We start from the raw sequence: 57,671 nt of genomic DNA on the forward strand, positions 1-57,671 counted from the left end.
TCGGGGGGGCTTTATCCGGGGCCGTGGGCGTGCCCCCCCCCCCCCCGGGTCGGCCGGGGCCGCCCAGTCGCCGCGCCCCCGCCGAGTCCTCTGCGCCGACCCCGAGACCGTCATCGCTGGCGGCCACCACGACCGGGCCGACGGCGGGATGTGCACGCCGGAGCCGGGCTCGGTGGATCTGCTGCTGGCCGTCGAGTTGCCGGCCCCGTGGATCGCCGCCGACGGCCAGCCCTACACCACCTGGGCACGCTGGCTAGCCCCCGGCGGCGTGCTCGCCGTAGCCACTCGCAACCCCGCTGGGGCGGGCCGGTTCGCCGACCACACCGGCGCGGTGGTGACCGCTGCGACCAACGCCGGGCTGAGCTATCTGCAGCACATCATCGCCGTGCTCGCCCACGTCCACGGTGATCGGCTGCTCGTCTCGAGCCCGCCGGCCTCGGTCACCCTGCCCGCCGACGCGGTGCACCCCGTCGCCCACACCGACCTGCTCGTGTTCCACACCGACTTCGCCGGAGCCGCCTGATGAGCACTCACCACTCCATTCCGCGGCAGGCGCTGACCCGCGGCAGTGATGCTCTGGTCGAGTTGCCGGTGACCGTGTGGCCGACCGCGCAGCAGGCTCCGCGCGCCCAGCGCGGCACCCGGTATGTGCCGGAGGCGACCGCGCATCCGGCGAAGATGCTGCCCGCCATCGCCCGTCATGCCATCGACACCTTCACCGCGCCCGGCGACCTCGTCCTCGACCCCATGTGCGGCGTCGGCACCACGCTGGTCGAAGCCGTCTACAAAGGCCGCGACGCCCTCGGCATCGAATACGAACCCCGCTGGGCCGAGGTCACCCAAGCCAACCTCGCCCTCGCTGCCAACGACACGGGAACCGGCCGGGGTGAGGTGCATGTCGGCGATGCCCGCCATGTCCTGCCCGACCTCGCCGAGCACTACACCGGACGCGTCGGACTACTAGTGACGTCTCCGCCCTACGGAGCCAGCGTCCACGGCCAGGTCGACGCCCCTGGACATCGACCGGTGCGCAAGCACGACCACCGCTACAGCCGCGACCGCGCCAACCTCGCCCACCGCAGCCTGCCGATGCTGCTGCGCGGGTTCACCGACATCCTGCGCCGCGCGGTTCCGCTGCTCCAGCCCGGCGGGGTCGTGGCCATCACCACCCGCCCGTTCCGCGTCGACGGCGAACTCATCGACTTCCCCTCACTCACATTGGACGCCGCGATCAACGCCGGGCTGCAACCTGTGCAGCGGTGCGTTGGGCTCCTGGCCGGACTGCGCAACGGGAAACTCGTCCCACGCTCGTCGTTCTTCCAACTCGACTACGTGCGCAAACTCCGCGAACGCGGAGTGCCCGCCTGGGTCATCGCGCATGAAGATGTTCTGATCCTCAGGACAGGCCAATCTGAAGGACCGGGTACACGCCGCAGGGTAGAACCGCTGGCGAGTCCGCACGCGTGCGGACCTGGTTCAGGCGAGTCCGACCTCCGCGCAGCCTGACCGAAACCTCGTCCCCGTCGGAGCCGGCAATTTGTCCACCCCGGCGGGGAGAGGAAGAGCGCAATCATGTGGCCGCCGCCGTAAGATCGCTTGCCCTTTAGGGCGGAGTGGAGCGTTCATGGTCGACCGGGGCGATCGCCCGGCTGACCGTGACGAGGCAAGGACACTCCATGATCTGCGTTAGCCAGCCCAGGGGAGCGGGTGCGATCGGTGGCGTTCCGCTGACCCGATCAACGGGAAGAGATCGATGCCGGGCGCTTTACCCAACGAATCCCAGCCTGACTTTGACTGTAGTCGTCACGAATCATCACGACGACGCGACGTCAACGATGTCCTGTCGGCAGGGATATCGCGCAATCAGCTTCCGCGCGCACTCGGCGCTTCCAGCGGTGACGCAACCTGGCATTACCAGCAGGCGTACCGCGGCGGGCAACGGTTGTTCGTTGGCGAGGTTGCTCACGTCGGCGGCGCTGAGGGACAGCGTCTGCGTGCCGAACTTGCCGCCGTCGTCGCTGACCTTCTCCGCTGGGCGCGCCAGCGACAAGCCGCGCCGAGTTCCGATGAAACCGACCGCGGCCGGATTGCCTGACACCCCAGGACCGGCTACGCCCGGCCCGCTGTGCGATGGAGGCCAGCGTCGATGAGGGCGGACGACGACCTCACACCCAACCCCTTGGTGGTCAATCCGCCTGCCCCGGCCATCGAGCGCCGAGGTGCGGGTCGTGTCCCGGCCTCAGGTCCGTCCGGGCTGTCGGACTACGCCGTCTCGCCGTTAGGCTCGTCCACTGCGGCGCTGATGCGTGACGACGTCCGCGTCGCAGTGCTCGGTCGGACCTCCACCGAAGACCAGCAAGACCCACGTCAGTCGATCCTGCGGCAAGTCGGGAACTGCAAGACCGCTATGCCGGACTCCTGGATCGTCGTCGCTTACTTCTATGACGTCGAGTCCGGTCGGATGGAACTCGACGAGCGTGGCCGGGGCGAGAACTACGAACGATTCGACATTCCGCTGGCGCGCGACGGCGGCATCGCCGACATGCTGGCCGAGGCCGCACACCCAAACCGCCGGTTCGACGTCGTGATCTGTGAGTCCATTTCCCGGGTCGCGCGCCGCGCCTACGAGGGACTGTCCGTCGAGCGCGAACTTGAGCGTGTTGACGTGCCGCTGTTCGCATCCAACGAGCCGATCACTCTCTCCGGCAGCCGGGCGCAGCGGGTGCTCCAACGTCGAATCAACCAGTCCATCGCCGAGTACGAAGTCCTCAACACCCTCGAACTGTCTTGGGCCGGTCTGTGCACCCACATACGCGAGGGCTACAACATCGGCAAACCTCCATACGGCTACAAAGCCAAGATCGTCCCGCATCCCAACCCTGTCAAGGCAGACAAGGGCCGCACGAAGACGCTGCTCGTCGCCGACGGCGCCCGTGCGGAAACCGTCACGCAGATCGCACACTGGCGCTACTACGAAGAACTCGGCTACGACACCATCGCCGACCGCCTCAACACCAATCTGACCAAGTACCCGCCGCCCGAGCCGCCCGGCGGGAAACGCGCTCGCAAGGCGTGGGGGAAGACGAGCATCTACGAGATCCTGCGCAACCCGAAGTACACCGGCTACCAGGTCTTCAACCGACGCGCCTCACGGTCGAAGAAGGGCAAGGTCAACGACCCGATCAAGTGGGTCTGGTCGCTCCAGCCCACCCACGAGCCACTGATCGCGAAGTGGATGTACGACGAGTTCAACGCCCGGCGCCGGGCTCGGCAAGGCTCACGCGGCGAGAACGACCTCAACCTGCACCCGCAAACCCGCCGCACCTACGTCCTGCGCGGCATGGTGTTCTGCGGCTGCGGGCGACGCATGTACGGCAACCACCGCCACAATCGCGCCTACTACATGTGCTGGCCCAAGAACAACAACCGCGGCCGCCCCGACACCTACGCAGGTCACCACCTCAAAGCCCTCTACATCCGTGAGCAGGACATCCTCGCCGCTGTGGCCGCGTTCCTCGCCGACCGCGTCTTCGGCCCGGACCGCCGAGCCATCTTCGCCGCGGACCTCGACAAACTCGACGACCACGCTGCCCGCCACCGTCAGACCGAGCGCGAACGTCTCCATCGAGTCCTCGCCGACCTCGAACGCCGCCAGACGAAGATCCTGCGGCAGGCACAAGACGGCGACCCCGACGACCCCTTCACCCAAGGACTTCGAAGAACCTACAACGACCTGGAAAGGCAGAGGAAGGCAGCGCTCGCCGCGATCGCAGAACTCGACACCAAGGACGATGCCGAACCTGGTGTGCCCCACATCGACGACATCGCCCTGCTTGACGCGCTGCCGTACCTGAGCCTCAATCTCACGGAGGCACCCGAGGAACACCTCCGGCGCCTGTTCGAGCTGCTCAACCTCACGGTGCAACTGACGAACGACGCCGAAGAGGTCACTCTGGGGATTACTCTGCCAGCCGACGAACTACCACAGATCGTCCAGCAGGCGAAAATCGTCGGCGGCCCCACGCCGCACTCTCACCAGCGCATCGGCCTAGCCGCGGGCGTTGTTCGTGCGGATGCTGTACGTGCCCCCGGGGAGGCCCGTACGGCAACCCCACGAACACGAAACCGTCCCGCGAACTGCTGATTTCCGCGGTCGTCGAGGGGCGGGCTTGGTTCAGGTCCACAAGCACGGATATCCGGGCGCACCAATAGTCCTGTGACCATCCACATCGGACACCACCGACGTCGAGGCGGCTCGCGGGCTCGGGTGCGTGCAGGTTCTCACCACCCATGTCGACGGTGTTGTTGCACAGGAACATCCGTGCGTTCTTCGCGGGGCCGCCGGGGTGTCAGAACGCGCTGCGGACGGTGCCGCCGTCGACGCGGATCGTCGCGCCGCTGATGTACTCGGCGTGCGGGCCGCACAGGTAGGCGACCGCCCCGGCGATCTCCTCGGGCCTGCCGTAGCGGCTCCTGTCGTTGGGCACGATCTCGCGGACGGAGTTGTACTCGATCTCTTCCCAGGTCTGCCCCCAGTCGCGCTCCGGTGACAGCGCGGTCAGGAAATCCCGGACCGCGGGAACGAGGATCGCGCCGGGCGCGACGATGTTGGAGGTCACGTGCGTACCGGCCAGGTCGCGGGCCAGGGATACCGCCAGATTGTGCCGGGCGGCCAGTGACGCGTTGTAGTGCGGATGGCTGTCGAACGGCTGCGTTCCCAGCCCACCTCCGATGCTGACGATCCGTCCGTAGTCGCGTTGGCGCATGGCGGGGACGAGCCGCTGGATCATCCGCACGCCGGAGACGACGTTGACGTTGTAGGTGTGCAGCCAGATATCAGAGGTGGTCTCGCCCCAGTTCAGGTGTTCGTAGGCGCCGGCGTTGTTGACCAGGATGTCGACGACGCCGCCGGCGAGCGCCTGCTCGGCGGTCCGGTCCGCCCCGGTGTCGGTGCCGAGATCGCCCACCGCGACGGCCGCCTTGCCGCCGTTCTCGATGATCGAGCCGGCGACCTCCTGCGCGCGTTGGGCGCTACGGCCGTGGATCACGACTTCGGCACCCTCGGCGGCGAGCAGCCGAGCGGTGGCTTCACCGAGCCCGGCCGTCGAACCGGTGATCAGGGCGCGACGACCCGTGAGTTGTAAGTCCATGGGAAATTCTCCGATCCAGGCAATGTCTACACTTGTATACTACTCACAGTTAAGTAGCCGCTTGTATACTTTTCGGTATGAGCCGCCCCACACCCCGCCCCCGCAACGCCGCCGCGACGCGACAGGCCATCCTCGACTCGGCCGTCACGGCGTTCACCCGCCACGGATACGACGGTGTCGGTCTCCGCGAGATCGCGGCCGCGGCCGGCGTGACGGCGATCCTGGTCAACCGTTACTTCGGCTCCAAAGAAGCCTTGTTCACCGAGGTCGTCGCAGTCTCCTTCGCCCAACCCACGATGATCCCGGGGAAACCGGGAGACACGACCGACCTGGCCGTCCAGATCGCCCGCGCTCTCGTCGCCCGCACCGCCGCGGACGCCGACCATCTGGGCCCGTTCGAGCTGATGCTCAAGTCGGCGGCCAACCCGAAAGCCGCGGAGATCATGCGTGCCGGCATCCGCGAAAACGTCGGCGCGCGGTTCACCGGCGCTCTGCACGGCGCTCATGCCGGGCAACGTGCCGAGCTGGGGCTGGCCTTGCTGGCGGGTACCTGGCTGATGCGCCGGATCATCGGCACCCCCGCACTGCGTGAAGCCGATCCCGAACAGCTGACGGATCAGGTCATCCGCGTCCTCACCACGATCGTCGAGCCACACACCGACCCGGGACCCGTGCCCGGCTGACCCGGCGTCGGCGCCACTGGTGCCGCGCGAGCAGAGAGCGGCAGGTCGTCGCGCCGACGACGTCGATCGCGTGTATGCACCGTGGCGGCACGCTGGATTCATGTCCGACACCACTTCCGGGGAATCCCGGGCACTTGCCCTGCCGAACCTGCTGCGGAGCGCGATCGAGGCCGCGCGGGACGAAGCCGGCAAGCTCGGCCGCCTGCCGGGTCACCTGATCGCCGAACTGCGCGATGCGGGTGCCTTCAGCCTGTTCACCCCTGCCGAGTACGGCGGGCTGGAGGTTTCGCTCACCACCGCGCTGACCGTCTACGAGCGGTTCGGCCGGATCGACACCTCGGCCGCCTGGGTGGTGTGGAACGCCAACTTCGGCTTCACCGCGGCGATGCTCGGCGAGGCGGGCGCGGCGAAGGTCTGGGCCGGTGGCCCGGAACCGGTACTGGCGAACGCGGGCCAGCCGGGCACCGCCGTCGCGGTGGACGGCGGGTACCGGCTCTCCGGGCATTGGCGCATCGTCAGCGGGATCGAAGCGGCCGAGTGGTTCGTCCCGCTCGGCGTCGTGATGGACGGCGAGCAGCCCGCGACGACCGAGGCGGGCGGACCGGACGTACGGCTGTTTCACGTTCGCCAGGACCAGCTGAAGATCGAGCACACCTGGAACGTCAGCGGCCTGCGCGCGACCGGCAGTCACGGGGTGGTGATCGAGGACGCGTTCGTCCCGGCCGAGCTGACCGCGAGGATCGACACCCCGCTGCGCCTGGACCGGCCCCCATACCGGCTCAACCCCATCCTCCTGGTCTTCGCCGGCTGCACCGCCGTCGCGCTGGGCACGGTCGAGCAGGCCATCGACGAACTGGTCGCGCTCGCGCCCGGCAAGACGACTCCGTTCGGTGGTCTGCTCGCCGAGCAGCCCCACGTCCAGGAATCATTGGCCCGCCAGGAAACCGCGGTACGGGCCGCGCGGCTGTTCCTGTTCGACGTGGCCCGGCGGATCGACGAGACCGCCGGGCGCGCCGAGCCGTCCACCCCCGCCCTCCATGCCGATCTGCACTCGGCCATGGCCCACGCGGCCGTCGTCGGCAGGGAGGCTCTGGTCGCGATGTACCAGCTGGGAAGTTCCACCTCGCTCTACCGGGGCAATGCTCTCGAGCGGCTGTACCGCGACGGGATGGTGGCGCTGCAGCACGTCAACCAGGCCCCGGAATTCTTCGGCGGTTCGGGACGCGTGCGGCTCGGCCTGGAACCCGGTTTGCCGTTGTTCTGACGGCACTGTGCCGGGGTGTCCAGGGGGTGGTCGTCAGCGTGCTCGCCCGGGAACGGTGATGGTCTGGTATTCGGTGTAGGTGCCGAGCCCGACCGCGCCGTACTCCCGGCCGAGACCACTGGCCTTGAAACCGCCGAACGGGCCGTCGAACCCGATGGGGGCGCCGTTGATCGTGACGGTGCCGGTGCGTACGCGGCGCGCGATTTCCAGCGCGTGCGCGGGATCGGCCGACCACACGCCGCCGGACAGGCCGTACTCGGAGTCGTTGGCGATGCGGACCGCGTCGTCTTCGTCGTCGTAGGCGATGACGACCAGGACCGGGCCGAAGATCTCCTCCTTGGCGATCCGCATCGAGTTGTCCACGTCGGCGAACAGCGTTGGCGTGACGTAGAAACCGCTTTCCAGTCCCGCCGGCACTTCCGGACCTCCGGTGACGAGCCGAGCGCCTTCGGAAACGCCGATCCGGATGTAGTCGAGTACGCGCTGCTGCTGATCGCGGCGGACCATCGGGCCGATGAAGGTCGACTCGCCGGCCGGGTCGCCGACGCCCAGGGACTCGACGAGTTCCTTGAGGCCGGCGACGATCTCGTCGTAGCGGCCGCGCGGCGCGAGGATGCGGGTCTGCGCGATGCACGATTCGGCGTTGTTCAGCAGGGAGCCGAACTTGACACCCTGGATCGCGGCGTCGATGTCGGCGTCCGGCAGGATGATCATGGCGGACTTGCCGCCCAGTTCCAGGCTGACCCGCTTGAGCTGCTCCCCGGCCAGCGACGCGATGCGGCGGCCGGCGCGGGTCGAGCCGGTGAAGGCGATCTTGTCGACGTCCGCGTGCTTGACCAGGTGCTCGCTGGTCTCGCGGTCGGCGGGCAGCACGCTGATCACGCCCTCGGGCAGACCGGCCTCCGCCAGCAGCCGGGCGAGCAGGTTCATGCTGAGCGTGTTCTCGGGCGAGACCTTGAGGACGACCGTGTTGCCGGTCAGCAGCGCGGGCAGGATCTTCGCCATGGCCGACGAGAACGGTGAGTTCCACGGGATGATCGCGGCCACGACGCCGACCGCCGCGCGGCGCACGATCGAGCGGAACGGCGCGCCCGGATCGGACGGCTGAAGAGTCTCCTCCCAGGCGAACTCCTCGGCCGCCTTCAGGTAGGCGTTCGCCTGACGGGTCAGGCCGGGCTGGCCCGCCTTGGTGAACCACAGGGCCGAACCGTTCTCGGCCGAGATGAGTGCCGCGATCTCCTCGGCGTGCTCCTCGCGGAGCTTGACGAGCCTGCGGATGACCGCGATCCGTTCCGCGGGCGAGGTGCGCGGCCACGGCCCTTCGTCGAAGGCCTTTCGGGCGGCGGCGACGGCGCGGTCGATGTCGGCGGGCTGCGCCTGCGCGGCGCGGCCCAGCACCGACTGGTCGTGCGGGGACCGGATGTCCATCAGCTCCGCGCTGCTCGGCGTGGCCCACTCGCCGCCGATGAAGAGTTGCTCGTAGGTGATCACTGAGGCCTCCTTCAGGCTGTTCTGTCTCATAAATGTAGCAGTTCTGATGAGTTAGTGGCACAGGTGTGAGGCAGAAGACGGAGAGTGTGGCCGGACGGTCGTTCACCAGGGCAGGGGGCCCTCGTCGTTGTGGAAGCGGCCCGTCCCGTTGCCTTCGGTTGCCCAGTAGACGGACGCGCGGGCGCCTTCGTCGACGGTGCGGACACCGGCGAAACCGTTGAGGTCCGTCGCGGTGTAGCCCGGCGTGACAGAGTTGACCTGAATATGCGCCAGCGTGGGATCGTCGAGGAAGGCGTTGGCGTACTTGACGGTGAGCATGTTCACCGCCGCCTTCGCCGCGGAGTACACAAAGGACTCGTGCGAGCGGGCGAACATCGAGCCGGGTTCCGTGGTTTTGCTGAACATCGCCGAATCGCTGGCGACGTTGACGACCCGGGCCGCGGGGGACTTCCGCAGCAGCGGGAGCATCGCGTGGGTCACGCGGATGAGGCCGAACACGTTGGTCTCGAACTCGGGGCGCGCGTCCTCGCCGGTGACGTCGGTGGCGGGCTTGCGGATCAGCATGCCGGCGTTGTTGACCAGGACGTCCAGACGGCCGTACTCGCGGTCGATGTGCGCCGCCGCGGCCTGGACGGAGCTGTCATCGGTGACGTCCAGGGGTACCGGGTGGACGATGATCCCGGACCCGGCCAGTTTTCCGGTCGCCCGGGCGCCCTTTTCCGGGTCACGGCTGCCGAGGAGCACGGTGTGGCCCAGTTCCGCCAGCCGGCGTGCGGTGGCCAGTCCGAGGCCCTTGTTGGCGCCGGTGACCAGGGTGATCTTGGTGGGGGACATGTGCCTGCCTCGCAAAAGAAGAAGTGAAAGTACCCCTACACTTTAATCGTAGGTAGACTACGGTTGTCAACCCGAGGAGGTGTCATGGAGGTTTCCCTGCCCACGCGCCGTCCGAAGCGGACGGACGCACGACGCAACTTCGACGCGCTGGTGACGGCGGCCCGGGAAGCGTTCGCGGACAACGGATCGCAGGTGTCCCTGGAGGACATCGCCCGGCGGTCCGGCGTGAGTATCGCCACGCTGTACCGCAATTTCCCGACGCGGGAGGACCTCGTCGAGGAGGTTCACCGGGAGGAGGTCGAAAAGCTCTGCCGGGCGGCGTCCGGGCTCGACGACCTCGACCCGTGGGACGCGTTGGTGACCTGGCTGCACCACTTCACCGACTACATCGGCACGAAGCTCGTCTTCGCCGACGCGCTCAACCGCACCACGGGCGGCTTCCAGGCCTGCCGCAAGGCGATGCGGGACGCGGGTCGCCCGCTGGTGGAACGAGCCCAGCGGGCGGGTGCCGCGAATCCGGACATGACGATCGACGATGTGCTGCGGCTGGTCGCGGGCATCAGCACCATCGAGTACGTCGACGACGTCCAGCGCGGGCGCGTCTTCGCCCTGGTGCTCGCCGGTATGCGCGCCCCGGGGCGCTAGCCCCGCCGAGCGCGCGGCGGGTCACCGCGGTGTCCACTGTGGATGGACGGTCGACGAGTGCCCCGGGGCGGGCGACGCCGCCGCGCGGATCAGACCAGGGAAGCGCGGGCCGCGCTGATCCGCGCGTGCACGCGCCGCAGGCCGGGGCCGGGCTCCAGCCCCAGGTCGTCGTCGAGCAACCGGGCGATCCGCCGATAGGCCGACAACGCGTCGTCTTGGCGGCCTTCGCTGTCCAGTGCCCAGATCAGCAGCTCCCACAACCGCTCGCGGTAGGGCTCGCGTGCCGTGGCCAAGGTCAGTTCGGCGATCGTGTCCGCGCAGTGGCCCTGGCCGATGTCCAGTGCCCAGAGTTCCTCCATCGCCGACGCCCGCAGCTGCTCCAGCCAGGTGCGGCGGGCCTCGAAGAACGGGCCGCCCAGACCGCCGAGCGCGGGCCCGCGCCAGAGCGCGAGCGCCCCGCGCAGCAGCCGCGAGGCCTCGGTGTCCTGGCCGCGGGCGCGGGCCTCGCGCGCCTCGGCCGTGGCCTGGCGGAACATCGTCACGTCGACCGCGGCGGGGTCGACGAGCAGCTGGTAGCCGCGGCCGGCGGACCGGATCTCCGCCTCCGTGCCCCGCCCGGCTGCGCCTGCTTCGGCCAGTAGCCGGCGCAGCCGCGAAATGTACGTGCGCGTGGTGACGATCGCGCTGCGCGGCGCCTCGGCGCCCCACAACCCGCCCACGATCTCGTCGAGCGTGAGCTGCCGTCCCTCGCTGAGCAGCAGGAGAGCGAGCACCCCGCGCTGCTGCGGGGATCCTGCGTCCAGCTCCTGACCGTCGTGCCAGATCCTGATGGGGCCCAGCAACCCGAAACTCACCCCGGCCATGATGGTTTCCCCGCCCTTTCGCGATGCGCGAGATTGTGAAGTCGAGCCGCGGCGACGCCGACCGGCCCTGTCACCACTGTGACAGAAGCACCGGGACGGCTTCGCGGGAACCCGCCGCATCGCGTTTCGTGGACAGGACGTCTACAGGTTGTCTACACCACTGCCCTAGGAATGGTGCGCTGACGGGAAAGTGTGACGGACGAGAGGTACGCGGTGGGCAAGGACGTCGTCACCGCAAGGAGTTGCGGGACACCGTCGGCCGTCCTGACGATGGGGCGACGTACAGGCACAGCGTCAGGTGACGCTCGCGAGGGCCGTTCCGGCAGGCCTACTTTCCGGGTATGCGGAGCCAGGCAGTCGTGATTGGACGGCAACACGCGGATTCGGCTCAGTGCCGGTTCACCATTCTCGGACCGCCCGGGCTCAGCCGCGGTGACGCGGAGCTGGATCTGGGCGCGCCGCAACAGCAGGCGGTGCTGATGCTGCTTCTCGTGCGCAGCGGGACTTTCGTCCGGATCGGCGAGCTCATCGACGGCCTGTGGGGCGATCGGGCCCCGGCGACCGGTGAGGCCGTCATCCGGACCTACATCTCGCGGATCCGCCGGGTGTTCTCCGAGCACGGCCTGGGTTCGGCGATCCGCTCGCAGTCCGGCGGCTACATGCTCGACCCGTCGTTGTTCGTGCTGGACGCGGCCGAGTTCACGCGGCTGGTCGAGACGGCGCGGCAGGAACGCGTGGGCGGTGCCGTGCCGGATGCGGCCGCGCACCTGCGCGAGGCGCTCGACCTGTGGACGGGCACCGCGCTGGCCGGAGTGCCGGGCGAGGCGGCCGAGCGGGAACGCTCCCGCCTGGAGCGGCTGAAGCTGACCGCCGTGCAGGAACTGCTGCAGTTGCGTCTGGAGATGGGCGAGCACGCCGAGGTGGTGGCCGAGGTGCCGCTGCTCATCCAGCTGAACCGGCTGGAGGAGCCGCTGTACGAGATCTACCTGCTGGCGCTCTACCGCAGCGGCCGTCGCGCCGAGGCGCTGGAGGTCTACCGGATGGTCTACGACCTGTTCGGCAAGGAGCTGGGCGTCAGCCCTGGCCCGCAGCTGCGGGCCATTCACGAGAAGATTCTGCGGGCCGACACCGACGCCGAGGACGAGTTCGTGCCCGCCCCGCGGCCCCGGGTGACCACGCCGCCTGCCGGGGAGCCACCGGGCGAGCCGGCCGGCGCGGCACTGGACCGCAACGTCGGTTCCCGGTTCGTCGGGCGGGACGCCGAGCGCGCGGCGTTCGCCGCCATGCTCGAACGCGGTCGCGGCGAAGGCCTCGAGGTGTTCTTCGTGTGCGGTCACGCGGGCATCGGCAAGTCGACCCTGCTGCGCCGGTACAGCGACGACGCCGTGGCCGCGGGCCGAACGGTGTGGCATCTGCATGACCTCACGACCGCGGAGCTGCGGGAACGTCTCGAACAACTCGCCAAAGGAGTCGCGGGGACCTCCGCCGGCCCGGTCGTCCTCGTCGACTCCTTCGAGCGGCACGTCGAACTCGAGCCGTGGTTGCGCGACACCTACCTCCGCACGCTTCCCGCCGATTCGATCGTCGTCGTGGCGGGCCGGGCCGGGCCCAGCGTCGCGTGGATCACCGACCCGGCGTGGTCCGGTGCGATCGTGGCGCGGCAGCTGGAAGCCCTCAGCGCGGCGGAGTCGGCGGCGCTGGTCGAGGCGCGTGGTGCCGACGCCGGGTTCGCTCCGTCCATTGTGGATTTCGCGGCGGGTAACCCGCTCGTGCTGTCGCTGGCCGCCGAGGTCGGCCGGAGCATGTCGCACACCGGGCAGCCGTCACGGCGCGAGGCCGTGCGGTTCGTGGTCGACGCGGTGCTGGACACTCTGCTCGACGACGTTCCGTCGCCGCGGCATCGGTGGGCACTGCACGTGTGCGCGCACGCCCGCTACACCACCGAAGACCTCCTGCGGGTGGCGGTGCCGGGGGGCGACGCCGCGGAATTGTTCGACTGGCTGCGGGTGCAGCCCTACGTCGAGACGCCGGGGCACGGACTGGACGTCAACGGGGTGCTGCGGGAAGCGCTGGAGGCCCACCTGCGATGGCGGGATCCGGTCGGCTACGAGCGGATGCACCGGCGGATCCGGCACTACGTGATGAACACGCTGCTACGCGACGCGACCGAGCCGAGGGCCGGCGCGGCGGTCATGCGGACCATCAGCCATCTGCGGCGCCGGGGCGGGGTGACCGGCCGCTACGTCTCGGCCACCGGTGACCCGGACGTGCGAGCCGCCCGCGTCACCCCGGCGGACCACGACGAGCTCGTCGCACTGGCGCGCGAGACCTACGGCGAGTTCACCGCGTCGTCGGTCCGGTTCTGGCTGCACCGGCAGCCCGCCGCGTTCTACGTCCTGCGCTGCGCCGACAGCAACCGGTTGCGCGCCTTCATGAGCTGGCTGACCATGCGCGAGCCCGCGCGGGAGGAGCTGGACGCCGATCCCGTCATCGCCGATATCTGGCACGACGTCGGACAGCGGGAACTGCCGCCCGGCACGCATTTCGCCGTCGCCCGGCACCTGATCTGCCCCGCCTTCGAGACCAAGCCGAACCCGATCACCGACGTCTTCCTTGCCCGGATGGTGCGAGGCTGGGTCCACGAGCCGGGCCTGGCGGCCTCCTACCTGGTGCTCGCGAACCGGCAGTTGTGGGCGCCGCTGATGGACTACCTGGATCACTACGAGCTGAGCTGCTCCGGGTCGACCTACCCGTACGCCATCTTCGGACACGACTGGATCTCCGAGCCGCGGTCGCGGTGGCAGGACCAGCACCTGGAGAACGAGTTGTGGGCGCCGCGGCGGCCGGACCTGTTCCTCCGCGAGGGCCGCTGAATCCGTTCGGGCAGGGAGGACGAACCAGGTGTCCTCAATGGACAGTTTGCCTGTGTGTGGAAGGAAATGAGGTGACCGATGCGATTCGGTGAACTGGAGGGGGACGTCGCGGGCGCCGGCGACGACTGTCCGCCCGTGGTCCTGCTGCACGGACTGACGTTCGACCGCGGCATGTGGGCACCGCTGCGGCGCGCGCTGCCCGGCCGCCGGGTGCTGACGCTCGACCTGCCCGGCCACGGCGCGTCGCCCCGGCGCGGTTCCTACGACATGTCCGAGGTGGCCGAAGCGGTGCACGGTGCGATCACCGCCGCCGGGCTGCGCGAGCCGGTGCTGGTGGGGCACTCGATCGGGGCCGTGGTGGCCACGGTGTACGCGGCGAACCACCCGGTGCGCGCGGTGCTGGACATCGACCAGCCACTGCTCGCGGGTCCCTTCGGCGAGTTGCTCCGCTCGGTCGAAACCGTGCTGCGAGGGCCGGATCACCCCAGGGTGTGGGACAAGCTCCTGGCCGGAATGGGCGCCGAAGAGCTCGCCTCGGAAGCGCGCGCGCTGCTGCGGTCGTCACCGCGTCAGGATCTGCTTCTCGGCTACTGGCGGGAAATCCTCGAAGTCCCCGCGGCGGAGCTGCGCGAAGTCCGGACCCGTCAGCTGGCCGCGCTGCATCGGGCAGGAAGCGCTTTTCATCACCTGAGCAGGATGCCGGTGAATCCCGCCTATGCCGGCTGGCTCACGTCGGTCCTGCCGGACGCCGGGTTCACGGTTCTGCCGGGCAGCGGGCATTTCCCGCACATCGGCCAGCCGGACGCGGTGGCGGGAATCGTGGTTGCACTGTCCGAAAAGGACGATGAGATTGTCTGAAAAGGACCTTTTTCGCCGGATGTCGACAACGTGCATACGTGGCCGCGCCCGGCCCTCGCGGACGGCGATGCTTCGTCTAGGTCCTGTCTGCGCCTGCTCTGGAAGAGTGAACTCGAACCAGAAGTCGCCCGCAGTACTTCGGAAGCGGCACGTCCCGGGAACTGGACCATGTTGACGCAGCACACCGGCGTTTCGCCGGAAACCAGCTCGAACCACGAGGTGCGGTCCGTCCCGATCGCGCCCGTCGACGAATGGGGACTCTTCGACCCCGGCATCGCCGAGGACGGCGGGGACCAACCACGACCAGAGGAGGTAGACGATGGCAGACGTTGATGCCGGGCAGATCCAGGCTTTCTGCGGCAGGGACATCGGCGCGGCCGAGAACACGATCAAGGCCGAGCTGACGCGGATCGAAGGCGCGCTGAACGACCTGGCGGCGAAGTGGGGCGGCGAGGCCGCGCACGCGTTCCGCGCCGCGATGGACGGTTTCTTCCAGGACACCAGGACGATCACCAACGCGCTCACCGAGCTGCAGGGCAAGCTCAGGGCCAGCGCGGCGAACTACACCAAATCCGAAAACGCGGCCCGCGAGGCCGCGGTGGCGCTGCCTGGCGGCGGCCTGTCGGGCATCTGAGGAGAGTGAGGGAAGAACCATGCAGTACTCCTACGACCCGTCCGTCATGGCCGAGGTGACCAGCGCCTTCCAGACCGCGGCGAACAACATCAACTCCGGCCTGGAGACGCTGCGGGGTGCCGGCGACCGGCTGCTCAACGACTGGACCGAGAGCGCCGCCGACGCCTGGCACACCGCCCAGGCCAAATGGGGGCAGAGCGCCCAGGACATGCCCAAGCAGGCGAGCCACGCCGGCGTCACGCTCGAGCACATCCGCGAAACCTACGTCCACGCGAACAACTACGCCCAGGGACAGTTCTGAGGCGGAGCGCTTCCGCGGGGCCGGGCGCCGTGTATCGCGCCGGCCGGCCCCGCGTCCCATCGAGTCCAGAAAGGACGGTGCGTCATGTCCTGGGGTCACGCTGACGGCGGGGACACCACCGGCGGGGACAAGTCCGCCACCGGCAAGCCGCCGGAGCGGCAGACCGAAAGCGACGTCAACAAGGAGTACCAGGACTGGGCGTCGCACAACACGACCATCCCGGACAAGAACTCCTTCGGCACGTTCACCCCCGGGCTGAACCCGGGTGATTCGGTCAAGGCGCCGCCGGTACCGGGTGGTGGCGAGACCCCCGGCAAGGGGGTGACGACGGTGAACACCAAGGCGATGAAGAATTTGGCGCAGCATCTGGACGAACTGCTGCCGCCGTTGAAGTCCACCCAGGAGCGGATCGCGGGGGTCAAGCTGCGCCCCGGCGGGTTCCAGACCGCGGTGAGCCTGTCCAAGAGCGTGGACAACATCAAGGACGCCACCGGCGCGACCCTGCGCAGTGTGGTGGAGGTCGTCGCGGAGACCTCCGACGCGCTCAAGCGGATCGCGCTCAAGTACGAATCCGCCGAAGAGGCCAACAAGATGACCGGCGACGACTTCGGCAAGTACTTCTCGCAGACGAGCGGCTGGGTCAACGCCATGGGCGGCGGCTCCGGGGCGAAGAGCTGACTTTTCACAGGTAACGGGGGAATGACGAGGCGATGGCCGACGATCCGGAGAACAGCAACGGGTTCACCAAGGACGGCACGGGTGTCTACGCGAAGCCGGACGCCCTGCCGTCCTCGGGCACGGATTTCCAGGGGTGGACCTGGAAACAGATCGAGGCGGCGATAGTCGGCGGCGCGGCGATCGCGCCCGGGTCCGACGGGATGAACCGGGCGAAGGAGATTTCCGACCCGCAGTCGCTGTACGACGCGTCCGTCGCGTTCTACGCCGCCCAGAAGAACCTGACGCAGATGGCGGACATCATCGACAAGCAGGCGGCGGCGCTGACCGGCGAGCACGGGTCGTGGAAGGGCCCGGCGGCCGAGCAGTTCGGCGTGATGATGAAGAAGTTCTCGGCGTTCATCTCCTCGCGTGCGAACCAGCTGTCCGGTGGCAAGGCCGGAACCGGTGTGGCACAGCAGCTCTACCAGAACAGCCTGTACCTGGAGTGGGCGCAGAACACGATCCGGCAGATCGACTCGTACTACGCGACGATGGTGCACACCCGCGACGGTGCCACCGGGCAGGCGCACATCGCGAACTACCCCGACCTGGTCACCAAGATGACCGAGGACATGGCGAAGGTCGGCAAGCAGCTCGCCGATGACTACCGCCTCACCGTCGACCAGGCGATCACGCCGGACACGTCGTCCTTCGACAAGAGCACCAAGGACGACTTCGACAAGTCCAAGATCCCCCCGCCGGACACCGGTGGTCTCGACAACCCGCCGGACCTGTCCGGTGGTGGCCCGGATATGAAGGACTTCTCGGCCACTCCGCCGCCGGGCGGCGGGGACGTGCCGTCCTTCGGTGGCACGAACGCTCCCGGTGACCTGGGTGGGGATGTGCCGTCGTTCGGGGGGACCAACGCGCCGGGCGGCCTGGGTGGGGATGTGCCGTCGTTCGGGGGGACCAACGCGCCGGGCGGCCTGGGTGGGGATGTGCCGTCGTTCGGGGGGACCAACGCGCCCGGCGGCCTGGGTGGCGACGTGCCGTCGTTCGGCAACACGGCCGCGAACATTCCGCCGATCTCGCCGTTCCCCGGCAGCCTCACCAGTCCCGGCTCGGGCAGTGGCTCGCGCCGGTCCGCGGGCGGCCCCGGCGGCTTCGGTGTCGGCGACGGGCCCGAGGTGGGTGCCGCCAACGGTCTCGGTGATCCCACCAAGGCCTCGTTCCCGGGTGACCTGTCGGCCCCGGCGCCCGGTACGAACTTCGCGGCCGGGAAGCCGGACAAGCTCGGTGGTCTCAACGGCCTCCCGCTCGGCGGGGGTACCGGAGCCGGTGGCGCGCCCCAGCCGGGTTCGCCGTTCGGCCGTTCGGACGCCGCGGGCCTGATCGAGGACGAGTCCGCGCCCTGGACGGGTGTCGGCGCGCCGGAGGGTCTCGGCGAGCCGACGGTGGGCGACACGCCCGCCACCGCTCCGGCCGAGTGGTCGTCGGCGGGAGGAACGCCGGGGTTCCCCGGGAGTGGGATGCCGATGGGCGGTGGTGGCGGGGCCGCTCCGCCGGGCGAGCGTCCTGGCCGTTCGGATGCCGCGGGCCTGATCGAGGACGAGTCCGCGCCCTGGGCGGGTGTCGACGTGCCGGCGGATCTGGGTGAACCCGTCGCCGGTGAGACTCCCGCGACGACTCCGGCCGAGTGGTCTTCGGCTGGGGGAGTGCCGGCGTTCCCCGGTGGAATGCCGGTGGGTGGCGCGGCCGCTTCGCCGGATGAGCGTCCTGGCCGTTCGGACGCGGCGGGCCTGATCGAGGACGAGTCCGAGCCTTGGGCGGGTGCCGCCCTGCCGGCGGACGCCGGTACGCCGACGGTGCTGTCCGAGACGGCGCCGGTCGAGCCCGCCTCCTGGGCCGAGGTCCCCGGCGGTGTACCGCTGGGCGGCGTGACTCCGCCCGGCGAGCGCGCCACGGCTCGCTCCGGTGCGGCCGGTCCGGTCGACGGCGAGTTCTGGACGGATACCGGGACCGCGCACGACGGCCCGGCCGAGCCTGGCACCCCGTCGGTGGCGCCCCGGCACTGGGCGCCGGAGGATTTCCCCGCGGTTTCGGCGGTTTCGGCCATGACGCCCTTCGGCCGGATGGTCGACGGGACGGATCCGCCGGGATCCTTCGCCGCGGCCACGGAACAGCCGGACCTCACCGGTGCCACGGCCGCCGGCTTCGCTGTCGCGGCGGCCGGGTTCGCCGCGAACGTGCCCCGGGATCCGGGCCGCCCCGGACCGTCCGTCCCCGCCGCACCGGAAACACACCGCGACGGCGACCGGGTTCCCGTGGTCGATCCGCCGTCGGACACGGAGGACAGCTCGTCCTGGGACATCGGCGTCGCGGCGCTGCTCCCGCTCGCCGGAGGCACCGGCCGTTCCGCGAAGCGCGAGGCGTCCGGGGAAGAACCGGCGCCGGTGGCCTATCAGCGCCGCACCGACCTGCCACCGGTCGGGGACGACCGCTTCGGCCCGATGTGTTCGGGCGCCGACCCGGATCCGGTTCCCGAGGAGGACGACGCCGACGACGAGGACCAGGAGGAGCGGTCCATGGCCGACCTGCTCAGCCAGGACGACAGCGCGTGGGGCCGCGGCGGCCCCCGGTCGTCCGGGGTCCTGGAGTAACGAGGAGCGCAGTGAGCACCTACATCGTCAAACGCGGCCCCCGCGCGCAGGGCCCGGAGATGCCCGAAGGCGAGGTGGAACTGCAGGAACCGCCCGTGCTGGAGGAACAGGCACCGGGGGACCTGCACTCCATGCTCACCGTGCTGCCGATGGGACTCGGCGCGATGGTCATGATCCTGACCTTCGCCGGTGTCGGCGGCGGTTCGCCGGTGATCTACCTCCTCGGCGGCGGCATGGGCATCTCGATGCTCCTGATGAGCCTGGGCCAGGTCGGCAGGCAGGCGAGCGAGCGCAGGCGCAAGCTGCGCGCCGAACGCCGCGACTACCTGCGCTACATCGCCCAGCTGCGCCGCCGCGCACGGTCCACAGCGGACGATCAGCGTCGCGCGGTGCTGTGGAACAACCCGGCACCGGGCTCGCTGTGGTCGCTCGTGCTCGGCCCGCGCGTATGGGAGCGCCGCGCCGGGCACGACGACTTCGCGCGCGTCCGTATCGGGCTGGGCAGCCAGCCGGCGGCACTGGAACTGGTGCCGCCGTCGACCAAACCGGTCGAGGACCTGGAGCCGCTGTCGGCGATTTCGTTGCGCCGCTTCGGCAACGCCTACCAGTCGGTGTCCGGTATCCCGACCGCGGTGGGGCTGCGCAGCTTCACCAGCGTCGAGTTCGCCGGGGCGGCCGAGCCCGCGGTGGGCCTGGTCCGGGCGATGCTCGCGCAGCTGGTCGCGTTCCACTCGCCGGACGAACTGCGCGTCGCGGTGCTCACCACCGAGGAGTATGTGTCCACATGGGACTGGGTGAAGTGGTTGCCGCACAACCAGCACCCGGCCGCACGGGGCGGCGCCGGGCCGACCCCGATGCTGGCGTGCGACCACGGTGAGCTGTTCGATCTGCTCGGCCCGGACATCGACGACCGCCCCGACCACGACAAGTCGGCGGCGCCGAGCGCGAGCGAACCGTTCCTGGTGATCGTGGCGCACCTCGCCCCGATCCCGGAGTCCTCGCGGCTGCTGGGGGCCGGCCTGCGCAACGTCGTGCTGCTCGACGTCACCGGCCTGCTCCCCGGCGGGCCGAAGGTCCTGCGGCTCACCTGCGCCGAGGACAGGGTGGAGTTCCCGTCGGGTGAGGGCACCGGTTCCGCGCTGCGTGACGACCTGGGGATCGCCGAAAGCGAAGCACTGGCCCGGCGGCTGGCGCCGCAGCGCACCAGCGGCACCGTGGAGATCTCCGACCGTCCACTCGAGAGCGACTTCGGCCTCACCGCGTTGCTGGGCATCCGCGACGCGCACACCTTCGACGTCGACGGCCAGTGGCGGCCCCGCTCCGCACAGCGCGCCCGGCTGTCCGTGCCCATCGGGGTCACCGAGGACGGCGAGGTCGTCGAGCTCGATCTCAAGGAGTCGGCACAGGGCGGCATGGGCCCGCACGGCCTGCTCATCGGCGCCACCGGTTCCGGCAAGAGCGAGCTGCTGCGCACCCTCGTGCTCGGCCTGGCCGCGACCCACTCCTCGGAGATCCTGAACCTCGTCCTCGTCGACTTCAAGGGCGGCGCCACGTTCCTCGGCATGGACCGGCTGCCGCACACCTCCGCGGTGATCACCAACCTTGCCGACGAACTGCCGCTGGTCGACCGGATGCAGGACTCGCTCACCGGCGAGATGACCCGGCGGCAGGAACTGCTGCGCGAAAGCGGCCATCCGTCGCTGTTCGAGTACGAGAAGGCCCGCCTGGCGGGTGAGCAGCTGGCCCCGCTGCCGTCGCTGCTGCTCGTGGTCGACGAGTTCAGCGAACTGCTCGCGAGCAAGCCCGAGTTCATGGACCTGTTCGTCTCCGTCGGGCGCCTTGGCCGCAGTCTCGGCGTGCACCTGCTGCTCGCGTCGCAGCGTCTGGACGAGGGCCGCATCCACCGCGTGGAAGGCCACCTGTCCTACCGGATCGCGCTGCGCACGTTTTCCTCCATGGAGTCCCGCAGTGTCATCGGCGTCGGCAGCGCTTACGAACTGCCGTCCGAACCCGGCAACGGGTTCCTCAAGATCGACATCACGAACCTGGTGCGGTTCAAGGCCGCCTACGTCTCCGGCGCGGTGCCTGCCCCGGCGCAGGAACCGGGCAGCGTGGCCGAGCGGGTCCGCGTCAGCCGTGAGGTCGTGCCGTTCTACACCCAGCCGCACCCGCGCGCCGAGTACCTGCTCGACCGTCCCGAGGCGGTGCCGGCGGAGCCTGCCGAACCGGAGCCGGCGCAGCAGAACGGCCCGAGCCTGGCGGACGTGTTCGTCGAGCGCCTCGCCGGCGCCGGCCCGGCGGCCCGGCAGGTGTGGCTCCCGCCGCTGGCCGAGCCGCCCAGCCTGGATTCGCTGCTGCCCAGTGTGCTGCCGGATCCGGCGCGCGGCATGAGCGTGCAGGACCCGGCCGCGCGGAGCCGCCTGCGGGTGCCGCTGGGCTTCGTCGACCGGCCGGTCGAGCAGGCCCGCGAACTGCTCGTCGCCGACCTCTCCGGCGCGGACGGGCACGTCGCGGTGGTCGGCGGGCCACAGACCGGCAAGTCGACCATGCTGCGCACCCTCGTCCTCGCGCTCGCGCTCACGCACACCCCGGACGAGGTCCAGTTCTACGGTCTCGACTTCGGCGGCGGCGGGATCATGGCGATCGCGGGCCTGCCGCACGTCGGCTCGGTCGCCACCCGCCTCGACCACGACCGCGTGGTGCGCACGGTCGCCGAACTGCTGCAGATCATGGAACACCGGGAGACCGTGTTCGCCGAGCGGGGCGTCGAGTCGATCGCCGCCTACCGCGCGCTGCGCCGCTCCGGGCAGGTGACGGATCCGCACGGCGACGTCTTCCTGGTGATCGACGGGTGGTTCAGCCTCAAGAACGACTACGGCGACCTGGAGGACAAGATCCTCGAACTGGCCTCGCGCGGGCTCACGTTCGGGGTGCACGTCGTGGTCGCCTCGACGCGCTGGTCGGAGATCCGGCCCCGGCTGCGCGATCTGCTGGGCACCCGCTTCGAACTGCACCTCGGCGACGCGATGGAGTCCGAGATCGGCTCCCGCAAGGCCGCGAAGGTGCCGAACATCCCCGGCCGCGGCCTCACCCCGGAGGGCCTGCACTTCCAGACCGGGCTGCCGCGCATGGACGGCAGTTCGGCCACCGGTGACCTCGCCGACGCGACACGCGCGGTCGCGGAGGAGGCCCGCACGTTCTGGCGGGGCAAGCCCGCCCCGCCGGTCCGGCTGCTGCCGGCTCACCTGCCCTCGACCGCGCTGCCGCCGCCCGACGGCGACGTGCGCGTCCCGCTGGGCCTGGACGAGCAGCGGCTCATGCCGGTGTGGCACGACTTCGGCGCCACCCCGCACCTGCTGGTGTTCGGGGACAACGAGACCGGCAAGACGAACCTGCTGCGGCTGGCCGTCCGGTCGGTGCTGGGCCACTACGGGCCGGACGGCGCCAAGTTCGTCATCGGCGACCCCACGCGTGGCCTCGACGAGGTGGTGCCGGAGGCCTGCCGGGTCGGCTACGCGATCACCACGGAATCGCTGCAGGAGCTGGCCGAGCAGACCGCGATCTCGATGGGACGGCGGGTGCCGGACCAGAGCATCACCGCCGACCGGCTCCCGAAGCGGGACTGGTGGCAGGGCCCGCAGCTGTTCTTCGTCGTCGACGACGCCCAGCTGCTGACCGGCGGCTACGGCGGCTCGCCGCTTGATCCGGTGCTGCCGTTCGTCGCCCAGGGTGTCCACATCGGATTCCACCTGATCATCGCGCGCAGCACCTCCGGGGCGATGCGGGCGATGTCGGACTCGGTGATCCGGCGGGTGTGGGAGATGGGCAACCCGGGCGTGGTGTTCTCCTACCCCAAGGACGAAGGCAAGTTCCTCGGCGAGGCGGTGCCGCGCAAGCTGCCCACCGGCCGAGCCCAGCTCGTCACCCGCCGCGGTGTGCGGCTGATCCAGACCGCCGCCGTCGACAGCGCACTGGTCGGCGGACGGCGATGACCCCGCGATTCCGGAAAGGACAGTCATGAGCAGCGTGCGGGAGGCCGAGCTCTGCCGCGTCAGCGTGTTCGGCCCCAAGGGGCGGGCGGATCTCGCCGTACCGCTCGGGACGACGGTGGCCAGCCTGCTGCCGGTGTTGCTGGCGCGTGCCGGGGATCCCGCGTCCGGCGAAGGTGCCCGCTGGGTGCTGCAGCGGCTCGGCGAAGCACCGATGGATCCCGCCGGGACCCCGGAGTCGCTCGAGTGGCGCGACGGGGACGAACTGCACCTGCGGCCCGCCGAGGACGCGTTGCCGGAACTGGATTTCGACGACGTGGCCGACGGTCTGGCCACCACCGTCGCGCGGCATCCCGGCCGGTGGCGCCCGGAGTTCAACCGCTGGTTGTTCCTCGGGTTCTCGATCGCCGCGCTCGTCGTGCCGGCGGTGATCCTGCTCCTGCCGGGCGCGCCCGTGCTCGCGATCGCCGGCGCTGCGGGTGCCGCGGTGGTGCTGCTGGTGGCGGCGGTGCTCGCGGGCGGCCGCACCGAGGACGGCGCGCTCACCGCGTTGTGCGCACTGGGCGGGTGCGGGTTCGCCGCGCTCGCCGGGGCGCTGGCACCGGCCGGGGTGACCGCGGCGCTGGACCTGCGGGCGCTGCCGATCCTGATCGGGTCGCTCACCCTGGCGGGCGCGGGCGCCGTCCTGCTTGTCGCCAGGGCGGTCTGGGCGACGGGGATCCCGTTCGTGGCGTCCGGGACGGTCGTCGCGACCGGCCTGGCGGGCGCGCTCGCGCAATGGCTGCATCTGGGGCTCGGCTGGGCGCCCGCGCGTACGGCCGGGCTGCTGGCGACGGTCCTGCTCGCGGTGCTGATCTTCGCGCCGCGCATCGCGGTCCGCTTCGCCCGCATCCGCGGGCCGCAGCTCCCGCGCACCGCCGACGAATTGCAGCACGACATCGACCCGGTACCCGCGGCGGAGATGGCGGAGAAGGCCCGCTACGCCGACGGGTACCTGACGATCGCGACACTCGCCTCGTCGATGTTCTTCGGCTGCTCGTTCCCGTTCCTGGTCATCGACGGGGTGTTCGGCGCGGTCACCGCCACGGTGCTCGCGATCGCCGTCGTGTTGCGGTCGAAGGCGTTTCTCGGCTCGTGGCAGCGCGTGCCGCTCGCCGTGTCGGGTGCGGCCGGGCTGGCGATCGTCGTCGTGGCGGTGGCGGCGGGCTGGACCGGTACCACGCGGCTGATCGCGGTGCTGGTGCTCGCGGTGGTGTTCGCGGTGCTCGTCGCCGCGATGACGCGCCTGCCGCCACGCCGGCCGCTGCCGATCTGGGGGCACCTGGCGAACTGGCTGGAGACGCTGAGCGCGGTCGCGATGATCCCGTTGGTGCTGCAGCTGTTCGGGGTCTACGCCTGGGCGCTGGGACTGGCGAGGTAGCGGTGCAGACACAAAAGGACCACGTCGACGCGTACGCGTTCTTGATCGCGCGGATGAGCGCGGCTCTGGTGACCGCGGACGACGCGTTCCGCGAGGAGCCCGCGCGCCGCGCGTGGAAGGGCCTGCTGATCGGTGCCGCGCTCGCGGTGCTCGGCGGGCTCGGGTTCTTCGTGTTCGGGTTGTTCGTCAAGTGAACGGGGAGGGAGGACGAGATGGCCGGTCCGACTCGGCGGCGCGGTGAGGGCGAGCTGGAGCTGACGCGCCGGACGCTCGGTAACGCGATGGTGGTGCACCGGCCGGGTGTCCTGTCCGGGCACGCGCAGAACCTCGCGCTGGCGGTGGCCGAGGACCCCGAGCACGACCTGGTGCTCGTGGACCTCCCGCCCGGGATGCCGGTCACCGTCTGGGATTCGGTCGCCGGGGTGCTGCCCCGCGGCCGCCGGGGCGTGCGGCTGGTCATCAGCGGCCGCACCAGGGAGGCCGCCGCGCTGGCCGGGCAGTTGCTGTCGGAGCGCCTTGGCCGCCCGGTGATCGCGCCCGACGGCGCGGTGATCCCTGGCGACGGCGGATCGTTGTTCGTCGACGCGGGCCGGGGCACCAGCTGGGTCCGCTTCGAGCGTGGCCGCTCGCCCCGCAGTGTCGGTAAACGCTTTCCCGTGCCGCAGTGGGAATCCGTGGCCACCTCGGAACTGGTCCCGACCAGTTCCCGTGGCGTTGCCGAACCCGTGCCCGGTGGGATGTGGGTCCGTGTCACCGGGTCCGAACGGCAGCAGCAGGCGCACCGGGCCCGGCTCGTCGCGACCGTGCCGGTGCGGCCGGACGCGCTCACGATCGTCCTCGGCTCGCCCGGCGACCCGCCGGTGTCGCTCGACGACGTCGCCCGGCTGTGGGTGCGGCTGCCCGACACGGTTCAGGCCCGGACCCGCTTCGTGCGGTTCGGCCCGGTGTCCGTCCCGGCGGGCAAGGACGTCGGGCAGGCGCTGGCCGAGTTGCTCGGCCAGGAGGTCACCTTCTACACCGGAATGCCGGTCGGTACCGGTGCGGCCGCCTACACCGTCACTGTGCTGCCCGACGGCGCGCCGGGCTGGCTGCCCTTCGTGTACGAGGAGCGCTACAGCCCGTCCGGGGGCACACCGGGGGCCGTCACCTACCGGGCGCCGGTGGCGGGACTGCCCGAGGTGGCCCCGGCGACCTACTGGTACGCCCCCGACGCCGTGGTGGAGGTCGTGCGGTCCGGCTTGGTCGTGAGACCCCCGGGCGAGACGGCGGACACCGCCGCCGCACGCGCCGCCGCCTTCGACCCGGCCGTGCTCGCGGTGACCTTCGAGGGCGCCGGGGCGGTCGGGGAGCGGATGCGCGGGCTGGCGCGGGACCTCGTCGACCGGCTCGACCCTGCCTCCCGCCGGACCGCGCGGCTGTCGCCGTCGTCGGTGCTGAACGGGGAGCGCGTGCACGCCCCGGCGGCGGGGGCGGCGCTCGCGCAGCTCAGCGATGCCGACGCGGATGCCGTGGCCGAAACCACCGCGGGGGAGCGCGGCACGAAGCCCGCCATCCCTGTCCTGGCCGTCGAACCGGCCACGGTGCGGGCGCCCTTCCCGGTCGTGACAGAGAGCCGGGTGACCGAGTCCGCGGTGCCGGGCCCGGCCTCGATCACCGAAACCCTGGAACCGCACGCGGTGACGCCCGTGGCCGCGGAACCGTCCGTCCCGCCCGCGACGCCCGCCGTCCCGGAACCGGTCTCGCCGCCCGCCCCGAAGCTGCCGAAGCCTTCGCAGCCACCGCTTCAGGTCACGCTTCAGCAGACGCCGCGGGCGGAGGCGTCGGCGTTGCTGCCCTCGCGCGGGGTGGAGGAGGAACGCGAGTGGCTGCGTAAATCACTCGGCGCGGAGTACGGCGTGCTGTCCAACTCGGTGGCCCGCGTCCTCACCCAGCACCCGGGGTTCCAAGGTGAGATGTCCCGGTCTTCGGCGGACGTGCTGACCGACGCCGTCGCGGTCCGGATCTACCTGTCCGAGCGCGGCGCCGCCATCGACGAGGGGTTGCGCGGCGGCGGCGTCGGCGCGCACGTGCCGGTGGCGCGGTGCGTGGTCGCCGGGCTGAGCCGCCTGCCCTCACACCGGGGACCGGCGACGTTCGCGGTTTCGCCGTCGCCCGCGCACTGGGCCCTCTACCGGTCGCGCCGGGTCGTCACCGAATGGGGTTTCCTGGGCGCGCTGACCGGTCCGGCGGCCGACCTGCCGGGGCAGACCGACGTGTGGGTCTGGTCGATGACCGCGCGCCGGACCCGCCTGCTGGAGACCGGCGAGATCACCGATCGGGTGTTGTTCGTGCCGGGCACCAGTTTCAAGGTGCTGGAACTGTCCGAACCGGACGGGACGGCGCGTGGCCGGATCATGTTGCGCGAGGTGACCGCGAGCGAGGTCGGCGAGTCCGGCCGGCTCGTCGAGGGAGCGGAGGAGCTTGACGAGCTCGCGCTGTCGTCGTTGCGCCGCGAGGTCGGCAAGTGGGCGGAGAAGGCCGCCCCGCGCCGCGTCGGCGGCGAGGACGCCGCTCGCTTCGGCACGTTGCCAGGACTGGTCGTGGAGAAGGGGGAGCGATGAACCGGCAGCTGCTGATCGTGTCCGGCGACCAGCCGGGGGCCTATCCGACGATCGGCGCCGCGCTCGCCGCCGCGGGCGACGGCGCCACCATCACCGTCCACCCGGGACGGTACGAGGAGAACCTGGTCGTCTCCCGTCTGGTCACCCTGGTCGCACAGGACGGTGACGGGTCGGTCGAGGTGCACGCGCGGACCGGGACCGTCCTCACCGTGGACGCGGAATCCTTGCAGGTCAACGGGTTCGTGCTGACTGCGGACGACACGCAGGTCGCCGCCGTGGACGTGGTCCGCGGCGAGGCCGCCTTCGACGGCTGCGCCGTGCACGGTGCTTCGTGGACCGCGCTGATCGCCCGCGCGTCCGGATCGCTGGCCATGCGCGGGTGCCGCGTCACCAACCCCGGCGGCGCCGGCATCGTGATCGCCTCCCCGGCACAGAGCACGATCGAGGACACCGAGATCAGCGATACGGCGTCCTCCGGCGTCGTCATCGCCGAGCAGGGCGCGGCCCGGATCCGCCGCTGCTCCGCGGACGGCGTGCGGGGCAACGGGATCTGCGTCAACGGGCAGGGCACGGTCGTCGTCGAGGACTGCGACATCCGGGGCGCGGCCAAGCCGGCCATGGTGGTCGAGCACCAGGGGCGGGCCACCGTCACCCGGCTCCGGGTGCGGGACAGCGAGAACGTCGACCTCTACCTGAACAGCCAGGGCGAGGTCACGATCGCGGACTCCGAGTTCACCGGCGCGCCGGCCCAGTCCGCGCACATCGCCGCGGGAAGCCCGGTGCTGCGCCGATGTGTGTTCAGCGGTGCGGAGCGCAACGCCGTGCAGATCACCTCGGGCGCGCGGCCGGTGCTCGCCGAATGCACCGTGCTCGGCGCGCAGGTGGGCGTCCTCGTCGACGGTGGTGCCACGCCGGAACTGCGGAAGCTGACCCTCAACGAGACCAGCCGGATCGCGCTGGAGGTCACCGCGAACGCGCGGGTCCAGGTCGCCGGCCTGCGGCTCACCCCCGCCGGCGGCCAGGCCGTGGTCGTGTCCGGGCACAGCAAACTCGCGGTGACCGACGCCGGTGTGCACTCGGGTGCCGCGGCCGCCGTCACCGCGACGCAGGCATCGAGCGTGACGATCACCGACGTCGAGTTCACCACGACCGCCGAGGCGGCGGTCGACCTGCGGGACGCACCGGCGTCCACGGTGGCCTCCGCGGTCCTGCGCGGCGGGGGAATCCGGGCCAGCGGCGGCGAAATCGACATCCGCGACACGGATTTCACCGGCACCGCGGGCGACGCGATCGTGCTCACCACGGACGCGTTCGGCGGAATCACGCGCTGCCGTGTGCAGGGTGCCGGCGGACACGGGGTCGTGGTGGAGGGCGGGGCGCGCGCGAGGGTACGTCAGTTCGAGACGCGGGATCTGGGTGGCGAGCCGGTGCGCGAGTCGGGTGGTGCGGCGACGGTCGAGGACCTGGTGCACGCCGAAGCGCCGGCCGCGGCACCGGAACCCGTGCCCCGCGCCGAACCCGAGCCGCAGGGCGGTGCCGACGCGCTGACCGGGCCGCTGGCCGAACTGCACTCGCTGGTCGGCCTCTCGGACGTCAAGAAAGAGGTCACCGCCCTGATCAACCTGATCAAGATGGGCGAGGCGCGCAGGAAGATGGGCCTGCCGATGCCGCCGATGAGCAGGCACCTGGTGTTCGCGGGCCCGCCGGGTACGGGCAAGACGACGGTCGCGCGGCTCTACGGCACCGTGCTGGCCGAGCTGGGCATCCTGGAGAAGGGACATATGGTCGAGGTCGCGCGCCAGGACCTCGTCGGCCAGTACATCGGGTCCACGGCCATCAAGACGACCGAGGTGGTCACCAAGGCGCTCGGCGGCGTCCTGTTCATCGACGAGGCCTACACCCTGTCGGCGGGATCCGGCGGGTCCGGGCCGGACTTCGGCCAGGAGGCCATCGACGCGCTGATGAAGATCATGGAGGACCGCCGCGACGAGTTCGTGGTGATCGTGGCGGGCTACTCCGAGCAGATGGAACGGTTCCTGGAATCCAACCCCGGCCTGGCGTCGCGGTTCACGCGGACCGTCGAGTTCCCCAACTACAGCGTCGGCGAACTGGTCACGATCACCACCGGCCTGTGCGCCAAGCACTACTACGAGCTCACCGACGACGGCCTCGCGGCGGTGCGCGACTACTACGAGCGGGTGCCGAAGAACGACACGTTCGGCAACGGCCGTGTGGCGCGCAAGCTGTTCGAGGCGATGGTGAACAACCAGGCCTCCCGGCTCGCGGTGGCGCCGCCCGCCAAGGAGACCGAGATGAACCGGCTGACGGCGCAGGACCTGCGGCCCGAGCTGGAGAAGCTGGGCACGGTGGCGCCGGTCGCCGCGGTGGGCGACGACCCGGCGGGCGCGGTGCGGGCGAGCGAGGGCTGGCGCAGGTTGGACGGCTTGTCCGGGCAGCGCGAGGTGCGTGGCGCGATCGGCAGGGCCCTGGTGCACCTGGGCGAGCTGAAGCGGTCGCGGCAACCGTGGGGACAGCAGGCGGGCGTCGCGATCACCGGCGCGCACGGCAGCGGCCGCAGCGAGTTCGCACGGCTCTACGCGCGGGCGCTCGCGGAACTGGATCTGGTGCGGACCGGGCAGGTGGTGCGGGTGTCGCTGGCGCCGGACCTGCTGCCACGGTGGCCGGGGCAGGCCGAAAGCCTCGCGGCCACGGCGTTCGCGGACGCCGCGGGCGGGGTGCTGGTGGTCGGCCTGGACGGTGACTGGCGTGCCGAACCGCACGGCCCGGTGGCGGAGGCGCTGGACGCGCTGGCCGCCGAGGCCCGGCGGTCTTCCGGTGATCCCGTGCTGGTGTTGCTGGGGGACCCGCGGCGGGTGCGGGATGCGCTCGACCGCACGCCGGGATTGCGTGGCGAGGTCACGCAGAACTGGGCGCTGACCGGATACAGCGCCGACGAACTGGCGGAGGTCGCCGTGCGGTTCCTCGTGCGGGCCGGGCACGAGGTGCCGCCCGAGGTGCGGGACGCGCTCGCCGGGCAGCTGGCGTCGGTGCCGGATCGGACGATCCGCGCCGCCCACGAGGTGGCGCGGCGGCTGTCGTCGTCGGCGGCGTCGCGCACGCTCGCGGCGGCGGATCTGGCCGGGCGGTCGGCGGTCGGGCAGGGCCTGGCGTCGGTCGGGTGAAAGGAGCGGAGATGACGGACGATCTGCGGAAGATGGCCGAAGAGGCGCTGGCCCAATACCACCGGTCCCTCGACGAGGCCGCGAAGCGCGAGGAGGAGCGGCGGGCCGTGACGGCGACCGGGACCGCGCCGCGGCGGGTGGTGACGGTGACCGTGGGAGCGGGCGGCCGGGTGGCCGACCTCAAGTTCCCGACGAACCAGTACAAGAGCCTCCCTCCGGCGGAGCTGGCTTCGGTGATCCTCAAGACGATCGAGGAGGCGGCGGCGAAGCTGCCCGCCGACTCACCGGGGTTTTCGGTGCGGGAACTGGCCGCCGGTTCGGTGGACGTGCGGTCGTTGTTCGGCGGGTCCTCTTTGGACGATCTGCTCGGCGGGAAGTGAGGCGCGATGGCGGAGAACTGGGTCGACCCGGAGCGGATGGCCAAGAGCGCGGACGGGTTCGACACGCAGGCTGACGACATCTGGAAGCTCGCCCAGCGGGCGCGTGAGCTGGGCGACCCGGAGCGTGTCCGTGCGGCGGCGGGCGACGACCCGGACGGGCACAAGTTCGGGAAGACGCACCTCGAGCTGGCCGGCCAGGTGTTCGACGGCATCGACCTGTGGGGCAAGTCGGTCAAGGCGACCGGAGACGGCATCCGGGCGGCCGCGCACACCTACACGAAAGCCGAGGACAACGCGACCGAAGCGGCCGCGAGACTGCGCCGCGCGGGTTCCGGCGGTGGTGTTGCCGCCGGTGGCGGTGCGGCCGGGGGTGGCGCCGGTTCGGTGCCGGCGACGGCCCGTATCAAGGCGCACTCCGGCCCGAAAACGCTGGCGGCTTCCGGCGGTACGGCCGAGGCGAGCCTGCGTGTGGCCCCGAACGGTCCGGATCGTCCACTGTGGACGAAAGAAGGCAAGGGCGAGGCTCCGCCGGTGCTGCTGTCCGGACCGGGCAAGGCCGAGGGCGTCCCCGCGTCGGCCAGGATGGCCGCGCGCGGGGGCCCGCATGGTGCGGGTGGCGCGGTCCTGCCGGGGGAGCCGTTGAAACCGGTGGACGGTCCCCCGGTGCTGGTGGGCAAGCCGGGACCCGCTGAGGCGGGTTTGCCGTTGGGTGGTCTGGCTGGTCCGGTGCCCCCGGGTGCGCCGTTGGTGCCGGTGGATGGCGATGGCGCGGCCGAGCCGAGTCAGCCGTTTGTGTCCGGGCACGATGGCCCGCATGGTCCATTGTGGAAGCACGATGGTGCGGGCGATGGCCCGCCGGTGTTGCTGGGCGGGGCGGTGCCGCCGGGAGCGCCCTTGACACCGGTGGAGGACGGCGGCGGTACGGCCGAGGCGAGTCTGCCACTGGGCGGGCCGGCTGGTCCGGTGCCACCGGGAGCACCGTTGGTGCCGGTGGAGAATCCTGATGGCCCGACCGGGCCGCACGCGCACGACGACCTGATCGCCCCCTCCGCGTCCACGGGCACGCACACCTTCGCCGAGCGAGAAGACTGACCGTCAGATCCTCGTCGCCGGCGAGACGAAAGAAAACGACGCGCGGCTCACGGAGATGAGCCGCGCGTCGTCGTCGATACCGGAAGTCCTTACCTCCGCCGAAAGAACGGGCATCTCACCAGGACAGGGCCGTCCGCGCCAGCCGCATCGAGTGGCGCGCGCCCGGATTGACCAGGACGTCGACGCCGAGCTCCGCGAGCAGCGCGACCAGCTCGTCCGCACCGAGCACCCGCCATCGCCCGGTGCGCACCCGCGCGCGGTGTTCGGCGGCGGTGGTCACCAGCAGCGAGGGGACCCCGTCCGGCGCGGGTGCCACGACCGGACGGCCGTCCCCGTCCAGCGCCACCCCGTAGGTTCCGGCGCGGATCACCGCGAGCAGCGCCGCGGCGTCGAGCTCGCCCGTGATCCGCAGCGCCGCGTCCACCGGGTCGGTGGGGGACGCCGCGCTCGCGGGGTCGTAGTCCGGGTTGGGCAGGAATTCGCCGCGGTACCCGTCCGCGCCGGTCAGCCACGCGCCCACCACCGCGTGGGGCGGCACGCTCCCCGCCGCCGGCCGGCCGGGATCGACGAGGAACACCCACTGGTCCCGGATCTCGTTCATCGCCCACTCCTCGGAATCCGTTGCGGCGGCAGCCATATCTCCACGAGCACACCGGACGCCGTGGTCTTCAGGCGGTCCGCGCCGCCTCGCACGGTGTCCAGCAGACCCTCCGCGTCGATCGCCGTGCCGGGGGCCAATGTGGACAGCCGGGCCCGGATCAGCCGGAGCAGCTCCTCGTGCACCACGTGGGCCCGGCCGAGCGCGATCCGGTTGCCGGACAACATGCTGTGGCTGACACCGTGGATACGCGCGACCGGCAGGGGCAGCCCGTCGGCCCGGCGTTCCAGAGCCGCCTCCGCGACCCAGTGCGCGACGCGGCCCAGCGCCCCCGGATCGGCCACCTCCGCCCGCCCGCGCACGAAGGGGATCGTCGCCTGGTGGGCGACCGTGTCGCCGACCTGCCACGGGCTCCGGTGCGGGAAGAGGTAGCCGGGAACCAGTTCCGCGGGACGGGTCACCGTGCTCTCGTGCCACTGTCCCTTGCCGGTGACGACGTAGCGGTCCCTGGCGAACTCCGGCATCGCGACGACGGCCCACTCACCCCGGGGGGTACGGCGCAGGTCGGTGACGGAGCGGAACGTCTGCGCGTGGACGTCCGCCAGCCGGGACATCGCGGCGTCGATCGTGGTCGAAGCCCAGGGCGACCGGCCGGCGGAGGCGACGACCCCACCCACGTCGAGCGCGTTGCCCGCCGAGTGTGCCACGGCCTCGGAGACGGCTCGGTGCGCGATGACCAGCGACCGGAACGCCGGTTCGTCCTGCCCCTGCACGATGCGGTTGCGTGCCTCGTCCACCGTTTCGTGCTGGCCGAGGAGACCGATGAGCCGGCGGCGTCTCACCACCTCACTGTCCACTGTGGCCCATCGGCCGCCCGACCAGATGGCCAGGTAACCGGTCAGCCCGCCGCGTTCGTCCGCGTCGCTTGCCACGTCGATGTTCTGCGAGGCGGCGTGGACCGGGAGGTCGAATCCGTTTTCCGCCATGTCCTCGTAGAACTGGAAGGCCAGCATGTCGCTGTTCATCCCGGGCAGTGCCTGGCAGCCCACGAGAGTGAAGGACGTGGGGTGCTCGCCCCGCCCGCCGAACGCCCTGCGGAACGCGTCCGACCGCCGCACCAGCTTCGCGAAGTCCACGCCGTCGAGGGTCAGCTCCTCGCCCGAGGACGTGTAGACGGCGGCATGGCGGGCGAGCGAATGGAGCACCAGGTAGAAGGTCCGTCCACCGGCACGGAGGTGCGGCGCGTCGACCATGGCGTAGGCGTTCTCGAACAGCTCCCGGGACGTCATCCGCGCGCCGGTGCGGCTGTCGATGTCGAGCAGGAGCGTGCGGTCGCGGCCGGCGGCGGCGAACCACCGCGCGTCCTGCGCCAGCCCGGCGGCGTCCTTGGGGTACAGGAGCCCTTCCACCACGCCGCCGCGTTCCAGGGTGTGGCTCAGGTGGTTCGGACCGCCCGGCCCTTCGAGGCCGGGCATGGTGAAGCCGGGACTGCTGCGCTCGACCCAGGCGCCCGGCTCGGGGCGGCCGCCGGTGTCCCGGTCGAAGTCGCCGTCGTGCTCGGTACGCGCGTGGCCGGTCACGGTCACCCACGTGCCGGAGCCACCGGTGTCCACGATCGCGCGGCCTTCGACGAGCCCGAACCGCACCGGCCCCCGTGGCGCGGTCAGCGCGAACCGGGGGAACCGTGTGCGCACCTCCCCGGCGACCGCGTCGGCGACGGAGAAACCGGTGTCGCACGCGAGCAGTGTCGCGCGGGAGTCGTCCACCAGGTCCAGGTCGAGCAGGATGCGCCCGAAGGTTTCCGGGTGCACGGCCAGCACCTGGCCGTCGACCGACACATCGAGGGCGTCGGCACGGCCGTGGACGTCGAGCACCCGCCCGCCGCGGTCGCCCGCCGCGGCGAGGAACGGTTCCAGCACGCGCGAGTGGTCGGCGACGAACGTGGCGCCGAGGACTTCGCCGCCGGGGGAGCGGACCTCCCGCGTCCAGACCCGGTTCGAGGTGAACCACCGCGTGTGGCCGTCCTGGGCCGTGCCAGGGTGCCGCGGCGCACCGGCCGGTTCGGGGCCGGTCCCGGTGCGGCCGAGCTGGAAGCCGTGCAGCGTCGCGCCAGGGAAGTGGCCGGCGATCTGGTCTCGCACCGCGACGGGGACGTCCACGCCGTGCCCGGCGATGTCCGACACCCTGGCCGGGTCGCCGAGCGTGTCGGCGAACTCGTCGATCACCACCTGCCAGGCGGCGTCGCGCCCGCGCCGCGGCAGGGCGGCCAGGCCCTGTGCGACGGCGGGCAGGTACAGCACGCCCGATCGGGCTCGCAGTTCCCGGTGCAGGGCGGTGACGGTGGCCAGCACCGCGGTGGGCGTGTCGCGCGCCGGACGCACGCTCGTGCCGATGGTCTCCGCCAGGCCCAGCTCCTGCGCACGCCGGGTGACGCCGGCGTCGGCGCGGGGCCGCGCGTACTGGTCGCCGAGGGTCGTGAGCAGTGCGGTGATCCCGTTGGAGCCGGCCGGTGCGGCGAGCACACCGCCGTCCCCGGCCCCTGCCGTCTCGTCCTCGCCGTCCGCCGCGAGCCGCGCGATCTCCGCGGGGTCGCCGGTGAACGCGTCGCCGAAGTGGATCCCGCCGAACCGGGCGACGATCTCGGCACCGGCCAGCTGCGGCGCCGCCGCCGACCGCCGGGCGCGCTCGATCCGGAACGCCGCGTCGTTGGTCATCGGCGCCCCGGCGTGGAAGATCTCGTCCAGGGACACCAACCTGACCCCGCTGTCCCTGGCCCACGAGGCCAGCCCGGCCGGTACGCGGCCGCGCGCGTGGCCGGTCCAGAGCACGACCTCCAAGCCGGTCCCGGCGAGCCTGCGCAGGGTGTCCAGGTGGCCTGGCTCGGGGTCCCCGGACGAGGTCGTGTGCACCAGGCGTGGGAACTCGCCGCCGACCTCACCCGGCGTCAGCCGGGCGGGGTCGAGGTCCCGTACCGTCGGGGTGTCCGGCCGCGTCAGGTCGAGAGCGCGGAAGAACGCCGCGCGGCGGTCGGCGGGCAGCCTCGCGTAGTCGTAGCCGCTGAGGAACTCCGGAGCGGGGCGCGGCCGCCGCAGGCCGTAGGGGTCCGGGCCGCCGAGTTCGTCGGCCACGGGGTCCGGCACGCGGCGGTCGCGCACCCTCAGGAGCAGGTGGTCCGGGTCGCCGTCGTCGAGGAAGCCCGGACGGGCGGCGCCATAGCGCTCGTCCGTGGCGCGCGGGTGGTGGCCGGTCAGTTCCATCACCACCTGGCGTCCCTCGTCACGGGAGAAGCCGCTGCCACGGGCGGAGCGGCTTTCCACGGTCAGCGGGACCAGCCGCTCCGCCAGCGCGGGGTCGCCACCGAGGCCGTCGAGGTTCCGGCGGACGGCACTCACCAGGTGGGCACGAACGGCCAGCGCGCGCACCACGCCGGTCGTTTCGCCCCGCCCCCGGCCGAAGCGGCTGCCGTTGCCGTGGCCGACGAGGCGGATCCGCGGTTCCGTGCCCGGATCGTCCACAGAGGACTCGGCGAGGTGTCGGGCCAGCAGCTCCATCTCCAGCGTCGGTACGACGTCGCCTTCCCCGGACTTTCCCTCGCCGAAGGTGTAGGACGTGGTGGTCAGCCGGTGCGGCGGGGACGCGGTCCCCGCACCCTGGTGGACCGTGATCGGCGTGTGCGCGACCTCCCCGTCCACCACCGGGGTTCCGGTGGCCGCGTACAACTCCCGCACCTGCGGCGGCACGTGCACCGTTCGCCACGGGCCGCCCGGCCCCAGCCGGTACATGTCCCGCACGTGGCGCACGCCGGGGAAGGCGGGGTCTCCGGACAGCGCCTGGAAGGCCGCGCGCCACACGATGTCGGGCCGCTCGTGCCAGCGGGTCAGCCGTTCCGCCGCCGTCAGGTCCAGGACGTTCCCCCGTACCAGGCCGTCCCGGACCGACCGGACCAGTTCCAGCGTGTGGTAGCGGTCGTTCACCGGCACCAGACCGTCACCGCGCTGCTCGTCCTGGTAGTGCCAGTCCAGCTGCGCAGCCCGTGCCAGCTCCTCGACGACGGCCTGGTCCTGTTCGGCGTTCGGGCTGCCCAGGATCGTCCAATGGCCACCGGCTTCGACTTCGACCTTCGGCGTGCCGCTCGTCTCGGACCCCAGGACGGTCACGGTGTTCTCGGTCGAACCGTAGACGTTGACCGGGAAACCGAGCGTCGTCATCTCCTGGTGGAAGTCGTACGCCGCGCCGCCACGGCGGCCGATGTTGCAGGAGATGAGGCTGACCGACCGGACACCCCGCTCGTAGGCGGCGCGGAAATCGCGGTTGGCGGTGACCATGGCGGCCAGCACGCGGCCGCTGAGCGAAACGAAGTCGCCGCCCTCCCGCCTGCGCACGATGAAGCCGGTGCCCCGCGCGTACCTGCCGTCGGCGTCCATCACGACGGAGCCGTGGATCTGCAGGAAGAACGTCCCGGCGGGGTCGTCGGACCACGGTGCCCGCGCGTACAGCGCGCGGCCGTCCTCCGGCGCGTCGGCGGATTCCCGGAGGCCACTGACGTCCCCGATGTCCCCGCGGGAGAACCCGAGATACCAGGACAGGTACGCGGCGCCGTCGTCGTCGGTGTCGTACTGGACGCCGGAGTACCTTCCGTGACGGGGCCACCGCCGCTGCGGCAGGTCGCGCAGCCGGACGAGGATGGGCTCCCATTCGTTGCTGCGCAGATACCGGCTGACGTTCAGGACGGCGAGTTCCCGGTCGTCGTGCAGCGGCTCGTCGCCGGCCTGGCGCCGCAGCCGCCGCCCGGTGCTCCGCTCGGCTCCGTAGACACCGCTGTCCGGGCTGCCCGGCCGGGTTTCGGCGTCCCCGCCGCCGGTGAGCAGGAACCGGTATGCGGCCGTCTCGGGCAGGGACGCGAGCCGTCCCTGCTGCGCGTCCAGGAAGACGATCGAGCCGTCGGGGCGGTGGATAGCGTTGAACACATGCCCGGAGCCCTCCTCCGGCCCGGCGGCGCGGAACACGATGCCGTGCGCGCCGGGGCCGGCGGCGACGAGCCGTTCGACGATTTCCCCGGGATGCCGGACCGGCACCGCTGGGGCGCCGAAGTGGTCCTCCAGCAGGCTCCGGGGGCGCGGCCCGGGTGTGGGAGCAGGCTCGAAGCGGCGGCCGGCCAGCATCTCCACGACACCGACGCTGACGTTGACGCAGTTCTCCAGGTAGCCCGGCTCGCCGTCGCCGAACCGCCGCGCGTTGAGCGCGAGGAAGTCCCCGTAGTGCTGGTGCACGAAGGCGCGCGCGGCCAGCGAATCCGCCGGGTACCTCTCCTGCCAGTACACGCGCCGGTCAACGGGAAAGGCCCAGTCCGGGGCCGCGGTCGCCGTGCCATCTTCCTCCGCCAGGTCGAGGATCTCCCGCTGGACCGAGTCCTCCGTCACGACGGGGCGCGCGCTCTGGTCCGGCACATGTCCGAAGCGGGCCAGGCTGGTCTCGTGTGTCCGTACGCCGGTGGGCCGCGGGCCGCCGGGATCCGCGGTGACCACGACGATCCCGGCCTGCCGCCGCTGCTCGCTGGTCAGACCGGCGACCCTGCCGCGGGAGACGGCGTTGATCTCGATGCCGGGCCCGGGCAGTGCCATCCCGTGCAGGCGTTCCTCGACGAGGTCCCACAACAGGCTTTCGAGCCGTGACGCGCGCTGCTGCCCGGTGGTCGTGGCGCTCGTGGCGCGATCGCCCGTCCGGGATCCGTTGCCGTAGCCGGTGATCTCGACGGTGACGGCCCTCCCGGCGAGGGCCGCGCCGACCACCTCGTCGGCGACGCGCCGCAGGCCCGGGAGCTGATCGGCGTCCGGTTCGGTGCTGCCCCTGCCGAAGGTGACTGCTTCTTCCAGCGTCGTGTGGATCGACGGGCCGGTGTCCTGCTCGGTCCAGAGCAGGACACCCCGACGCGCCTCGGGTGCGGCGGAGGCGCGCGGTCCGTCCGGGTGCGCGGACGTCCCGTCGCCGCGTGAGGACACCCGCAGTTCGACGCGGTCCCGCGGAATGCCTTGGGCTGTCAGGACTTCTTCGAGTTCCGGCGTGAGCAGGTCGCGGACCGCCCCGGCGCGCCGCAGGCCCACCTGGCGCGCGCCCTCGCTCCGGAAGCCGCCGTTGCCGCCGCCCTCCAGGTGGATCACCATCCTGGAGCCGGTGTCCCGGAGCCGCGTGGCCACCGCGGTGGCGAACCGGGTCAGCTGCTGTGTGTGCTCCGGCGCGATGTCGCGGCTGCCTTCGCCGAAGGAGATGCGGACCGGCGCGATGGGACCCGCGGCCGTTTCGCCGCGGAACACCCGCCAGTCGCCGTTCCACACCTTCACGGTGCCGCCACCGATACCCACCACGTCCGTGGCCGCGATCACCGGGGCGTGGTAGCCGTGTTCGGCGAGGGTGCGCTGGAAGTCGTACGCCGTGCCACCGGGCCCGGCGTGCCGGGCGGTGCTGCAGGCCAGGAGCACGTAGGCACTGGGACCGTTCCCGTCGCGATGTGCCTGGGCGAACTCGTCGGTGCCCATGAAGGCCAGTGCCAGTCCGGTGCCGTTGACCCGCGTGATGCCGCTGTTCGTCGCGATCGCGGAGTTGTGCCCGACGACGAAGAACGGCGCCGGCCCGGCGATTTCGGGCCGCCACGGGACAGGGACCGGGGTGTCGGTGTAGCCATCCGGCGGCGCCGGGTCACCCCAGGAGGCCTCCCTGCGGTACACGCGCTGGACGCCGCCGCTGCTCAGGAGCCGCTCCGCGTTCAGGAGGTCGGTACCCCTGATGCCCAGCGCCATCCCGGACGGCTCGCCGGCGCGGCCGGGCAGTGGCTGGCTCGCGGTCGAGGCGACATCGATCAGCCGGGTGGGGTTGGCGGGATCGGTCCGGACCTGGCCGTCCTCGCCGATCGTCGCGCCGAGGTGGCCGACGATCCGGACCGCAGCCGGGACACCGGCCCGGTGCGCCCTGCCGTCGCGGTACTCCAGCCAGTGCCCGCCGGGCCTGGTGAAGACGACCGGTACCCGGTTCGCGCGGTCGAACGTGATCAGGGTCGAGACACGACCGTCGTAGGCGTGGACGGCTCCTACCCGGCGTGACTGGGAACCGATCGTCGCGGCGAACGTCGCGATCGGGCCGCCGTCGCCCTCCTCGGTGACCGAGGTGGTGAGCAGCACGACCGGGCGGGTACCGGATCCGAAGCCGTCACGGAAAGCGGGCGAACGCAGCACGACGCGCGCGAGTGTCCGCGCGTCGAGGCGCAGTTCGCGGCCCTGCTCGTCGACCACGGGGAACAGTCCGTCCCGCAGGTCGTCGGCGGTGCGATCCGGGAGCACCACGAAGAACGGGGTCGCGTCGGCCCAGGGGGGTGTGTGCCCGGAGAAGGCGTGGCCGGTCATCGCGGCCACGGGGTCGGTCTGCCCGGGATCGAGGACGTACAGTTCCGTGCCCGCCCAGCCGTCGCCGGTCAGGCCGGCCGCGTCCCGGAACAACTCGTCCGGGAAGCGGTGCGCGCCGGGATCGGCGAAGTCGACCCCGGCCTGCGTCCCGTCGAACCCCTGCACCGTGGTGGACCGCACCCGGTCCGGCGCGAACTCGCGCGCGGTGCCGTTGCTGTCCAAGCCGGTCGCCGGAGCGCGGCGGAGCCGGCTGAAGGTCCGGTCACCACCGTAGAGATCGGCGGCGGTGTCCGGGAATTCCCGCAGTCGCGCCGGAGAGGTCTCGGCCGGTGCCGGGACCTCGGTCGCGGAGTCGCGCATCTGCCGGAAGAGCGCCTCCAGCGCCCGGGGGCGCGACGACGCCTCGTCGACCAGCGCCTGGGCCGCGCGGCTGTCGCGGACGGTGTCCCGGAGATACCGCAGCCGCCCGGCGAGCCAGCGTTCGGCGATGTCCGGGACGATCGCGCGCAGGCTGCGGCCGGCCTGGTGGCGCGACACACGCTCGAGGTGCGCGAGGAACCGCGGGTCGAAGTCGATCTCCGGATGGGCTTCCACCAGGCTCATCAGGCGTGCGCCGGTCCGCCGGACCGACACGTCGGGGTAGTTCTCGCCGTGCTCGTCCCACCAGTCGCCGGGTTCGATGTCGAGCAGGCCGTCGAGGGAGTCGTGGTGGATCGCGTCGACCAGGGGCGCCAGCAGCGCGTCCCGCGCCGCCGGCTCGTCACCGGAGTCCGTGTCGTCCCCGTGGGGGACTTCCGGCGCGGGCTCGGCCGGGATCGCCGGCGTCGCCTCGATTTCGAGCAGGACGTGCGGGTCGCCGTCGGCGGGCAGGCGCACCGTCCCCACCGGGAGCCGGGTGCGGTCGGCGAGGTCGCCGCTGCCGGGGATCGCGAGGTCCAGCCGTCGCTGGATCTCCACGCGCACGTCGTTCTCCAACCGCTCGATCGCGCCGCGGGACACGCCGCCCACGACGGTGATCCGGACAGCCGGTGGCGCGAGGCCCACTCGGGAGCGGTCGAGCAGCCGCGACGCGTACCGGGACGCGAACGAGCTCGCCGCGAGCGGATCGCGCGGCGCGCCGCGGTCGAAGGTGACCACGGCGGGCCGGTCCGGTCCGGCCGTGAAATCGGCGGGGAAGACGGACCGTGGCGCCGGGTGGTCTCCCACCGCGCGGGCGATCACGCCGCCCAGGCCGGTGAACGGTCCCGGATCGCCGAGCACCGCGTCGTGCAGACCACGCGCGAACGTGACGCAGTTCTGGTTCCGCCAGAAGTACGGCCGGTTCTGCACCGTCCTGATGAAGGCGAGACCGCGCTCGAGGTCCCGGACCGTGACCGAGGCGGGCACCGCCGTCGTGGCGACCTCGCCGCGGTCCGGGCTGCGGATCACCCCGTCCTGTTCGCTTCGCGCACGACTGCTGTCCGACGGCCAGAATCCGACGGAAAAGCGCCGCCCGAACCGCGGGCCGTCCGGGTTCGGGCCGCCGATCGGCAGCCGGACCTCGACCCACGCGTGGCCGAACCGCGTCGAAACGCCCTCCATCCGGGTGGGTTTGACCAGCACCCGGAATTCGACGTCGCCTCCCGTGTGGGAGCGTGCCCCGGCCAGCGCCCGTTCGAGCTGGTCCAGGTCGTAGCTCAGAGCCGGGTGCGTCGCGGCCGTCCGGCGGCCGGTGAGACCGGCCGCGGGTTCCGCGCCCACCGCGCGTAGCGCCTGGCCGAGATGCGGGCCGAGGTCGGCGAAGAGATCCGCCCCCGGGTACATCGCGCGGTAGACCTCGGCCAGCCGCACCAGGGACAGCGTGTCGTGCTCGATCCCGGCGACGGCCGACCACGCCGCCCGCGATCCGTCCCGTCCGGCGATCCGGTGCACCGCGGCCGCGATCTCCCGCACGTCCGGGAAGTCGACGCCGAGGTACCCGGCCAGCCCGGTCCGCCTGCCGTCCTGATGACCGACGATGGCCGCGAGAGCGGCCGGGCGGTCGCGGATCTGGTTCAGCGTCCGCACCGCCTCGTACCGGGTGTCCGCGGACCAGGCGAGGTGCAGCACCCGGCGGCCGAGCCACCACCCGGCGACGTCCGGGGCCACCTCGTCGAGCCGGGATCCCGTCCGCCGGGCGAGTTCGGCCAGCAGCGCGGGGTCGTACCCCGCCTCGGCGAAGTTCTCCAGTTCCGCGTACAGCTCGTCCCGGGCCGCGGGCAGGGAGCGGAACAGCCGGTCCACCGTGTCTCGGTGTTCGTCGGTCACCGGCGTCGCGGCCAGCGCGCCGAGCGATCCGTGGTCGATGGCGTCCGCCAGTGCCGCCACGGCCGCGCGGTGCGGTTCGGTGGTCAGGACGGCGGTTTCCCGGTGCTCGGTGTCCGCCGGGGCGGCCCAGACGGCCACCCGGCGGCGCCGTTCGCGCTGGGTGCCGGGCGCGGGGGCGAACGGGCCTGCGGAGGCGGTGTCCCCGCGACTGCTGACCTGGATGTCCACTGTGGACGATGGCAGTCCGTGCCGCGCCAGTTCCTCGTCGAGCATCGGCCGCAGGACGTCGCGAACGGCCTCGGCCCGCATCCGCCCGGTCCGCTCCGCGCCGCGGCTGATGCTGCCGCCGTTGCCGCCGCCTTCGACGTGCACCACCAGCGGATCGCGGACGGCTTCGGCCAGCTCCGCCGCGAACGCGCGCAGGCCGGGGTGCTGATCGCGCCGCACGGCCGTCCCGCGCTCGGCGAAGGCGACCTCCACCGCTTCGGGCAGCGGAGCGCGCGGCTCGCCGGGATCGCTCTCCGGCGAAGGCGGATCGGAGGCGTCCTCTTCGGTCTCCTCCAGGATGGTGTCGAGGTGCCGCTCCGGCGTGGCGGGCGGGACCGGGTCGACCGCGCGGCCCTTTCCCTTGCCGTCGCCCGCTTCGGCCTCGGTGCGGAGTGCGAGTGCGTCGGCGAACCGCTCCCGGGCCTGATCTTCCAGCAGATCGTAGGTCTGTTCGAGGTCGTCGGCCGTGGCGCGCCGGGGACCGAGGTGACGCAGCTCGATCGGGAGCAACGGCATCGGCAGGCGCGGGGCGCCGTGCTCGTCCGGGTTGGTGTCGAGGGCGGGGAACGAGGAGCGGATGCCGAGCGCTTCCCGCTGCGTGACCCGGCGGGCCGGGTCGTCCCGGAACGCGGTGGCCAGATAATCGCCGAAGGTGGCATCCGTGCGTTCGGGGTCGTGGGGCCAGCGCATCGGCAGCCGCTGGTCCAGGCCCGGCTTGGCGGCGGTCTTCGTGTAGTGGTCCTCGCTCACCCGCTGGAGAAACCGCTCGGCGAGGTGGCCGGACTGCTCGTCGAGCACCTGCCGCACCCGGGTGCTCAGGCCGGCGCGGACCCCGTCGAGGTGGACGCGGAGGGAGATCGCGGCGAAGTTCTTGGTCAGGCTGTCCGGCGCCATCGTGCGCTGGGCCAGCGCGGCGAACTGGCTGTAGACCGCGGCGAGGTAACCCGCGAGCGTGACCCGGTCCTCCGGAGAGGCGCCGGGGAGCAGCTGTCCGGTCAGCTCGTCGCCGAGTTCGAGGCCGTCTTCCAGGTGATTGCGTGCCGCGATCACCACGGGGCTGTCGTCCCGCATGGTGACGGCGGTGAATCCGAGGAACTCCCGCAGGCCCGCCAGCGGGACGCCGACCGTGAAGTGCAGGTACAGCTCGTCCGTCGCGCGCCGGCCGCCCTTGCGCAGCCGCACGTCGTCGGCCAGCGGGTCCAGCTGGAAGGGCGGGCCGTCGAACAGCAGGCTCAGCGGCGTGTTGTCGCGCGCCCGCGCCAGCCGCCGCAGGGCGTCGGTGATCGCCGCCATCGTCTCCGACCTCGTCCGGCGGCTGTCGTCGCCCGGCACCGCGGCGATCGGCTTGGTCACCAGCTCGATCACCGGCTCGCCCACGGCGTCGAGCACGAGCTGGTAGTCCGGCGCGTCCACCAGGAAATCGACGTCGTCGGGCTCGACGTCGCGCGGCAGGCGGACCGGATAGCCGTGCAGCTCCGCCTCGAACCCGATCGCGCCCGCCAGCATCCGCAACCGTTCGCCGGTGAGCAACCGCGGCGCGAGATCCTGTGCCAGCGCGACGATTCCCACCTCCGGATCCGCGGTGGCCGCCAGCCGCGCGGCCTCCTCGACCGTCACCTCGTAGGCCGCCGGGTCGCCGACGCGCACCAGATCGCGGATGCGGGTGTTGAGCTCGGCGGCCAGATGCGTGGCGTCGACCGGCGCCCGGCGCTGGGCGATGACCACGGCACCCCCCTCGCGCAGGCGATAGGGGTCGTCCCCGGCCGGCCTGCCGTCCAGGACGACCGACCAGAGATCGCCGTGCCTGCGGAGTGCCCAGGTGTAGCCCACGAAACCGGTGGCGTGGGTCGTCCAGCTCAGCGAGGTGCCGAGGTCGTGCTGGTCGTCGCGCTGGTCGAGGACGCGGATCTTGCCGTCGGAGCCCACCGTGCCCCGCCGCAGCACGTCGAACTGACCGCCGAGGCCGGTGACCACCCTCATCGGCCGGTGGCCGGAACGCATCGCCGGTATCCGGTGGACGCCCGGTTCCAGATGCTCCACGGTCACCGCGAGATCGCGGTAGTCGGCGTAGGTGAAGAACCGGACGCCGTCGATTTCGACGATTCCCCGCGCGTCGGCCACGACCCCGGCCTGGGGCTGCCTCGCCACGTCGTCCGCACGGGGACGCTGCTCCACGACGAGGACGCCTCGGTCCCGCAGGCCATAGGCGTCGTGCCGGAGCTCGGCGGGCGGGCCGGTCACGACGAGGGTCCACAGGTCATCGTGCTCACGGACTTCCCAGGAGTAACCCACCAGACCGGTCGGCAGGACGGCGGTCCAGTTGATCGGGTCCTCGCTGCCGTCCGGCCGGGACCGGCCCTGGTGGAAGATGTCGGCGCGCCCCTTCCCGGTGACGGTCCCGCTGCGCCGCACCCGGTGGTTCCCGCCGAGATCAAGGGAAATCACCTTGTTGCCGCTGCGGCCGGCGTTCGGGAACTCGAAGGTGTTCGCGCCCTGCCGCACGACCTTGACCGAGCGGTTCGCGTAGTTCTTGACCAGTACCCGCGTCCCGTTGACGGTGACGGTGCCCAGGTCGTCGCCGGGGAACACCCGGGTCCGCTGGGCGCCGAACGCGGACGGGTCCGGCACGGCGGCCGGAGCGGGGGCGGCGTCCCGGGCCGGGGCGGTGGCGAGGTAGCGGGCGGGACGGCCCGGCTGGTCGATCTGCACGACGTGCACCCGCTGCCGCGGATAGCCGGGTGTGGTCTCCGTCGTGCCGCGCACCTGGACGACGGTGGTCCGGCTGGTGCGGTGGATGTCGAGGTCGAGGTGGTAGAGGTTGGCCATGACCTGGGCCAGCAGACCGCCGGCTTCCCCGAAACCGGATCCGGGCTGCCGGAGCTCGGCGATGATCCGCTGGACGCGTTCCGGAGTGTGGTGGGCTTCGCGGAAGTAGCGCGGGGCCGGCTGCGCGGCGTCGTCGGCGAGCGCCTCGGCCAGTTGGAGGCGCATCTGGTGCGGGTGCAGCGGACCGTCGCCCGCGGGGGCGCCCAGCCGCGCGCTGAGGGCGACGGCACGCAGGAAGCTGTCGCCGTCGTCGTCGACGTGGACCCACCCCAGGCCGTGCACCCCCAGGGTGTCCTCGATCACCCGGGGAACCGTGTAGGTGTTCTGCATCGTGTCGGCGAGTGTCACGAAGACCTGTGAGCCGGTCTCGGTCACTGACGGCTCCGGCACGATCTCGCGCCGCACGAGGTCGAGCAATGCCGCCCTGCCGATGGTGACCTCGTCGAACACGCCCGCGCGCCTGCTGAGCGCGTCCGCGACCATGCCCAGGAGCTGCTCGTGCACGAACGCCGATTCGTGCAGGCCACCGGTGATGACGGCCTGTCGCGCCACGGACAGGTCGCCGTCGGCGACGGTGGTCCCGGCGGCGATGTCGAGGGCCAGCGTGCGCAGGTTGAACGCGTCGTACCCCGGCATCTCGTAGGCACCGGTGAACGGGTCTTCGGTGACCTCGAACCGCTGGCCGCGCTCGGGTTGCCGTGGTGGTGCGCCGGCGGGCACTCGCGGTCGTAGTTCGCGGCCCCCGGTGCGGACGGCGTGGGCGATGTTGCCGGCGAGTTCGTCGAGGGTGGCAGGCTGATAGGACCCGCCGGTGTCCTGGAGGTGCAGGTGGTGATCCAGTTCGGCGCGGTCGAGATGCTCGTCCGCGGGGAGCCGCTGGTTCACCGACAGCAGGAGGTGGTCGAGGAACTGCTGGTCGCGGTGCTCCGGCCCGGTGCCACTGACCGGTGCGGGCACGATGGTCACGCGGACCCGGTGGCTCGGCTCGTGGGCCCTGATCCCGGTGTCTTCGACGGCGGCGACGTCGATCCTCGGCTCGTCCGCGAACCGCCTGGCCAGCGAAAGAACCTCGTCGCGCAGGGCCTGGTCGATGCTGCGCCCGGCGACCTCGACGCGCACCCGGCCGTGACGACCGGCATTGCTCAGCGCGGATGTCGCCGCGGCGACGGTCGACTGCACGACGTCGCGGGAAAGGAAGTTCTGCATCGAGAAGCGGCGCCGGAAAACCTCGGACGGCGCTGGGGAACCGGTGTCCACATGGGACGGTCCAGCGGTGCCGAGGCGGTGCAGTACCCAGTCCGCGACCGCGCCCGGCGGACCGGGTGCCGGATCCGGCCGCCCGGCGAGAAGAGCTCGCAGTTCCGGGAGCGTCAGCCGGTCCCGGCGCCGCTCGCCGAGGACCGTGTTGACCCGGCTCAGCACCGAGTTCTCGAACGCCGCGGTGCCGTGGAGCGCGCTGAGCGTGGGCATCGCTTCCCGGGGAACACGCACGCGCGCACGTGTGGGGGCGCTGGTGGTCCGGGCCCGGGGCGCCGGCGCCGAGTCGCGGACATCGGTGGTGGACGCCGAAGTCAGCCGTCGCAGGGCCTGCTCGGTGACCCACAGCATGACCCGGCGCCGCTGGTCCCGGCTCCCGTTGCCGGGGGGCGCGTGGGGGCTGGCGGAGGGGCCGTCGCCGCGTGACCGGTGGTCGACACGCACGAAGTCGCGGGGGATCCCCCGTTGGTCCAGCTGGGGCCCCAGCAACGACTCCAGCGCCTCGGACACGCTGCGCGCCCGGTCGGTTCCGACCGTCTGCGCGCCCCGGCTGCTGCGGCCCCCGTTCCCGCCGCCTTCGGCGACGACCACGAGACCCGGCGATCCGGTCAACGCTGCCCGGCCGGCCCGTTGCCCGACGTAGGCGGCGAAATCGGCCAGTGCGTCGCCGGCCCGCGGCTGGTAGGTGTGCGCCCCCGAGGCGAAATCCACTTCCGCGGCCGGTCCGGCGGTGGGGGCCGGGGTGAGCCGGTACGCCTTCTCGGCCGCCTCGTTCGCTTCCTCGGTATGGACGTCGACGGTGTCGAAGTGGTCCCGGACGAAGTTCCGTGCCGAGGCCGGGGGAAAGGCGCGGATCTCGACCGGGATCAGCGGGCGCGGGAGCCGGCCGTCGTTGGTGTCCGGGGTGGGGAACGTCGTGCCGACGTGGAGTGCTTCGGCCTGGCCGATCGCCCGGGGCGGGGCGGCGAGGAGCCCGCTGTCGAGGTAGTCGCCGACGGTGAAGGGACCGCGCTCGCCCCAGGACAGGACGTCCGGTCCGTGTCCCTGCGAGTTGGGCGCGGCCAGGAAGGGCTGCCGGCGCAGGTGGCGGACGATCTGCTCCCGGATCCACGGGGCTTCGGCGTCGAGGAATTCCCGGACGGCCGCCGGGAGCGCGTTCCGGTAGCCGGGCATGTCCACCCGGGACAGGACGACGGCGAGGAGCTTGGGGTAGTAGTCGCGCCTCCTGTCCGGTGGGTGGTGCCCGATGGCTTCGGCCAGTGCCGACACCTGGACGTGAAGCAGCGTGAGGTAGCCGGCGAGGGCCTGCACTTCGGCGTCCGTGGCGAGCGCGTCCACCGCGCTGCGATGTCCCGAGCCGGGTCGCAGCCCGGCGAAGTGGTCGGCCACGGCCGCGCCGACCTGGAGACCGAGTTCGAGCGTCCGCACCGATTCGGAGTCTTCGTGCATGAGTCCGGTGTGGATCGCCCGGAGGAAGCCGAACATCCCGGCAGGCGGGATCCCCGTGGTCAGCTGCAGGGCCAGCCCGCCCCTGCCCAGGACCGGGCCCAGGGTGGCGTGGGTGAACGGCTCGTTGACGTGGTAGCCCTCGTGTGCCGGGAACAGGTCCGTCAGGAGGGTCCCCTCGGGGCTGTGCTCCAGCTTCCGGATCGCGGTTTCGACCCTGCTCAGGGTTTGCGCCGGGTCGAGGCGGCCGGTGTCGCCGGGCAGAGTCGCGATGGGTTTGGTGACGATCTCGAAGATCGGCTCGTTGCCCACCTTGTCGATCACGATGTCGAAGTAGTCGGAAGTCACCATGGTGCCGACGTACTCGATGCCCTCCACCCGGCGCCGGTTCTCCAGTTCGATGCCGATGGCGCCGCCGCGCACGCGGGGCCGTAGCTCACGCCCCTGGGTGCGGACGGCGTGGGCGATGTTGCCGGCGAGTTCTTCGACGTTCCTGGGGACGACGGTCTGGCCGGCGTCCTGCCGCGCGATCTGTATGTCCAATGTGGACGGATCGAGGTGGTCGCCGGCGGTGAGCCGGGAGTTGACCGCGGCGAGCAGGTCGTTGCGGAAACGGTCGTCGCGGTACCGCGGGTCGGTGGCCGTGACCGGTTTCGCTTCGGAGGCGGGCTCGTGGGGCGCCGGTTCGGCGGGGACGGTCGGCGGCGCCGCTGTGTCGGTGGACAACTCGGCCGGGCGCCGCGGGGTGGTCTCGGTACGCGCGGAGGTGGCGGGGCCGGGCGGTGTGGTTGGTGTGGCGGCCGGTGCGGTGCGGGAGGTGGTGATGGAGGCGGGGCGCGCGGAGTTCGTCGCGGGGCGGAGGGCGCTTTCGGTGCGGGACGGTGTGGCCGCGGTGGTGTTCGTGGCGGCGTCCGGTCGTTCGGTGGCAGGGGAGTGCGCTGTCTCGCCAATGGGGTGCGGCGAGGTGGTGGTGCTCTGGACCGGTGTGGTCGTGGTGAGGGCTGGCCCAGGACGGGCGGTGGCGGTCGCGGTAGGGGGAGTCGTGGCCGGGTTGGTGGTTGCAGGTGCGGGGTTCGGGGTCACGGCTGGGGATGCCGTGGCTGTCGTGATCGTGGCGTTGGTGGGTGGTGCGACGGTGGAATTCGTGGCCGGGGCTGCGGGATGGGCGGTCGGCGTCGTCGACGGCGCGGCAGCGGGACTCGCGGCCGGGACCGGGGACGGCGCGACGGCAGGGGGCCTCGCCGCGGTGGGGCTCGGGGCCGCGGTGAAAGTGGGGGCAGGTGGTGCGACGGGAGTCGCGGCCGCGGCGGGGGTCGAGGCGGCCGGTGCCGGGGTGGCGGGACTCGTGGTGGCCGGAGTCGCCGTGCCGGGAGTGGCTGTTCCCGGGCGGGGAGCAGCTGTGGCCGGACCGGGTGCGGCGGTGGGTGCGAGGCCGGAGGTCGCCGGGGTTGCCGCGCCGGAGGTGGGCGCGGCCTGCGGGGGCCCCGGGACCGGCTGGGGGATGGCCGGTCCCGGGGCGGGGATGCCGCTCGCCGGCGGTGGCGTCTCGTCCGGCGAGGCGGTCGGGCTGGAGGGCGGCGGGGTGCCTTGGGGGCCTTCGGTGCTGGAGGGCGGCGCCGGCACGTCGATGTCGATGTCGGGGGTTTTCGGTGTGGCGTGGGGTGCCAGGTGATGGCCGAACTGGTGTGCCTTGTGGGTCACGGCGCCGGAGAAGGCACCGCCGAGCACCGAGAAGCCCAGCCCGGCCGCGTCACCGCCCAGCGGCAGCGAAGCGAGGCCGACCGCGAGTTCCGTGGTGGCCTCGACGAGCACCGCGCCGGCGGTGGAGGCGGCCAGCTTGGGTTTGTACTTGGCGACGTAGTGCTGCAGGCCGTGGGCGAAGGCACCGGCTCCGGCGCCCATACCGACGGCCATGCCGAGGGATTTGCCGTCGATACCGTGGCGGTGGCCCTGGATGATCTGGATCAGCTGGCCCAGGATGTCCTGCACGCCTTCTTCGACGGCCTCCCGCGCGGCGGACACCACGGCCGCCTTCATCGCGGAGCCTTTGATCATGTTCTCCAGCACCCGGAATCGGACCAGCGCGACCAGGGCCGGAAACGTCGCGGCGAACCAGGGTTCCAAGATCGCTTGGGCGATCTCGGCCGCCAGCCACGCCGTGGCGATGATCATCGAGAGCTTGTTCGATTCGATGGCCAGTGCCTGCGCCCGCAGTGTGGCGGCTTGTTCCCGCGCCATGCCGACGAAGTCCTGGTCGAACTTGCCCAGCTCGTAACCGGCGCGGAAGAAGTTCCTCCCTACCGCGCCACCGACGCCGTTGGCGACGTCCGCGCCCAGCTTCGGCAGCGCGAGGCCGGAACCGGCGAGCTGATCGCCGAAGGCTTCCCACTCGTCCGCGAGGGCGCGCAGGGCGTCTTCGTCTCCGCGCGGCCACAGACCACCGAAGACCGGTACCAGGAGCCAAGCCAGCTCCTTCGGCATCTCCAACGACACCCGAACACCCCCTCCCGGACAAGCCACCGCACCGGAAACGCTCCTCTCCCGACGTCCACAGCCCGTATACGAACGGTCGACGGCGAAAGCGCCGTCCTTGCGCGCGTGCTCGCCGTCCGGAGGTAAAACACCACGGTGATGTAGCGGATATCGGCACCAAGCGCTACATCGGCGAGTATCTTGGTGACGATGAGAGCCGACGCCGCGCGTAACCTCGAGCTCGTGCTGACCACGGGGGCTCGCATGCTCGCCGACGAACCCGCGACCAGCGTCGCCGCGATCGCGGCCGAGGCGGGCGTGGACCGCCGCACCGTGTACCGGCGGTTCGCCGGACGGGACGAACTGCTGGCGGCGGTGTACGAGGCACGGCTGGACGCGATCGAGGCGGCGATCGAGGCCGCCCGGCTCCGCGTGGCGCCTGTGCCGGTCGCGCTGCACCGGTACGTCGAGGGGATCATCGGCGTGAATCGCAAGTGGCCGGTCGAACTCAGCAAGATGCGGGCGGTGCCGGAGATCTGGGAGCGGCGGCTGCGGGCGGTCGACGAGGTCGAACGGTTTCTCCAGCGGGCCACCGAGGACGGATTGCTCCGCCCCGGCCTGCCCGACCGCTGGCCGGGGCGTGTGCTCGGGCAGCTGCTGCGCCTGGCGTCACGCGAACTCCCCGACCTGAGCGACGCGCACGCCGCTGATGTCGTTGTGGACACGTTCCTGCGGGGTTTCGGCGCGGAGCAGGGGGGGCGCGAGCCGTAGCAGTTGAGCCCTGCCGCCGGGACGGCGGGAGCTCAGTTCCCTTCGCGCGGGGCCATGAGCAGGGGCAGCCGCCGGAGGTCGTCCAGGGTGAGCCGGAACCCGGCCAGCGCGCACACCACGCGCCAGTTCCGGCCGCAGTCCAGATACTCCTCGTCGATGTCGTCGATCCCGTCGTCCGGGTCTTCGAGACCGGAGGCGCGCAGGTCGGCGAGGTCGAAGAATCCGGCGGCGTCGACCGCGGGACGGAGTTCGGCGGGCAGCCGGTCGCCGTCGAGGTCGGGGTCGATGCCTTCCGCGGTGCTGAACACCAGCATCCCGTCGACGCCGTAGTCGAGACCGGTGTCGCCGTTGATGGTCCAGTTCGCCATCGCCGCCACACCACCTGCCGCTGACAGCACGGCCGCCGCCTCGATGTCGTCCGGCCCGGCGGCGTAGGTCAGGCCCGCGTCGTCGTAGACGAACGTCCAGGCGCCGGCCCGCCCTGCCAGCAGAACGGTTCCGTCCTCCGGCGCGTCCGTGCCGAGTGCGGCCTGCGGCAGGCTGGTCCACTCGTCCGGCTTGGCCGCGGGCAGGACGCACGGGACGATCCGGTCGGGTTCGGCACCCAGAACCCGCAGCGCGGTCCGGGGATCGAGGTCGCGGACCACGTGCACCAGATGGTTCGGGTCGTCGCCGGCCAGCTCCTTGGACCAGACCGGGAAGCCGGACTCGTCGAGGGCGCCGGGCGGGAAGCCGGGTGTCGCCATGGGACGGAGTCAACCTGGGGCGGGTGGACGAACGATCGACAGCCGCCGTATACGCGCGGTCGGCAAGTCCGGTGAGACCGGGGACCGGCCACTGACGGGCCGCATCGCCGTCGTCACGGGAGCCTGCCGATCGACCATGCGGATCCTCGGGGATTACGCTGGATCGGGCGCCGTGGCGGTCACAGTCTTGGCGTTCCATTGGGGTTGGTGCCGTGGTCTTGAGTGTCGCGAACGCTCCGTTCGGGACGTTGATCGTCGGCAACGGCGCGTTCTCGCCTCGGGACGTCAGGTCAGAGGAGGTAGGCGGCGGTCGTGGCGACGGCAAAGATTCCCCAGGCAGTGGTGACCCAACGAAAGGGGGAGTGGCCTTTGCCGAGTGCATTGCCGGAGCCAATAGCGCCGACGAGCAGCCCTGCCACCAGCCCCAGCCCCGGTAGGCCGGCGACGAGGCCTGGGCCCAGGGCCATGCAGGGTGTGCTGCGCTCTGAGCCGCTGCGGCGAGCGTCGTCACCCCGGATCTCAACTGCGTCCACATCGAGTACCGGGCGATGGCCACGGCTTCATCCTGAGTGAGATTCTCGATCTGCTCGTGAAAAGAGTCGAACACTATCGATATCTGGTGAATATCGCCCCCGAGCGCCATGAACGCCGGTTTGTCTTCACGGTTCGAGGACGGGCGCAGATCCGGCCGGCGCGAGGTAACCGCACCGAGTCGAACGAACCGATGCGCTCATTCACATATTGGTACAACGCTTCGGGGTCCCGACAGACCACCATGGCCACGAGGTTGGCGGTTCCGGTGATCAACAACGCCGGGAACACCGATCATGGGATAGACCCTCTGGTTGAGCCACCACGAAGTCGCACAAGGTAGTTGCGCCGTGGGCCTTGCGCAGGGCTAGTCCGACTGTCGCCTGCCACTGTTGTGGGACCACCACGTCGCCAGTCATGGGACCACCGACAGCAGCGCAGACGTGGAACAGGTTCTCGTGCCGTCGGTTGGCGAAGGCCGTGTTCCCGAACGGCCGGTATGCGGCATGTGCGGACGTTCGGGTGCTGGATGTGGGTTCCGGGTTGGCCGTGTCCGGGGTTGGGTCAGGGTGCGCCGCGACAGAGTGTGCGGTAGGGCGGGCAGCCGTAGGCGGTGCGATAGTGGTGGGCGAAGCGGCCGGGATGGAAGAAGCCCCAGCGGGCGGCGATCTCGGTGACCGTGGCGCCGGTGGTGGGATCGGCGGCCAGCAACTCCCGGTGTGCGTGCTGGAGGCGGGCCTGGCGGAGATATCCCATCGGGGTGGTGCCGAGGTGGCGGCGGAAGGCGTGCTGGACGGCGCGGATGGTGGTGCGTGCGGTGGCGGCGACGTCCGCGGCGCTGATGTCTTCGTGGGCGTGGTCGTCGATGAACGTGATCGCCCGGCGCAGGGCGGCCGGGCGCGCGTCGTGGCGGTCCTCGATGGTGGGGTCGGTCAGCGCGGTGCTGGGGAAGGCGGTCAGCACCGTGGCCGCCAGCAGCTGGGACGCGGTGGAGGCGATCAACGGGGCGTCCCGGATCGCCGGGTCGGAGGCCACCTGCTCGCGCAGGAACGCCATGGTGTGCAGCAGATGGCGCCCGGCGGCGGGGGAGATCGGCCGGTGACCGGTCAACCGCACCGGCTCCGCGGTGCGGGCGGGCGCGGTGTCGGCCACCCGGGACAGTAATGACGGTTCCAGCAGGGCGCAGCTGTAGCGCGCCCTGCTGATCCGGCCGGCGAAAGGCAGCTCAGGCAGGGCGGCCAGGAACACCTCGCCCGGGCCGTGGCTGTCCCGGACACCGCCGACGTCCCAACGTGGGAAGGAACCGGACTCCACCACGAGCGCGCAGAAGCGGCCCGTCGGGTTGACGACGTAGTCCAGTTCGAGGTCGAAGTCCACCTGGTCCAGGCTGACCGGCCCCAACGGGTACTGGGTGATCCGGGCCCGGTACGGCTGCTCCTGACGGCCGTTGAACCGCGACGACGCGTAGCTGGCGCTGCAGAACTCCTCGATCTCCTCCAGGTCGCGGCTCTCGAAACCTACGTTCACAGTCTTCCCATATCCCCGTCACCGGTAACCCATCGTTGACGGGGGCAGGGTGGCGGTGTCGCGTCAATCATCGAGGCGCTCCTTGGCGGGCACGGCGGCGCGGGTCCTGGCATCGCCTGTGGGGCACCAAGACTGGCCCTGCCCGCCCACGAACGACAGCCCTCAGCCGGGGTGACCACCCGGTCGGAGCACAGACCCGGGACACGGTGTCGGCGGACGTCGCAGCGGTCGAGGCTCGGGTGCCGTGCGATGGAACGCCGCGGGGGAGTGGGAGGTGTCCGAGCGTCTGGCTCATCCGCCATTGGTCGACGAGATGACATTCATCGCCGTGCAGCGGATCCGCGCCGGGCGGCATACGAAGGACGGCGGTACGCGCGAGTACGTGTTGTCCGGGCTGGTTGTGTGCGGGGTGTGTGGTCGGCGGATGGAGGCGCTTTGGGTTCACGGCCGCGCGGGGTATCGGTGCCGTCGCGGGTACAGCACCGCCGCACCGCGACCGGACGACGGGCCGCGCAACGTCTACGTCCGCGAGGAACATCTTCTGCAGACTGTGGCAGGTCTGTTTCCGGCGGACGGACGGGCCGGCGACCGCAGCCCGCGCGAGATGCGGGAGAACCTGTGTCGTCGCGGGCTGGAAATCTGCTGCGGTCGCGAGACTCGCGAACTCCGGCCAGCTGTCGCGCGACAGACTGTCTGCCCGGCACAACCACCGGACCAGCTCACTCTCGAGCTCGACTGCAGCCGCCACGCAGGGACAGCACCGGACAGAGGCCGCCGAAGAGGTCTATCGTGCATTCCCGCCGTCGACGAGCGACCGATACCATCAGACTGCGGTAGCCGTGTACTGGCACAAATTTACCCTACGGATCCGAAACCCGTGGGGTAAGGGAGTCTCCGAGACTCGAATACATGTTCGTAGCATCCCTGCGCAGGATGCGTGTTCATGCGACGGACCATAGCTGTAGATCATGGCCGAGCGCCAGCCGGTGTTCATCGATCTCGCTGGTCAAGATGCTTATCTCTCAACGGGTTTGGGTCAGTAAGTGGTGTCGGGTCGGTGCTCTGATGGTGCCTGAGAGGTTGCCGCAGTCATCATCGAGGTGTTCAAGTTGCCCTCGAAGCAGCTAGAGCGCCTGGTGCGGGCGCCTTGTCCAGGCGTCCCACGTGCTGTTCGTGGATACTCGTTGGTGCGGGAAGATTCACCGACTTTGTGGTCCGAGGACGATCATGCGTGTTAACCACAACGCTCACGCTGGGTGACTGGTGAGGCACGCTGATCAAGGCGGTATGGGAGCGGCAGCGGGCTGTGTCAACGCCGGGCGCTCGGTGCGGCTACTTCGTGGCAAGTGTGACGGCGGCGACGAGTGCGGACCCGGTGCCGGCCATGGCGCTGACAGCTGCAGCGGCGTTGGCTGTGTTGCTCCAGAATTTGCCGAACAATTCGCCCCATTTGCTGGCGCGAAATGCCATTTTCAGCTTCTGCGACTTGTGCTCGCGTAGGGAACATCCAAGCAGCAACCCGTTGGAGTTCCGGCGGCAGGCGAGTCCTTCGCGTGTCGTAGCCATACACCATGTAGGCACCGCAAAGAGCGTGTACAGGATGGTCAGGGACGAGGCGATCAGGATGAAGGCCGCGCTCATGTTGCCCGACGTCCAGCCGTACACGATGACCGGCAACAACAGGTAGCCGAAGTAGCGGCCTACGATCCCGGACGACTTCTTCCGTTTCCTCCCCATGTGTTCCTATCGTAAGGTCCACTCCCGTCCGGTAAAGACCCTGAATGTGTGCGGTCCTGACGGATCACAATCACCTGACACTGAAGAACGCCAGTGTAACTGGTTCTCCTGCCAAGCAAACGTACTCGCCTGGACTAGACCGCGACTACGTTCGGTGACATCCGCTGATCTGGCCGCCAAATCCAACCAAACCGCCATGAAGCCCTAGCGGGATCAGAGAGCCAGCCGTTCAGGCGGAAGTGTTGCGCAGTCGGAGGGCGCAGCCGCCGACTGTCGGTGCTGGCTGCTGTCTCAAGCGGCGGGACGGCGGCGCCGAGCAGTGTCTGACGTGATTACTGGGCTGAGCGGTGGTCCCAGTGGGCTTCGGCTCTGGTCAATGCGTCCCGGATTCGTTGCGGCTCGCCGCTGCCGGTGGTCGGCAACCGCAGCAGGGGTAAGTCGTGCACGCGCAGGATCTCGTTCTTGAGTACATCCCGCTTCAGCTGCGTCGGCTTGTTTTCGTGGAATTCGAACCCGTCGACCTCGATGGCCAGCAGTGGTCGGTTGGTGACCCGGTTGTACACGACGAAGTCGAGGGACGCTCGGTTTCTCACGTAGGCGGCTTGGTCCGGGGTGAGCCGCTCGAGGTTGGGCAGGAGATTCTTCAGGAGGACCTGGGGAATCGCCGTCAGGTGCGTATAGTCCGGCTCGGTGAAGATGTCGTTCAGCACGGTCCAGATGATGTTCTCGGATGGGTATTTGAACTTCTTCCCCAGTCGTGCGGCGAGCGGGCGCAGTCGCTGCGAGTACGCGGAGTAGAGCAGGTCGAAGACGGAGACCACCGCGCTGTCGACGACTTCGTCGCCGGGGTTGTGGTAGCGGATGTAGCCGACCAGGTCCTGGATGTGCCGGCTGGTGGGCAGCATGTCGTTGTTGGTCACGAGGATGAACCGCCGAATCGCCCGCGACACCGCGACATTGATCATCTGCGGGTCGTCCACGAAGGGCAGCCCGGTGCGGCCGCGCCAGGTCTCGTCCAGAACTGTGGTCAGGATGACTACTTGTTTCTGCCGGCCCTGGAAACGGTGGATGGTGTCGGCTTCGACCTGGTCGAGCACGTCACTGGTCTTGTCGGCCTGCAGGCGGTAGGGCGTGGTGACCCCGATGTCGGTGTCGGCGAAGCCCGGGCAGTGGTCGCGGATCACCTCCTGGGCGATGATGTCCACCTCGCGTTGGTTGGAGCGGCCTCCCCCGCGGTGCTGGCGCATGTGATTGCCCTCGACGGTGCGCACCACGATCATCGGCTGCTCGGCGCCGCCGGTGGTGTACGGGATCAGGTCGCCGTCGTAGAACTTCTTGTTGCAGAATCCGATGATGACCGGGTCGCACCGGTAGTGCTCCCGTAGCAGCGCACTGGGCAGCTCGGCCCCGTACATTTCCGACAACGAGGACAGGAGATTGTGCCGCCGGCAGTCGTAGGCCGGCATCGGCGGCGTGAGGTCGGCCGCGGCCTCGACGGGGATAGGCGGGAGTTGCTTCTGGTCGCCGACAACGACGACATTGCGGGCGCACGACATCGCCAGACCGGCCGTCAGCAGGTTGACCTGGGAAGCCTCGTCGATGATGAGGTAGTCGAGCAGGTATCCGTCGGAGATGCTGGCCCGCAGCGAATGGCAGGTGCTCAGCAACGCCGGGTAGTCCTCGATGAAGCTCGCGAACGCACGGCCGCTTCGGTAGGAATCCGCGTCATAGGTGGTCCGCGCCAGTTTCCGGTATCGATCGGCGAGCTCGGCGTGGAAGAACCGGGCCGACAACTGCTGGTGTTCTCGGGCGAGCCGGTCGAAGTCGGCGCGCCGCAGCCGACCGTCGACCAGTTCGATCTCCCGTTCCAGTTCGGCGATTCGCCGGGTGTAGTACGCCAGCTGCAGCCGGAGCACGACGTCGGTGTCGGCCGGGTCGAGCGACTGCAGGGACCCGTACTTGAAGTACTTCCCGATCCGCCGGAGCAGCCCGGGGCGCGCGCCCGCCAGTTCCACCTGGGTCTCAGCTAGGTATTCGATGATCCGGTCGGCCGACTTCTTCAGCAGGGGAAGCCGTTCCAGATCGGGAAGTCGTACCTGCTGCAAATGATCTTCGAAGTGCCGCAGTTCGAGCCGGTGGGCATCGAGTGCCTTGCGCCGGTCCGCCCGGACGCGTTCGTCCTCCTGCAGCCCACGCAGGCGCCGGTCCAGCTCCGCCAGCTGTGCCGGCTCAGGCGA

At 71.2% G+C, this 57,671-nt stretch carries 33 protein-coding genes (1 of these 33 only partly in view); 22 read left to right on the plus strand and 11 right to left on the minus strand.

Going from position 1 to position 57,671, the window contains the following annotated elements; translation table 11 throughout:
- The first annotated feature begins 172 nt into the window (after positions 1-172).
- Both ACFW0G_RS12820 and ACFW0G_RS12825 read left to right on the plus strand, forming a co-directional pair.
- The gene (locus ACFW0G_RS12820) at positions 173-523 is read left to right on the plus strand and encodes a hypothetical protein (protein WP_378325229.1); all 351 of its coding nucleotides are present in this window, start codon (positions 173-175) and stop codon (positions 521-523) included.
- On the plus strand, positions 523-1,506 hold the full coding sequence (locus tag ACFW0G_RS12825) for a TRM11 family SAM-dependent methyltransferase (RefSeq protein ID WP_378325231.1): 984 nt from the start codon (positions 523-525) through the stop codon (positions 1,504-1,506). The genes ACFW0G_RS12820 and ACFW0G_RS12825 overlap by 1 nt, the downstream gene beginning before the upstream one ends.
- Before the next feature lie 307 nt (positions 1,507-1,813).
- Here the strand turns inward: ACFW0G_RS12825 and ACFW0G_RS12830 are convergent, their stop codons facing one another.
- Complete coding sequence (locus tag ACFW0G_RS12830; protein WP_378325233.1) at positions 1,814-2,098, minus strand: hypothetical protein; 285 nt, start codon at positions 2,096-2,098, stop codon at positions 1,814-1,816.
- Positions 2,099-2,146: 48 nt separating this feature from the next.
- Between ACFW0G_RS12830 and ACFW0G_RS12835 the strand changes: the two genes are divergently transcribed.
- Positions 2,147-4,144 (plus strand): recombinase family protein, encoded by a 1,998-nt coding sequence (locus tag ACFW0G_RS12835; protein WP_378325234.1) that lies wholly within the window; start codon positions 2,147-2,149, stop codon positions 4,142-4,144.
- 205 nt (positions 4,145-4,349) lie between these two features.
- Here the strand turns inward: ACFW0G_RS12835 and ACFW0G_RS12840 are convergent, their stop codons facing one another.
- Positions 4,350-5,150 carry an SDR family NAD(P)-dependent oxidoreductase gene (locus ACFW0G_RS12840; RefSeq protein WP_378325235.1) on the minus strand — a complete coding sequence of 267 codons (801 nt, stop codon included), beginning with the start codon at positions 5,148-5,150 and terminating at the stop codon, positions 4,350-4,352.
- 77 nt (positions 5,151-5,227) lie between these two features.
- Here ACFW0G_RS12840 and ACFW0G_RS12845 point away from each other — a divergent pair, with 77 nt between their 5' ends.
- Positions 5,228-5,833, plus strand: coding sequence for a TetR/AcrR family transcriptional regulator (locus ACFW0G_RS12845; protein ID WP_378325237.1), 606 nt, complete (start codon positions 5,228-5,230; stop codon positions 5,831-5,833).
- A 100-nt stretch (positions 5,834-5,933) separates the two neighbouring features.
- On the plus strand, positions 5,934-7,097 hold the full coding sequence (locus ACFW0G_RS12850; RefSeq protein WP_378325238.1) for an acyl-CoA dehydrogenase family protein: 1,164 nt from the start codon (positions 5,934-5,936) through the stop codon (positions 7,095-7,097).
- 33 nt (positions 7,098-7,130) lie between these two features.
- Here the strand turns inward: ACFW0G_RS12850 and ACFW0G_RS12855 are convergent, their stop codons facing one another.
- Positions 7,131-8,588: an aldehyde dehydrogenase gene (locus tag ACFW0G_RS12855; protein ID WP_378325239.1), complete on the minus strand. Its 1,458-nt coding sequence runs from the start codon at positions 8,586-8,588 to the stop codon at positions 7,131-7,133.
- Positions 8,589-8,690: 102 nt separating this feature from the next.
- Entirely contained in the window at positions 8,691-9,422 is a 732-nt protein-coding gene (locus ACFW0G_RS12860; protein ID WP_378325240.1) for an SDR family NAD(P)-dependent oxidoreductase, read from the minus strand.
- Between the two features lie 84 nt (positions 9,423-9,506).
- On the opposite strand from ACFW0G_RS12860, the gene ACFW0G_RS12865 reads away from it, so the two are divergent.
- Positions 9,507-10,067, plus strand: a complete 561-nt coding sequence (locus ACFW0G_RS12865) for a TetR/AcrR family transcriptional regulator (RefSeq protein ID WP_378325241.1) — start codon at positions 9,507-9,509, stop codon at positions 10,065-10,067.
- Positions 10,068-10,156: 89 nt separating this feature from the next.
- On the opposite strand, the gene ACFW0G_RS12870 is transcribed toward ACFW0G_RS12865, so the two are convergent.
- Entirely contained in the window at positions 10,157-10,930 is a 774-nt protein-coding gene (locus tag ACFW0G_RS12870; RefSeq protein ID WP_378325242.1) for a BTAD domain-containing putative transcriptional regulator, read from the minus strand.
- Positions 10,931-11,271: 341 nt separating this feature from the next.
- Between ACFW0G_RS12870 and ACFW0G_RS12875 the strand changes: the two genes are divergently transcribed.
- From ACFW0G_RS12875 to ACFW0G_RS12940, 14 genes are all read left to right on the plus strand, one after another.
- A complete protein-coding gene (locus ACFW0G_RS12875) occupies positions 11,272-13,803 on the plus strand; it encodes a BTAD domain-containing putative transcriptional regulator (RefSeq protein WP_378325243.1) in 2,532 nt (843 codons plus the stop codon).
- 78 nt (positions 13,804-13,881) lie between these two features.
- Positions 13,882-14,661, plus strand: a complete 780-nt coding sequence (locus ACFW0G_RS12880; protein ID WP_378325244.1) for an alpha/beta fold hydrolase — start codon at positions 13,882-13,884, stop codon at positions 14,659-14,661.
- Positions 14,662-14,829: 168 nt separating this feature from the next.
- On the plus strand, positions 14,830-14,994 hold the full coding sequence (locus ACFW0G_RS12885) for a hypothetical protein (protein ID WP_378325245.1): 165 nt from the start codon (positions 14,830-14,832) through the stop codon (positions 14,992-14,994).
- On the plus strand, positions 14,981-15,295 hold the full coding sequence (locus ACFW0G_RS12890) for a WXG100 family type VII secretion target (RefSeq protein ID WP_378325247.1): 315 nt from the start codon (positions 14,981-14,983) through the stop codon (positions 15,293-15,295). Before ACFW0G_RS12885 ends, ACFW0G_RS12890 begins: the two co-directional genes overlap by 14 nt.
- A gap of 19 nt (positions 15,296-15,314) precedes the next feature.
- Positions 15,315-15,596: a WXG100 family type VII secretion target gene (locus ACFW0G_RS12895; protein ID WP_378325248.1), complete on the plus strand. Its 282-nt coding sequence runs from the start codon at positions 15,315-15,317 to the stop codon at positions 15,594-15,596.
- An 84-nt stretch (positions 15,597-15,680) separates the two neighbouring features.
- The gene (locus ACFW0G_RS12900) at positions 15,681-16,274 is read left to right on the plus strand and encodes a hypothetical protein (RefSeq protein ID WP_378325249.1); all 594 of its coding nucleotides are present in this window, start codon (positions 15,681-15,683) and stop codon (positions 16,272-16,274) included.
- A 32-nt stretch (positions 16,275-16,306) separates the two neighbouring features.
- The gene (locus ACFW0G_RS12905) at positions 16,307-18,913 is read left to right on the plus strand and encodes a hypothetical protein (protein ID WP_378325250.1); all 2,607 of its coding nucleotides are present in this window, start codon (positions 16,307-16,309) and stop codon (positions 18,911-18,913) included.
- A gap of 11 nt (positions 18,914-18,924) precedes the next feature.
- A complete protein-coding gene (gene eccCa / locus ACFW0G_RS12910) occupies positions 18,925-22,905 on the plus strand; it encodes a type VII secretion protein EccCa (protein WP_378325252.1) in 3,981 nt (1,326 codons plus the stop codon).
- Positions 22,906-22,930: 25 nt separating this feature from the next.
- The gene (gene eccD, locus ACFW0G_RS12915) at positions 22,931-24,322 is read left to right on the plus strand and encodes a type VII secretion integral membrane protein EccD (protein WP_378325253.1); all 1,392 of its coding nucleotides are present in this window, start codon (positions 22,931-22,933) and stop codon (positions 24,320-24,322) included.
- A 2-nt stretch (positions 24,323-24,324) separates the two neighbouring features.
- Positions 24,325-24,516 carry a type VII secretion protein EccB gene (locus ACFW0G_RS12920; protein ID WP_378325254.1) on the plus strand — a complete coding sequence of 64 codons (192 nt, stop codon included), beginning with the start codon at positions 24,325-24,327 and terminating at the stop codon, positions 24,514-24,516.
- Between the two features lie 18 nt (positions 24,517-24,534).
- Positions 24,535-26,922, plus strand: a complete 2,388-nt coding sequence (locus tag ACFW0G_RS12925) for a hypothetical protein (RefSeq protein WP_378325255.1) — start codon at positions 24,535-24,537, stop codon at positions 26,920-26,922.
- Entirely contained in the window at positions 26,919-30,104 is a 3,186-nt protein-coding gene (locus ACFW0G_RS12930) for a right-handed parallel beta-helix repeat-containing protein (RefSeq protein WP_378325257.1), read from the plus strand. The genes ACFW0G_RS12925 and ACFW0G_RS12930 overlap by 4 nt, the downstream gene beginning before the upstream one ends.
- Before the next feature lie 11 nt (positions 30,105-30,115).
- On the plus strand, positions 30,116-30,484 hold the full coding sequence (locus tag ACFW0G_RS12935) for a YbaB/EbfC family nucleoid-associated protein (RefSeq protein WP_378325258.1): 369 nt from the start codon (positions 30,116-30,118) through the stop codon (positions 30,482-30,484).
- 6 nt (positions 30,485-30,490) lie between these two features.
- Positions 30,491-31,576 (plus strand): hypothetical protein, encoded by a 1,086-nt coding sequence (locus ACFW0G_RS12940; RefSeq protein WP_378325259.1) that lies wholly within the window; start codon positions 30,491-30,493, stop codon positions 31,574-31,576.
- A gap of 115 nt (positions 31,577-31,691) precedes the next feature.
- Here the strand turns inward: ACFW0G_RS12940 and ACFW0G_RS12945 are convergent, their stop codons facing one another.
- Entirely contained in the window at positions 31,692-32,177 is a 486-nt protein-coding gene (locus ACFW0G_RS12945) for a type VII secretion system-associated protein (RefSeq protein ID WP_378325260.1), read from the minus strand.
- Positions 32,174-50,143, minus strand: a complete 17,970-nt coding sequence (locus ACFW0G_RS12950) for a toxin glutamine deamidase domain-containing protein (protein ID WP_378325261.1) — start codon at positions 50,141-50,143, stop codon at positions 32,174-32,176. The genes ACFW0G_RS12945 and ACFW0G_RS12950 overlap by 4 nt, the downstream gene beginning before the upstream one ends.
- 189 nt (positions 50,144-50,332) lie before the next feature.
- On the opposite strand from ACFW0G_RS12950, the gene ACFW0G_RS12955 reads away from it, so the two are divergent.
- Entirely contained in the window at positions 50,333-50,893 is a 561-nt protein-coding gene (locus ACFW0G_RS12955; protein WP_378325262.1) for a TetR/AcrR family transcriptional regulator, read from the plus strand.
- A gap of 32 nt (positions 50,894-50,925) precedes the next feature.
- Here the strand turns inward: ACFW0G_RS12955 and ACFW0G_RS12960 are convergent, their stop codons facing one another.
- Both ACFW0G_RS12960 and ACFW0G_RS12965 read right to left on the minus strand, forming a co-directional pair.
- The gene (locus tag ACFW0G_RS12960) at positions 50,926-51,639 is read right to left on the minus strand and encodes a hypothetical protein (protein WP_378325263.1); all 714 of its coding nucleotides are present in this window, start codon (positions 51,637-51,639) and stop codon (positions 50,926-50,928) included.
- A gap of 1,095 nt (positions 51,640-52,734) precedes the next feature.
- Positions 52,735-53,697 (minus strand): helix-turn-helix transcriptional regulator, encoded by a 963-nt coding sequence (locus ACFW0G_RS12965; RefSeq protein ID WP_378325265.1) that lies wholly within the window; start codon positions 53,695-53,697, stop codon positions 52,735-52,737.
- A gap of 313 nt (positions 53,698-54,010) precedes the next feature.
- Between ACFW0G_RS12965 and ACFW0G_RS12970 the strand changes: the two genes are divergently transcribed.
- Positions 54,011-54,583 (plus strand): zinc ribbon domain-containing protein, encoded by a 573-nt coding sequence (locus ACFW0G_RS12970; protein ID WP_378325399.1) that lies wholly within the window; start codon positions 54,011-54,013, stop codon positions 54,581-54,583.
- A 446-nt stretch (positions 54,584-55,029) separates the two neighbouring features.
- Here ACFW0G_RS12970 and ACFW0G_RS12975 read toward each other — a convergent pair whose 3' ends face one another.
- Together ACFW0G_RS12975 and ACFW0G_RS12980 are read right to left on the minus strand one after the other, a co-directional pair.
- Positions 55,030-55,434 carry a hypothetical protein gene (locus ACFW0G_RS12975; protein ID WP_378325266.1) on the minus strand — a complete coding sequence of 135 codons (405 nt, stop codon included), beginning with the start codon at positions 55,432-55,434 and terminating at the stop codon, positions 55,030-55,032.
- 332 nt (positions 55,435-55,766) lie between these two features.
- On the minus strand, positions 55,767-57,671 hold the 3' portion of the coding sequence (locus tag ACFW0G_RS12980; protein ID WP_378325268.1) for an AAA domain-containing protein. It continues 879 nt past the right edge of the window; the window shows 1,905 of its 2,784 coding nt (coding positions 880-2,784); the start codon falls outside the window, past its right edge; its stop codon occupies positions 55,767-55,769.

Source organism: Amycolatopsis sp. NPDC058986, from assembly GCF_042741125.1.
Taxonomy (GTDB): Bacteria; Actinomycetota; Actinomycetes; order Mycobacteriales; family Pseudonocardiaceae; genus Amycolatopsis.

What these genes read in the sequence shown, in the direction of transcription:
- ACFW0G_RS12870 (WP_378325242.1), bottom strand. Translation starts at nt 10,930, where the DNA reads ATGGCCGGGGTGAGTTTCGGGTTGCTGGGCCCCATCAGGATCTGGCAC.
- ACFW0G_RS12885 (WP_378325245.1), top strand. Translation starts at nt 14,830, where the DNA reads ATGTTGACGCAGCACACCGGCGTTTCGCCGGAAACCAGCTCGAACCAC.
- ACFW0G_RS12840 (WP_378325235.1), bottom strand. Translation starts at nt 5,150, where the DNA reads ATGGACTTACAACTCACGGGTCGTCGCGCCCTGATCACCGGTTCGACG.
- ACFW0G_RS12875 (WP_378325243.1), top strand. Translation starts at nt 11,272, where the DNA reads ATGCGGAGCCAGGCAGTCGTGATTGGACGGCAACACGCGGATTCGGCT.
- ACFW0G_RS12925 (WP_378325255.1), top strand. Translation starts at nt 24,535, where the DNA reads ATGGCCGGTCCGACTCGGCGGCGCGGTGAGGGCGAGCTGGAGCTGACG.
- ACFW0G_RS12880 (WP_378325244.1), top strand. Translation starts at nt 13,882, where the DNA reads ATGCGATTCGGTGAACTGGAGGGGGACGTCGCGGGCGCCGGCGACGAC.
- ACFW0G_RS12900 (WP_378325249.1), top strand. Translation starts at nt 15,681, where the DNA reads ATGTCCTGGGGTCACGCTGACGGCGGGGACACCACCGGCGGGGACAAG.
- ACFW0G_RS12970 (WP_378325399.1), top strand. Translation starts at nt 54,011, where the DNA reads ATGACATTCATCGCCGTGCAGCGGATCCGCGCCGGGCGGCATACGAAG.
- ACFW0G_RS12940 (WP_378325259.1), top strand. Translation starts at nt 30,491, where the DNA reads ATGGCGGAGAACTGGGTCGACCCGGAGCGGATGGCCAAGAGCGCGGAC.
- ACFW0G_RS12860 (WP_378325240.1), bottom strand. Translation starts at nt 9,422, where the DNA reads ATGTCCCCCACCAAGATCACCCTGGTCACCGGCGCCAACAAGGGCCTC.
- ACFW0G_RS12865 (WP_378325241.1), top strand. Translation starts at nt 9,507, where the DNA reads ATGGAGGTTTCCCTGCCCACGCGCCGTCCGAAGCGGACGGACGCACGA.
- ACFW0G_RS12895 (WP_378325248.1), top strand. Translation starts at nt 15,315, where the DNA reads ATGCAGTACTCCTACGACCCGTCCGTCATGGCCGAGGTGACCAGCGCC.
- ACFW0G_RS12905 (WP_378325250.1), top strand. Translation starts at nt 16,307, where the DNA reads ATGGCCGACGATCCGGAGAACAGCAACGGGTTCACCAAGGACGGCACG.
- ACFW0G_RS12960 (WP_378325263.1), bottom strand. Translation starts at nt 51,639, where the DNA reads ATGGCGACACCCGGCTTCCCGCCCGGCGCCCTCGACGAGTCCGGCTTC.
- ACFW0G_RS12930 (WP_378325257.1), top strand. Translation starts at nt 26,919, where the DNA reads ATGAACCGGCAGCTGCTGATCGTGTCCGGCGACCAGCCGGGGGCCTAT.
- ACFW0G_RS12835 (WP_378325234.1), top strand. Translation starts at nt 2,147, where the DNA reads ATGAGGGCGGACGACGACCTCACACCCAACCCCTTGGTGGTCAATCCG.
- ACFW0G_RS12850 (WP_378325238.1), top strand. Translation starts at nt 5,934, where the DNA reads ATGTCCGACACCACTTCCGGGGAATCCCGGGCACTTGCCCTGCCGAAC.
- eccD (WP_378325253.1), top strand. Translation starts at nt 22,931, where the DNA reads ATGAGCAGCGTGCGGGAGGCCGAGCTCTGCCGCGTCAGCGTGTTCGGC.
- ACFW0G_RS12845 (WP_378325237.1), top strand. Translation starts at nt 5,228, where the DNA reads ATGAGCCGCCCCACACCCCGCCCCCGCAACGCCGCCGCGACGCGACAG.
- ACFW0G_RS12935 (WP_378325258.1), top strand. Translation starts at nt 30,116, where the DNA reads ATGACGGACGATCTGCGGAAGATGGCCGAAGAGGCGCTGGCCCAATAC.
- ACFW0G_RS12890 (WP_378325247.1), top strand. Translation starts at nt 14,981, where the DNA reads ATGGCAGACGTTGATGCCGGGCAGATCCAGGCTTTCTGCGGCAGGGAC.
- ACFW0G_RS12945 (WP_378325260.1), bottom strand. Translation starts at nt 32,177, where the DNA reads ATGAACGAGATCCGGGACCAGTGGGTGTTCCTCGTCGATCCCGGCCGG.
- ACFW0G_RS12955 (WP_378325262.1), top strand. Translation starts at nt 50,333, where the DNA reads ATGAGAGCCGACGCCGCGCGTAACCTCGAGCTCGTGCTGACCACGGGG.
- ACFW0G_RS12825 (WP_378325231.1), top strand. Translation starts at nt 523, where the DNA reads ATGAGCACTCACCACTCCATTCCGCGGCAGGCGCTGACCCGCGGCAGT.
- ACFW0G_RS12975 (WP_378325266.1), bottom strand. Translation starts at nt 55,434, where the DNA reads ATGGGGAGGAAACGGAAGAAGTCGTCCGGGATCGTAGGCCGCTACTTC.